At 69.0% G+C, this 55,209-nt stretch carries 60 protein-coding genes, 3 tRNA genes and 1 pseudogene (1 of these 64 only partly in view); 9 read left to right on the plus strand and 55 right to left on the minus strand.

All coding sequences use genetic code 11. From position 1 onward, the window contains the following. The 8 genes and pseudogenes from TR49_RS41825 to secY all read right to left on the minus strand — a co-directional run. A pseudogene (locus tag TR49_RS41825) lies at positions 1 to 147 on the minus strand (DNA-directed RNA polymerase subunit alpha); the annotation flags it as partial. Between the two features lie 115 nt (positions 148 to 262). Beyond that, positions 263 to 670, minus strand: coding sequence for a 30S ribosomal protein S11 (gene rpsK, locus TR49_RS29305; protein WP_042367634.1), 408 nt, complete (start codon positions 668 to 670; stop codon positions 263 to 265). Positions 671 to 745: 75 nt separating this feature from the next. Beyond that, positions 746 to 1,126 (minus strand): 30S ribosomal protein S13, encoded by a 381-nt coding sequence (rpsM, locus tag TR49_RS29310; protein WP_042386998.1) that lies wholly within the window; start codon positions 1,124 to 1,126, stop codon positions 746 to 748. A 191-nt stretch (positions 1,127 to 1,317) separates the two neighbouring features. Then, positions 1,318 to 1,431: a 50S ribosomal protein L36 gene (gene rpmJ / locus TR49_RS29315; protein ID WP_009740505.1), complete on the minus strand. Its 114-nt coding sequence runs from the start codon at positions 1,429 to 1,431 to the stop codon at positions 1,318 to 1,320. 33 nt (positions 1,432 to 1,464) lie between these two features. Then, on the minus strand, positions 1,465 to 1,686 hold the full coding sequence (gene infA / locus TR49_RS29320) for a translation initiation factor IF-1 (RefSeq protein ID WP_003956442.1): 222 nt from the start codon (positions 1,684 to 1,686) through the stop codon (positions 1,465 to 1,467). 180 nt (positions 1,687 to 1,866) lie between these two features. Next, entirely contained in the window at positions 1,867 to 2,700 is an 834-nt protein-coding gene (map, locus tag TR49_RS29325; protein ID WP_042386999.1) for a type I methionyl aminopeptidase, read from the minus strand. Between the two features lie 111 nt (positions 2,701 to 2,811). After that, positions 2,812 to 3,471, minus strand: a complete 660-nt coding sequence (locus TR49_RS29330; protein ID WP_042387000.1) for an adenylate kinase — start codon at positions 3,469 to 3,471, stop codon at positions 2,812 to 2,814. Further along, on the minus strand, positions 3,471 to 4,784 hold the full coding sequence (secY, locus tag TR49_RS29335; protein ID WP_042387001.1) for a preprotein translocase subunit SecY: 1,314 nt from the start codon (positions 4,782 to 4,784) through the stop codon (positions 3,471 to 3,473). The genes TR49_RS29330 and secY overlap by 1 nt, the downstream gene beginning before the upstream one ends. A 443-nt stretch (positions 4,785 to 5,227) precedes the next feature. Between secY and TR49_RS29340 the strand changes: the two genes are divergently transcribed. Next, entirely contained in the window at positions 5,228 to 6,613 is a 1,386-nt protein-coding gene (locus TR49_RS29340; protein ID WP_052434743.1) for a glycosyltransferase family 39 protein, read from the plus strand. Between the two features lie 67 nt (positions 6,614 to 6,680). Here the strand turns inward: TR49_RS29340 and rplO are convergent, their stop codons facing one another. The 27 genes from rplO to TR49_RS40920 all read right to left on the minus strand — a co-directional run bounded on the left by rplO (position 6,681) and on the right by TR49_RS40920 (position 23,515). Continuing rightward, complete coding sequence (gene rplO / locus TR49_RS29345; RefSeq protein WP_042367651.1) at positions 6,681 to 7,136, minus strand: 50S ribosomal protein L15; 456 nt, start codon at positions 7,134 to 7,136, stop codon at positions 6,681 to 6,683. A 1-nt stretch (position 7,137) separates the two neighbouring features. Then, positions 7,138 to 7,320 (minus strand): 50S ribosomal protein L30, encoded by a 183-nt coding sequence (rpmD, locus tag TR49_RS29350; protein WP_042367653.1) that lies wholly within the window; start codon positions 7,318 to 7,320, stop codon positions 7,138 to 7,140. Further along, positions 7,320 to 7,946, minus strand: coding sequence for a 30S ribosomal protein S5 (gene rpsE / locus TR49_RS29355; protein ID WP_042387002.1), 627 nt, complete (start codon positions 7,944 to 7,946; stop codon positions 7,320 to 7,322). The genes rpmD and rpsE overlap by 1 nt, the downstream gene beginning before the upstream one ends. Before the next feature lie 45 nt (positions 7,947 to 7,991). Then, positions 7,992 to 8,375, minus strand: a complete 384-nt coding sequence (rplR, locus tag TR49_RS29360; RefSeq protein WP_037605700.1) for a 50S ribosomal protein L18 — start codon at positions 8,373 to 8,375, stop codon at positions 7,992 to 7,994. A gap of 3 nt (positions 8,376 to 8,378) precedes the next feature. Then, positions 8,379 to 8,918, minus strand: a complete 540-nt coding sequence (gene rplF / locus TR49_RS29365) for a 50S ribosomal protein L6 (protein ID WP_042387003.1) — start codon at positions 8,916 to 8,918, stop codon at positions 8,379 to 8,381. Positions 8,919 to 8,941: 23 nt separating this feature from the next. After that, positions 8,942 to 9,349: a 30S ribosomal protein S8 gene (gene rpsH, locus TR49_RS29370; RefSeq protein ID WP_042387004.1), complete on the minus strand. Its 408-nt coding sequence runs from the start codon at positions 9,347 to 9,349 to the stop codon at positions 8,942 to 8,944. Between the two features lie 175 nt (positions 9,350 to 9,524). Then, positions 9,525 to 9,710: a type Z 30S ribosomal protein S14 gene (locus TR49_RS29375; protein WP_037575347.1), complete on the minus strand. Its 186-nt coding sequence runs from the start codon at positions 9,708 to 9,710 to the stop codon at positions 9,525 to 9,527. A gap of 3 nt (positions 9,711 to 9,713) precedes the next feature. Continuing rightward, positions 9,714 to 10,283, minus strand: coding sequence for a 50S ribosomal protein L5 (gene rplE / locus TR49_RS29380; protein WP_042367665.1), 570 nt, complete (start codon positions 10,281 to 10,283; stop codon positions 9,714 to 9,716). Further along, positions 10,283 to 10,606, minus strand: a complete 324-nt coding sequence (gene rplX, locus TR49_RS29385; protein WP_042387080.1) for a 50S ribosomal protein L24 — start codon at positions 10,604 to 10,606, stop codon at positions 10,283 to 10,285. The genes rplE and rplX overlap by 1 nt, the downstream gene beginning before the upstream one ends. A gap of 12 nt (positions 10,607 to 10,618) precedes the next feature. Further along, the gene (gene rplN / locus TR49_RS29390) at positions 10,619 to 10,990 is read right to left on the minus strand and encodes a 50S ribosomal protein L14 (RefSeq protein ID WP_042387006.1); all 372 of its coding nucleotides are present in this window, start codon (positions 10,988 to 10,990) and stop codon (positions 10,619 to 10,621) included. Positions 10,991 to 11,107: 117 nt separating this feature from the next. Continuing rightward, on the minus strand, positions 11,108 to 11,380 hold the full coding sequence (gene rpsQ / locus TR49_RS29395; RefSeq protein WP_042367669.1) for a 30S ribosomal protein S17: 273 nt from the start codon (positions 11,378 to 11,380) through the stop codon (positions 11,108 to 11,110). Continuing rightward, the gene (rpmC, locus tag TR49_RS29400) at positions 11,380 to 11,604 is read right to left on the minus strand and encodes a 50S ribosomal protein L29 (protein WP_042367671.1); all 225 of its coding nucleotides are present in this window, start codon (positions 11,602 to 11,604) and stop codon (positions 11,380 to 11,382) included. Before rpmC ends, rpsQ begins: the two co-directional genes overlap by 1 nt. After that, positions 11,601 to 12,020: a 50S ribosomal protein L16 gene (gene rplP, locus TR49_RS29405; protein ID WP_042367673.1), complete on the minus strand. Its 420-nt coding sequence runs from the start codon at positions 12,018 to 12,020 to the stop codon at positions 11,601 to 11,603. Before rplP ends, rpmC begins: the two co-directional genes overlap by 4 nt. A gap of 2 nt (positions 12,021 to 12,022) precedes the next feature. After that, positions 12,023 to 12,850 carry a 30S ribosomal protein S3 gene (gene rpsC, locus TR49_RS29410; RefSeq protein WP_042387007.1) on the minus strand — a complete coding sequence of 276 codons (828 nt, stop codon included), beginning with the start codon at positions 12,848 to 12,850 and terminating at the stop codon, positions 12,023 to 12,025. Further along, a complete protein-coding gene (gene rplV / locus TR49_RS29415; protein WP_042387082.1) occupies positions 12,850 to 13,197 on the minus strand; it encodes a 50S ribosomal protein L22 in 348 nt (115 codons plus the stop codon). Before rplV ends, rpsC begins: the two co-directional genes overlap by 1 nt. A gap of 46 nt (positions 13,198 to 13,243) precedes the next feature. Then, positions 13,244 to 13,525 carry a 30S ribosomal protein S19 gene (rpsS, locus tag TR49_RS29420; RefSeq protein ID WP_042367679.1) on the minus strand — a complete coding sequence of 94 codons (282 nt, stop codon included), beginning with the start codon at positions 13,523 to 13,525 and terminating at the stop codon, positions 13,244 to 13,246. A gap of 11 nt (positions 13,526 to 13,536) precedes the next feature. Next, positions 13,537 to 14,373: a 50S ribosomal protein L2 gene (gene rplB / locus TR49_RS29425; protein WP_042367681.1), complete on the minus strand. Its 837-nt coding sequence runs from the start codon at positions 14,371 to 14,373 to the stop codon at positions 13,537 to 13,539. Positions 14,374 to 14,414: 41 nt separating this feature from the next. Then, positions 14,415 to 14,732 (minus strand): 50S ribosomal protein L23, encoded by a 318-nt coding sequence (gene rplW / locus TR49_RS29430; RefSeq protein ID WP_042367683.1) that lies wholly within the window; start codon positions 14,730 to 14,732, stop codon positions 14,415 to 14,417. Continuing rightward, positions 14,732 to 15,409 carry a 50S ribosomal protein L4 gene (gene rplD / locus TR49_RS29435; protein WP_042387008.1) on the minus strand — a complete coding sequence of 226 codons (678 nt, stop codon included), beginning with the start codon at positions 15,407 to 15,409 and terminating at the stop codon, positions 14,732 to 14,734. Before rplD ends, rplW begins: the two co-directional genes overlap by 1 nt. Positions 15,410 to 15,413: 4 nt before the next feature. Further along, positions 15,414 to 16,058, minus strand: a complete 645-nt coding sequence (gene rplC / locus TR49_RS29440; protein ID WP_042387009.1) for a 50S ribosomal protein L3 — start codon at positions 16,056 to 16,058, stop codon at positions 15,414 to 15,416. Positions 16,059 to 16,074: 16 nt separating this feature from the next. Beyond that, positions 16,075 to 16,383 (minus strand): 30S ribosomal protein S10, encoded by a 309-nt coding sequence (gene rpsJ, locus TR49_RS29445; protein WP_020549238.1) that lies wholly within the window; start codon positions 16,381 to 16,383, stop codon positions 16,075 to 16,077. 478 nt (positions 16,384 to 16,861) lie between these two features. Then, positions 16,862 to 18,055: an elongation factor Tu gene (gene tuf / locus TR49_RS29450; RefSeq protein WP_042387010.1), complete on the minus strand. Its 1,194-nt coding sequence runs from the start codon at positions 18,053 to 18,055 to the stop codon at positions 16,862 to 16,864. 182 nt (positions 18,056 to 18,237) lie between these two features. Next, complete coding sequence (gene fusA, locus TR49_RS29455; RefSeq protein ID WP_042387011.1) at positions 18,238 to 20,343, minus strand: elongation factor G; 2,106 nt, start codon at positions 20,341 to 20,343, stop codon at positions 18,238 to 18,240. 42 nt (positions 20,344 to 20,385) lie between these two features. Next, entirely contained in the window at positions 20,386 to 20,856 is a 471-nt protein-coding gene (gene rpsG, locus TR49_RS29460) for a 30S ribosomal protein S7 (RefSeq protein ID WP_037605734.1), read from the minus strand. A 3-nt stretch (positions 20,857 to 20,859) separates the two neighbouring features. Then, positions 20,860 to 21,231, minus strand: coding sequence for a 30S ribosomal protein S12 (rpsL, locus tag TR49_RS29465; RefSeq protein ID WP_014144289.1), 372 nt, complete (start codon positions 21,229 to 21,231; stop codon positions 20,860 to 20,862). A 285-nt stretch (positions 21,232 to 21,516) separates the two neighbouring features. Beyond that, positions 21,517 to 22,065 carry a DUF1707 and DUF4190 domain-containing protein gene (locus TR49_RS29470; RefSeq protein ID WP_236653578.1) on the minus strand — a complete coding sequence of 183 codons (549 nt, stop codon included), beginning with the start codon at positions 22,063 to 22,065 and terminating at the stop codon, positions 21,517 to 21,519. 124 nt (positions 22,066 to 22,189) lie between these two features. After that, entirely contained in the window at positions 22,190 to 23,515 is a 1,326-nt protein-coding gene (locus TR49_RS40920) for a DUF2637 domain-containing protein (protein ID WP_042387013.1), read from the minus strand. Between the two features lie 131 nt (positions 23,516 to 23,646). Here TR49_RS40920 and TR49_RS29480 point away from each other — a divergent pair, with 131 nt between their 5' ends. Beyond that, complete coding sequence (locus tag TR49_RS29480) at positions 23,647 to 24,867, plus strand: DUF2786 domain-containing protein (protein ID WP_084725580.1); 1,221 nt, start codon at positions 23,647 to 23,649, stop codon at positions 24,865 to 24,867. 97 nt (positions 24,868 to 24,964) lie between these two features. Here the strand turns inward: TR49_RS29480 and TR49_RS29485 are convergent, their stop codons facing one another. The 10 genes from TR49_RS29485 to TR49_RS29530 form a co-directional block, all read right to left on the minus strand. Then, positions 24,965 to 28,864: a DNA-directed RNA polymerase subunit beta' gene (locus TR49_RS29485; RefSeq protein ID WP_042387015.1), complete on the minus strand. Its 3,900-nt coding sequence runs from the start codon at positions 28,862 to 28,864 to the stop codon at positions 24,965 to 24,967. Positions 28,865 to 28,989: 125 nt separating this feature from the next. Continuing rightward, complete coding sequence (rpoB, locus tag TR49_RS29490; protein ID WP_042387017.1) at positions 28,990 to 32,463, minus strand: DNA-directed RNA polymerase subunit beta; 3,474 nt, start codon at positions 32,461 to 32,463, stop codon at positions 28,990 to 28,992. Positions 32,464 to 33,118: 655 nt separating this feature from the next. Continuing rightward, a complete protein-coding gene (gene rplL, locus TR49_RS29495; protein ID WP_042387019.1) occupies positions 33,119 to 33,502 on the minus strand; it encodes a 50S ribosomal protein L7/L12 in 384 nt (127 codons plus the stop codon). 78 nt (positions 33,503 to 33,580) lie between these two features. Then, positions 33,581 to 34,153, minus strand: a complete 573-nt coding sequence (gene rplJ / locus TR49_RS29500) for a 50S ribosomal protein L10 (RefSeq protein ID WP_042387021.1) — start codon at positions 34,151 to 34,153, stop codon at positions 33,581 to 33,583. A 349-nt stretch (positions 34,154 to 34,502) separates the two neighbouring features. Beyond that, a complete protein-coding gene (locus TR49_RS29505; protein WP_042387023.1) occupies positions 34,503 to 35,351 on the minus strand; it encodes an SCO4651 family lipoprotein in 849 nt (282 codons plus the stop codon). A 198-nt stretch (positions 35,352 to 35,549) separates the two neighbouring features. Further along, entirely contained in the window at positions 35,550 to 36,272 is a 723-nt protein-coding gene (gene rplA / locus TR49_RS29510; protein WP_042367724.1) for a 50S ribosomal protein L1, read from the minus strand. A gap of 104 nt (positions 36,273 to 36,376) precedes the next feature. Further along, a complete protein-coding gene (rplK, locus tag TR49_RS29515; protein ID WP_042387025.1) occupies positions 36,377 to 36,811 on the minus strand; it encodes a 50S ribosomal protein L11 in 435 nt (144 codons plus the stop codon). 354 nt (positions 36,812 to 37,165) lie between these two features. Then, entirely contained in the window at positions 37,166 to 37,963 is a 798-nt protein-coding gene (nusG, locus tag TR49_RS29520) for a transcription termination/antitermination protein NusG (protein WP_236653579.1), read from the minus strand. Positions 37,964 to 38,065: 102 nt separating this feature from the next. Further along, positions 38,066 to 38,398: a preprotein translocase subunit SecE gene (gene secE / locus TR49_RS29525; RefSeq protein ID WP_042387028.1), complete on the minus strand. Its 333-nt coding sequence runs from the start codon at positions 38,396 to 38,398 to the stop codon at positions 38,066 to 38,068. A gap of 111 nt (positions 38,399 to 38,509) precedes the next feature. Continuing rightward, positions 38,510 to 38,582 (minus strand) — tRNA-Trp (locus TR49_RS29530). A gap of 225 nt (positions 38,583 to 38,807) precedes the next feature. Here TR49_RS29530 and TR49_RS29535 point away from each other — a divergent pair. Next, on the plus strand, positions 38,808 to 40,052 hold the full coding sequence (locus tag TR49_RS29535; protein ID WP_042387030.1) for a pyridoxal phosphate-dependent aminotransferase: 1,245 nt from the start codon (positions 38,808 to 38,810) through the stop codon (positions 40,050 to 40,052). A 60-nt stretch (positions 40,053 to 40,112) separates the two neighbouring features. Then, positions 40,113 to 41,189, plus strand: coding sequence for an adenosine deaminase (locus TR49_RS29540; RefSeq protein WP_042387032.1), 1,077 nt, complete (start codon positions 40,113 to 40,115; stop codon positions 41,187 to 41,189). Positions 41,190 to 41,209: 20 nt separating this feature from the next. On the opposite strand, the gene TR49_RS29545 is transcribed toward TR49_RS29540, so the two are convergent. The 8 genes from TR49_RS29545 to TR49_RS29580 all read right to left on the minus strand — a co-directional run bounded on the left by TR49_RS29545 (position 41,210) and on the right by TR49_RS29580 (position 46,644). Continuing rightward, the gene (locus tag TR49_RS29545) at positions 41,210 to 42,307 is read right to left on the minus strand and encodes a UDP-N-acetylmuramate dehydrogenase (protein WP_268874129.1); all 1,098 of its coding nucleotides are present in this window, start codon (positions 42,305 to 42,307) and stop codon (positions 41,210 to 41,212) included. Positions 42,308 to 43,014: 707 nt separating this feature from the next. Next, a complete protein-coding gene (locus TR49_RS29550) occupies positions 43,015 to 44,463 on the minus strand; it encodes a DHA2 family efflux MFS transporter permease subunit (protein ID WP_042387035.1) in 1,449 nt (482 codons plus the stop codon). Between the two features lie 75 nt (positions 44,464 to 44,538). Continuing rightward, complete coding sequence (locus tag TR49_RS29555) at positions 44,539 to 45,111, minus strand: TetR/AcrR family transcriptional regulator (protein ID WP_236653580.1); 573 nt, start codon at positions 45,109 to 45,111, stop codon at positions 44,539 to 44,541. Positions 45,112 to 45,167: 56 nt separating this feature from the next. Then, positions 45,168 to 45,596 carry a MaoC family dehydratase gene (locus TR49_RS29560; RefSeq protein ID WP_042387036.1) on the minus strand — a complete coding sequence of 143 codons (429 nt, stop codon included), beginning with the start codon at positions 45,594 to 45,596 and terminating at the stop codon, positions 45,168 to 45,170. Positions 45,597 to 45,604: 8 nt separating this feature from the next. Next, the gene (locus TR49_RS29565; protein WP_042387038.1) at positions 45,605 to 46,057 is read right to left on the minus strand and encodes a MaoC family dehydratase N-terminal domain-containing protein; all 453 of its coding nucleotides are present in this window, start codon (positions 46,055 to 46,057) and stop codon (positions 45,605 to 45,607) included. 144 nt (positions 46,058 to 46,201) lie between these two features. After that, positions 46,202 to 46,366: a 50S ribosomal protein L33 gene (rpmG, locus tag TR49_RS29570; protein WP_004571794.1), complete on the minus strand. Its 165-nt coding sequence runs from the start codon at positions 46,364 to 46,366 to the stop codon at positions 46,202 to 46,204. A gap of 83 nt (positions 46,367 to 46,449) precedes the next feature. Beyond that, a tRNA-Met gene (locus TR49_RS29575) sits at positions 46,450 to 46,525 on the minus strand. A gap of 46 nt (positions 46,526 to 46,571) precedes the next feature. Then, positions 46,572 to 46,644: transfer RNA gene (locus TR49_RS29580), tRNA-Thr, on the minus strand. Positions 46,645 to 46,829: 185 nt separating this feature from the next. Between TR49_RS29580 and TR49_RS29585 the strand changes: the two genes are divergently transcribed. Beyond that, positions 46,830 to 48,029 (plus strand): amidohydrolase family protein, encoded by a 1,200-nt coding sequence (locus tag TR49_RS29585; protein WP_042387040.1) that lies wholly within the window; start codon positions 46,830 to 46,832, stop codon positions 48,027 to 48,029. Positions 48,030 to 48,422: 393 nt separating this feature from the next. Here TR49_RS29585 and TR49_RS40420 read toward each other — a convergent pair whose 3' ends face one another. Next, on the minus strand, positions 48,423 to 48,947 hold the full coding sequence (locus TR49_RS40420; RefSeq protein ID WP_052434744.1) for a GNAT family N-acetyltransferase: 525 nt from the start codon (positions 48,945 to 48,947) through the stop codon (positions 48,423 to 48,425). A 176-nt stretch (positions 48,948 to 49,123) separates the two neighbouring features. Between TR49_RS40420 and TR49_RS29595 the strand changes: the two genes are divergently transcribed. Further along, positions 49,124 to 50,419 (plus strand): FAD-dependent oxidoreductase, encoded by a 1,296-nt coding sequence (locus TR49_RS29595; protein WP_042387041.1) that lies wholly within the window; start codon positions 49,124 to 49,126, stop codon positions 50,417 to 50,419. Continuing rightward, on the plus strand, positions 50,416 to 52,317 hold the full coding sequence (locus TR49_RS29600; RefSeq protein WP_042387043.1) for an HAD-IIIC family phosphatase: 1,902 nt from the start codon (positions 50,416 to 50,418) through the stop codon (positions 52,315 to 52,317). The genes TR49_RS29595 and TR49_RS29600 overlap by 4 nt, the downstream gene beginning before the upstream one ends. Before the next feature lie 77 nt (positions 52,318 to 52,394). Here the strand turns inward: TR49_RS29600 and TR49_RS29605 are convergent, their stop codons facing one another. Further along, the gene (locus tag TR49_RS29605; protein WP_042387045.1) at positions 52,395 to 53,360 is read right to left on the minus strand and encodes a PDR/VanB family oxidoreductase; all 966 of its coding nucleotides are present in this window, start codon (positions 53,358 to 53,360) and stop codon (positions 52,395 to 52,397) included. Between the two features lie 103 nt (positions 53,361 to 53,463). On the opposite strand from TR49_RS29605, the gene TR49_RS29610 reads away from it, so the two are divergent. Together TR49_RS29610 and TR49_RS29615 are read left to right on the plus strand one after the other, a co-directional pair. Further along, complete coding sequence (locus TR49_RS29610; RefSeq protein WP_042387047.1) at positions 53,464 to 54,120, plus strand: PadR family transcriptional regulator; 657 nt, start codon at positions 53,464 to 53,466, stop codon at positions 54,118 to 54,120. Positions 54,121 to 54,301: 181 nt separating this feature from the next. After that, a protein-coding gene (locus TR49_RS29615) for an FAD-dependent oxidoreductase (protein ID WP_042387049.1) crosses the window boundary here: on the plus strand, positions 54,302 to 55,209 show its 5' portion. The gene runs 298 nt beyond the window's last position; only the first 908 of its 1,206 coding nucleotides appear in the window; the start codon lies at positions 54,302 to 54,304; the stop codon falls past the right edge of the window.

Consider the following 55,209-nt stretch of genomic DNA (forward strand, 5'->3'; position numbering starts at 1 on the left):
GGCGCCGGGGATCGAGGACAGGAGGGTACGACGCAGGGAGTTGCCGAGGGTGTAGCCGAAGCCCGGCTCCAGCGGCTCGATGACGAACCGGGAGCGGAACTCGTCGACGACCTCTTCGGTCAGCGTGGGACGCTGAGCGATCAGCATGAGGTGAATCCTCCAGATAGATCTTCGGCACCCACTATTTGATGCCGACGAACAAAGGATACGGCCTCCGGATGAACCGGAGGCCGTATCGAGAGAGCTGTGCAGCTCCGAAGCGTCAGACGCGGCGACGCTTCGGCGGGCGGCAGCCGTTGTGCGGGACGGGGGTGACGTCCTGGATGGAGCCGACCTCCAGGCCGGTGGCCTGGATGGAGCGGATCGCGGTCTCACGACCGGAGCCCGGGCCCTTGACGAAGACGTCGACCTTGCGCATGCCGTGCTCCTGCGCACGACGCGCGGCGGCCTCGGCGGCCATCTGCGCGGCGAACGGGGTCGACTTGCGGGAGCCCTTGAAGCCGACGTGGCCCGAGGACGCCCAGGCGATCACGTTGCCGGACGGGTCGGTGATCGAAACGATCGTGTTGTTGAACGTGCTCTTGATGTGCGCGTGGCCGTGAGCGACGTTCTTCTTCTCCTTGCGGCGGATCTTCTTCGCGCCGGCAGCCTGACGGCCCTTGGGAGGCATGAGCTGATTTCTCCTGATGAGGTGGTCGGTCCGCTAGCCCAGCGGGCCGGATGGAAGTCCGGTTGAGGGGGCGGACTACTTCTTGCCCGGCTTCTTCTTGCCGGCAATCGCGCGACGCGGGCCCTTGCGGGTACGCGCGTTGGTGTGGGTGCGCTGACCGCGGACCGGCAGGCCGCGGCGGTGGCGCAGGCCCTCGTAGCAGCCGATCTCGACCTTGCGGCGGATGTCGGCGGCGACGGCACGGCGGAGGTCACCCTCGACCTCGAAGTTCGCGTCGACGAACTTCTGCAGCTTGACGAGGTCGTCCTCGGTGATGTCGCGGACGCGGACGTCCGGGTTCACACCGGTCTCGTCCAGCGCCTTCTTCGCGAGGGTGCGGCCGATGCCGTAGACGTAGGTGAGGGCGATCTCGATCCGCTTCTCGCGGGGGAGATCAACGCCACTGAGGCGTGCCATGGATCTGGCTCCTGTTGTTTCCTCGGAGGTCTGACGCGACGCCTACCCGTTCAGCTCCCGCTGATCGAGCCCCGGCCTCCGACCGGGGGTGGCAGTCCGTCCGTCGCAGTGTGCAACGAGCGGATCGGGCGTCCCGTTTCATGTTGTTTTTCGCGTCGCGCGAAGAGTTACGACCCGTACAGGGGGTGAAATCAGCCCTGGCGCTGCTTGTGGCGCAGGTTCTCGCAGATCACCATGACCCGGCCGTGACGGCGGATCACCTTGCACTTGTCGCAGATCTTCTTGACGCTCGGCTTGACCTTCATCTGACTGTCAATCTCCGGGTCTGGATCTGCTGGTTACTTGTACCGGTAGACGATGCGACCACGGGTCAGGTCGTACGGGCTGAGCTCGACGACGACCCGGTCGTCCGGGAGGATGCGGATGTAGTGCATGCGCATCTTGCCGCTGATGTGCGCGAGAACCTTGTGACCGTTCTGCAGCTCCACCTTGAACATCGCATTCGGCAGAGACTCGATCACGGTGCCCTCGATCTCGATGGCGCCTTGCTTCTTGGCCATAATCCTGCGGAATTCGCCTTCCGGAATCGACTACCGTAGTCGGCACTCACGCAGGGACCTCGGACAGGTCCACCCTCAGCCCCGTACGGGCGAGGACATGCGGAAGCAAGCTACGAGTGAGCCGACACAGCAGTCTACGTCAGTGGGCAAGTGAACGCGAAATCAACCCAGCGGCTGTGCTCAACCCAAAGGATCCGGCGCCACGGTCACGCCGAGCTCGGCGAGCTTCGCCTTGCCGCCGTCGAAGGCGGTGAGCACGAACGGGCCCTCCTCCGTCAGCGCGACGGAGTGCTCCCAGTGGGAGGACCAGGTGCCGTCGTTGCTGATGACCGTCCACTCGTCCTCGAGCACGTGGGTCTTCGGGGTGCCGAGGGTGATCATCGGCTCGATGGCGATGCAGAAGCCCGGCACCAGCTTCATGCCGCGGCCGCGACGGCGGTCGACGTAGTTCAGCAGGTGCGGGTCCATGTGCATGGCGGAGCCGATGCCGTGGCCGCCGTAGTCCTCGACGATGCCGTACTTGCCGCGGGGCGGCAGCGGCTGGCGGCGGATGAACGACTCGATGCCGCGGCTGATGTCGGAGAGCCGGTTGTTCTTCTTCACCTGGGCGATGCCGGCCCACATCGAGCCCTCGGTGGTGGCGCTGAGCGCCTGCAGCTCCGGCCCGTGGCCGCCGCCGACGAAGACGGTGACGGCCGCGTCACCGTGCCAGCCGTCGACGATCGCGCCGCAGTCGATGGAGATGATGTCGCCGTCGTTCAGCACCCGGTCGCCGGGGATGCCGTGGACGACCTCCTCGTTGACGGAGGCGCAGATCACACCGGTGAAGCCGTGGTAGCCGAGGAAGTTGGACTTGGCGCCGTGGCCCTCGATGACCTTCTTGGCGATGGCGTCGAGCTCACCCGTGGTGACGCCGGGGACGGCCGCCTCGCTCGCCGCCTTCAGCGCCTCGGCCACGATCAGCCCGGCCTCCCGCATCTTCGCGATCTGCTCGGGCGTCTTGATCTCAACCATGCACTCTTCCCGCTCTCCTCAACCAAGGGCCGCACAAGACAACTGCGGCCGTGACATCCCTCAAGGGTGTCACGGCCGCAGCCCAGGCATGAAACTGCCCAGAGTGGAAACTCAGTCGTTCGCGTTCTCCCGCAGCGCGGCGATCGCGCGCTCGGTGACCTCGTCGACCTTGCCGAGGGCCGAGATCGTGGTGACCAGGCCCTGCTTGGCGTAGTACTCGATGATCGGCTCGGTCTCCGTGTGGTAGACCTCCAGCCGGGTGCGGACGGTCTCCTCGCTGTCGTCCGAGCGCTGGTAGAGCTCGCCACCGCACTCGTCGCAGACGCCCTCGGCCGCCGGCGGGTTGTACAGCACGTGGAAGATGTGGCCGCTGTCGTTGCGGCACAGGCGGCGGCCGGCGATGCGCCGGACCACCTCGTCCTCGGGAACCTCCAGGTCCAGCACGCCGTCGAGGGCGATGCCGAACTCCGTGAGGATCTCGTCCAGCGCGATGGCCTGCGCGGTGTTGCGCGGGAAGCCGTCCAGCAGGAATCCGTTGTCGGAGTCGTCGTGCTGGAGGCGGTCCCTCACCATCGCGATGGTGACCTCGTCGGGTACCAGCTTGCCCGTGTCCATGATGCTCTTCGCCAGGCGACCGAGCTCGGTGCCCTGCGAGATGTTGGCGCGGAACAAGTCGCCGGTGGACACGTGCGGGATGGACAGGGTCTTGGCCAGCAGCGCGGCCTGAGTACCCTTCCCGGCCCCCGGGGGTCCGACGAGGACGATACGCATCAGCGGAGGAACCCTTCGTAGTTGCGCTGCTGGAGCTGGCTCTCGATCTGCTTCACAGTTTCAAGGCCGACACCCACAACGATGAGGATGCTCGTGCCGCCGAACGGGAAGTTCTGCGACGCCGAGAACAGCCCGAGTGCGATCAGGGGCACCAGGGCGATGATGCCCAGGTAGAGCGAGCCCGGCCAGGTGATCCTGGTCAGCACATAGTTCAGGTATTCCGCCGTCGGGCGGCCGGCCCGGATGCCCGGGATGAACCCACCATACTTCTTCATGTTGTCGGCCACTTCTTCGGGGTTGAAGGAGATGGCCACATAGAAGAAGGCAAAGAAGACAATCAGGACGAAGTACAGAATCATGTAGAGCGCGCTGTCACTGTTCTTCGCCAGGTTCTGCTCGATCCACTGGCCCCAGCCCTTCGAGGTGGAGCCGCTGAGCTGCACGACCAGCGCCGGGATGTAGAGCAGCGAGCTCGCGAAGATGACAGGGATCACACCCGCCTGGTTCACCTTGAGCGGGATGTACGTCGACGTACCGCCGTAGGCGCGGCGACCGATCATGCGCTTCGCGTACTGGACCGGAATGCGGCGCTGGGCCTGCTCGACGAAGACCACCAGGCCGACCATGCACAGACCCATCGCGATGACGATGAAGAAGGTCAGCCAGCCCTTGCTCGCCTTGATGCTCCACAGCTGCGACGGGAACTGCGCCGCGACCGAGGTGAAGATGAGGATCGACATGCCGTTGCCGATGCCGCGGTCGGTGACGAGCTCACCGAGCCACATGATGACGGTGGTGCCGGCGGTCATCGTGATGACCATGGTGGCCACGGTGAAGACCGACTGGTTCGGGACGACGGTGCTGCCCGAGCAGGCGCTGCCGAAGAGCGCGCCGTTCTGGGCGGTCGCGGAGATCGCGGTCGCCTGGAGGATCGCGAGGGCGATGGTCAGGTAACGCGTGTACTGCGTGATCTTCGCCTGACCGGCCTGGCCCTCCTTCTTGAGGGCGTCGAGGCGCGGAATCACGACGGTCAGCAGCTGCAGGATGATGCTCGACGTGATGTACGGCATGATCCCGAGCGCGAAGACGGTGATCTGCAGCAGCGCGCCGCCGGAGAACAGGTTCACCAGGCCGAGCAGCTGGTTGCCGCCGCCCTTGTTCATGTTCGTGAGGCACTGCTGCACGCCCGCGTAGTTCACGCCCGGCACAGGGATGTGCGCGCCCATCCGGAACACGACCATGATGCCCAGCGTGAACAGCAGCTTCTTGCGCAGGTCGGGCGTCTTGAACGCCCGGGCGAACGCGGTGAGCACGGGGCCTCCTGCTGCTCCCGGCCGACTGCGGCGGGGAGGGACGGTGGATCAGGGGGGCGCCGTCTGGGTGGTACTGCCGGGTTGCGGCTTGTACCGAGACGGGGGGCCAACCTACAAGTGGACTCCACGGACTCTAACAGCCAGTGGCCGCGTGAAAGAAGCACGGAACCCAGGCGGGGTAGGACCAGTTCCTCTGCTGACGACCTTTGCACAAGACCGAACGAGGCACTTGTCCGTTCTGTCCACCGTCTGTCCACCCGCCCGGTGCTCCTTAGGAGTAATTGAGTCGTGAATTGCCCATGAACAGCGCCTCGAGGCCCACGTCGGCGCATCCCGGACTGGTAGACAGGACTCCATCCGGGGGACGCCCAATCGAACGACCGAGGCTTTCTTTGCTGCTCCGCGCGCTCCGACGCACGCCCGTATGGCTTCCTCCCGCCGTATTGGCGCTCCTGCTCGGTTTCCGGCATCTCGGGCGCCCGCTGCTCTGGCGTGACGAACTCGCCACCTGGAGCGCGACCAGCCGCAGCCTCGGACAGTTGTGGGGTCTGCTGGGCAACGTCGACGCCGTCTCCGGCGCCTACTACGTCTTCCTGCACGGCTGGACGGCGGTGTTCGGCGACTCCGCCGTGGCCCTGCGCACGCCCAGCGTGCTGGCCGTCGGCCTCACCGCGGGCCTCACGGCGGCGCTCGGCAAGCGCCTGTTCGGTGCACGGGCCGGCCTGTGGGCGGGCCTGCTCTTCGCCCTGGTCCCGGCAGTCCTGCGGTACGCCCAGGAGGCGCGGTCCTACGGCATGGTCACGGCGGCCGCGGTGCTGGCCACCTGGCAGCTGGTGCGCATCCTCGACTGCAAGCCGGACTGGTCGCGGCGCAGGATGCGCCTGGAATGGCTCGGCTACGCGGGCGCGCTCGTCCTGACCGGCCTGCTGCACCTCGTCGCCCTGGCGGTGCTCACCTCCCACCTGTGGCTCGTGCGGACGCGCCGCCGCCGCGCCTGGCGCGGCCTGCTGGCCGCGACGGTGCTGGCGCTGGCCCTGCTGGCGCCCCTGCTGCTCGCGGGCCGCGCGGAGTCGGGGCGGCAGATCAGCTGGATCCAGAGGCCGAACCTGCTGGCCTTCCCCGGCATGATCCACGACCTCACCTTCGCGTGGCCGGTCAGCATCGCGCTGCTGGTGCTGGCGCTGGTCGCCTGCACGACCCGGGACGGCCTGCGCTACCTGCCGGTGCCGTTCCTGCCGATCGTGGCCGTCTGGATCGCCTCCCAGGGGTCCAACTCCTACTGGGTGGAGCGCTACCTGCTCTTCACGGTCCCCCTGTGGACCGTCCTGGCCGGCGCGGGCGCCGAGCGCCTCCTGCGAGCCCGCTGGACCGCCCCGGCCGCGGTCGTCGTGGTCGCCGCGCTCGCCTTCACCGGCCTGCGGCAGCAGAGCGGTCTGTGGGGCCACACCGGCACGGACTGGCGCGACGCCGCCCGCACCATCGCCGCCGGGTACCGGCCGGGCGACGCGATGGTCCCGGAACGGGGCGGCGCGTCGGTCTACATGCTCGACCTGGGCCTCGACTACTACCTCCCGGCGAAGGCGCACCCGAAGGACCTCTTCCTCGCGCGGACGGCCGTCGCCCGCGACGACCTGGTGCCCACCGAGTGCGCCGACCCGGCGGCCTGCCTCGACGGCGCTCCGCGGGTCTGGGTCGTCACCTTCGGCCACACCCACGACCCGCTCGCCGGTCTCCCCCGGTCCCAGCAGGACGCCCTGCGCGCGCACTACACGGTCCTCAAGACGGACCACGTGAAGGGCCTGACGGTCGGCCTGCTGGTACAGGACTGACACAGGGAAAAGCATCGGGCCCGGCTCCCCCCGAAGGGGAAGCCGGGCCCGAGTGTCAGCGACGAGCTCAGATGAGCTCGGTCACCGTGCCGCCGGCGGCGGTGATCTTCTCGGCGGCGGAGCCGGAGACGGCGTCCACCGACACCTGCAGCGCCACGGAGATCTCGCCGGTGCCGAGCACCTTGACGAGCGCGTTCTTACGAACCGCACCCTTCGCGACCAGGTCCTCGACCGTGACCTCGCCACCCTGCGGGTAGAGCGCGGCCAGCTTGTCGAGGTTCACGACCTGGAACTCGACGCGGAACGGGTTCTTGAAGCCCTTCAGCTTCGGCAGACGCATGTGGAGGGGCATCTGCCCACCCTCGAAGCGCTGCGGAACCTGGTAACGGGCCTTGGTGCCCTTGGTACCACGACCAGCGGTCTTACCCTTGGACGCCTCACCACGACCGACACGGGTCTTGGCGGTCTTGGCACCCGGGGCGGGACGCAGGTTGTGGATCTTCAGCGGGTTCTGCTCCGCCATCTCAGTCCACCTCCTCGACCGTGACGAGGTGGCGGACGGTCTGGGCCATCCCGCGGATCTCGGGACGGTCCTCCTTCACGACCACGTCGTGCATGCGCTTGAGACCAAGCGAACGCAGGGTGTCACGGTGGTTCTGCTTGCTACCGATGTAGGACTTGACCTGGGTGATCTTCAGGCGAGCCATTACGCAGCCCCCTGCCCAGCAGCCCGGGCGCGCAGCAGCGCGGCCGGAGCAACGTCCTCCAGCGGCAGACCACGACGGGCGGCGATCTCCTCGGGGCGCGAAAGGCCCTTCAGCGCGGCCACGGTCGCGTGGACGATGTTGATCGCGTTGTCGGAGCCCAGGGACTTCGACAGGATGTCGTGAACGCCGGCGCACTCGAGCACGGCACGCACCGGACCACCGGCGATAACGCCGGTACCCGGGGAAGCCGGCTTGAGCAGGACGACGCCCGCGGCCTTCTCACCCTGGATGGGGTGAGGGATGGTGCCCTGGATACGGGGGACCTTGAAGAAGTGCTTCTTGGCCTCCTCCACACCCTTGGCGATGGCGGCCGGCACCTCCTTGGCCTTGCCGTAACCGACACCCACGGTGCCCTCGCCATCGCCCACCACGACCAGCGCGGTGAAGGAGAAGCGACGACCACCCTTGACAACCTTGGCGACACGGTTGATCGCTACGACGCGCTCGACGTAGGCGGTCTTCTCGACGGCAGCGCCGCCGTCACGACCGTCACGCTTACGGTCACGCCGCTCGCCACCGCCGGTGCCGCCGCCGGCGCCGCTGCCGCGGCGCTGGGGTCCAGCCATTGGATTACCTCTCTCGTTTACGTCCGTCAGCCTGTGGCCAGCGGGTCAGAAGTCCAGACCGGCCTCACGGGCGGCGTCCGCCAGGGCCGCGATGCGGCCGGCGTACTGGTTGCCCGCGCGGTCGAAGACGACCTGCTCGATACCGGCAGCCTTGGCGCGCTCGGCGACCAGGGCTCCGACCTTCTTGGCCTGCTCGGTCTTGTCAGCCTCGTTGCCCTTGATGGACACGTCGAGGGTGGACGCCGAAGCCAGGGTGTGGCCCGCGAGGTCGTCGATCACCTGCGCCACGATGTGGCGGTTGGACCGGGAGACCACGAGGCGCGGACGAACCGGAGTACCGGAGACGCGCTTGCGGACGCGGATGGCGCGGCGCTTGCGGGCGGCGGCCTTGTAGCCGTTGCCCTTGCCGATCTTCACACCGACAGTCATGGGTTACTTACCACTCTTTCCGACCTTGCGGCGGATGACCTCGCCCGCGTACTTCACGCCCTTGGCCTTGTACGGGTCGGGCTTGCGCAGCTTGCGGATCTTCGCGGCGACCTCGCCGACCTTCTGCTTGTCGATGCCGTCCACGTGGAACTTGGTCGGCGACTCGACCACGAAGGAGATGCCCTCCGGGGCCGGGACCAGGATCGGGTGGCTGTAGCCGAGGGAGAACTCCATGTCGGAGCCCTTCGCCGCGACGCGGTAACCAACACCGCTGATCTCGAGCGACTTGCGGTAGCCCGCGGTCACGCCGGTGATCATGTTCGCCACCAGCGTGCGGGTCAGGCCGTGCAGGGCCTTCGACATGCGCTCGTCGTTCGGGCGGGAGACGACGAGAGTGCCGTCCTCAGCCTTCGCGATCTCGATCGGCGCGGCGACGGAGTGGGTGAGGGAGCCCTTGGGGCCCTTCACCGAGACCGTCCGGCCATCGATGGTGACGTCCACGCCGGCGGGAACCGGGATGGGCAGCCGTCCAATGCGAGACATTGCTGTACCTCCGTTTCCCTTAGTTACCAGACGTAGGCGAGGACTTCCCCACCCACGCCCTTCTTGGCAGCCTGCTGGCCGGTGAGCAGACCCTGCGACGTGGAGATGATCGCCACGCCCAGGCCGCCGAGCACCTTCGGCATAGCGGTGGACTTGGTGTAGACCCGCAGACCCGGCTTCGAGATCCGCTTGATGCCCGCGATCGAGCGCTCACGGTTCGGGCCGAACTTGAGGTCGATGGTCAGCTTCTTGCCGACCTCGCCCTCGCTCGGGTCCTCGACCTTCCAGGAGGTGATGTAACCCTCCTGCTTGAGGATCTCAGCGATGTGAGTCTTGATCTTCGAGTGGGGCATCACGACGGAGTCGTGGTAGGCCGAGTTCGCGTTTCGCAGACGCGTCAGCATGTCTGCGATCGGGTCGGTCATGGTCATGATGGCCTGTGGCCTCTCTCACCGTGGTTTCCGCGCGCCTCGTTTGCGTAAAGGGGCACGGGACCTGCGGTGTAGTAAGACGAATTCGGGGCAGCACGGGCCCCGACCTCCAAAGGTTACAGGAGGCCGGGAGCCCGGCTGTTCCGAGGTTGCTTACCTCAAAGCTTCTGGAGGATTACCAGGAGCTCTTGGTCACGCCCGGCAGCTCGCCGCGGTGCGCCATCTCACGAAGGCAGACACGGCAGAGGCCGAACTTGCGGTACACGGAGTGCGGACGGCCGCAGCGCTGGCACCGGGTGTAGCCCCGGACGCCGAACTTCGGCTTGCGCTCCGCCTTGGCGATCAGCGCCTTCTTCGCCATGGGTCAGCTCTCCTTGAACGGGAAGCCGAGAGCCCGCAGCAGTGCCCGGCCCTCGTCGTCGGTCTGGGCGGTGGTCACCACGGTGATGTCCATACCACGGGTGCGGTCGACCTTGTCGGGGTCGATCTCGTGGAACATGACCTGCTCGGTCAGACCGAAGGTGTAGTTGCCCTTGCCGTCGAACTGCTTCGGCGACAGACCACGGAAGTCGCGGATACGCGGGAGCGCCAGCGAGATCAGGCGGTCCAGGAACTCCCACATGCGGTCACCACGAAGGGTGACGTGGGCGCCGATCGGCTGACCCTCACGCAGCTTGAACTGCGCGATGCTCTTGCGAGCCTTGGTCACGGTCGGCTTCTGGCCGGTGATCGCGGTGAGGTCCTTGACCGCACCGTCGATCAGCTTCGAGTCGCGGGCGGCGTCGCCCACACCCATGTTGACCACGACCTTGACCAGGCCGGGGATCAGCATGACGTTCTCGTAAGCAAACTGCTCGTTCAGCTGACCCTTGATCTCGGAGCGGTAGCGCTCCTTGAGACGGGGGCTGACCTTCGGGGTCGAGGTGTCGGTCATCAGATGTCCTCACCGGTGCGCTTGGCAACGCGGATCTTGTTGCCCTGCTCGTCGAATCGGTAGCCGACGCGGGTGACGACCTTCTTGCCGTCCTTCTCCACAACGAGCTGAACGTTGCTCACGTGGATCGGGGCCTCGACGGTCACGATGCCGCCGGCCTTCGAGCCGTTCGCGGTGGGCGTGGCCTTGGTGTGCTTCTTGACCCGGTTGACACCCTCGACGAGGACCTTGGACTCCGTCGGGAAGGCCTGGATGACCTTGCCCTGCTTGCCCTTGTCCTTGCCGGTGATGACCTGGACCAGGTCACCCTTCTTGATCTTCATGCCTGCCATCGGTTACAGCACCTCCGGCGCAAGCGAGATGATCTTCATGAACTTCTTCTCGCGCAGCTCACGGCCGACGGGGCCGAAGATGCGGGTGCCACGGGGGTCACCCTCGGTGTTCTTGAGGATGACGGCGGCGTTCTCGTCGAACCGGATGTAGGAACCGTCCGGACGACGGCGCTCCTTCACGGTCCGGACGACGACGGCCTTGACCACGTCACCCTTCTTCACGTTGCCACCGGGGATCGCGTCCTTGACGGTCGCCACGATGACGTCGCCGATACCCGCGTAGCGCCGGCCGGAGCCACCGAGAACGCGGATGCAAAGGATCTCCTTCGCGCCCGTGTTGTCGGCGACACGCAGTCGCGACTCCTGCTGGATCACGTCTTTCTCCTGATCGTCAACGATCGGGACCGGGCCCGCCGCTGCTCACCCGAGCACCCCTGACCCCTTTTCAGGGGCGGGGCCTCGGGCACATACGACGGCACCCAATCGCGTTCGTTACTTGGCCTTCTCGAGGATCTCGACGACGCGCCAGCGCTTCGTCGCGGACAGCGGACGGGTCTCCATGAGGAGAACACGGTCGCCGACACCGCAGGCGTTGGCCTCGTCGTGCGCCTTCAGCTTGTTGGTACGGCGGATGACCTTGCCGTACAGCGCGTGCTTGACGCGGTCCTCGACGGCGACGACGACGGTCTTGTCCATCTTGTCGCTGACGACGAGACCCTCACGGGTCTTGCGGAAACCGCGCGTCTCGTTGGTGTTCTCAGTCATCAGGCGTCCTTCACCGTGTCGATGCCCAGCTCGCGCTCGCGCATCAGGGTGTAGATCCGCGCGATGTCCTTCTTGACGAGCTTGAGCCGCCCGTGGTTGTCGAGCTGCCCGGTCGCCGCCTGGAAGCGGAGGTTGAACAGCTCCTCCTTGCGCTCACGCAGCTGCGCAACGAGACCCTCGTTGTCCAGCTCACGGAGCTCAGCAGCCTTGGTGCCGGCCATCAGCTCTCACCTGCCTCGCGCCGGACGATCCGGCACTTCATCGGGAGCTTGTGAGCCGCGCGCGTCAGCGCCTCACGAGCCATCTTCTCGTTCGGGTAGGACAGCTCGAACATGACCCGACCCGGGTGCACGTTGGCGATCCACCACTCCGGCGAACCCTTACCGGAACCCATGCGGGTCTCGGCAGGCTTCTTCGTCAGCGGACGGTCCGGGTAGATGTTGATCCACACCTTGCCGCCACGCTTGATGTGACGCGTGATGGAGATACGAGCGGACTCGATCTGCCGGTTCGTCACATACGCCGGGGTGACGGCCTGCAGGCCCCACTCGCCGAACGTAACCTCGGTACCGCCCTTGGCCGCACCACGACGCTTGGGGTGGTGCTGCTTGCGGTGCTTGACCCTGCGAGGGATCAGCATGGTCAGGCCTCCGTAGTGGTCTCAGCCGCAGCGGGAGCCTCGGTCGCCGCGGGAGCGGCGGCCTCGGTGTTCTGCTGCTGCGGACGGCGGCCACGGCCGCCGGCGGGACGGTCGCCGCCCCGACGGGGGCGCTCGCCCGGGCCACCCGCACGCGGCGGACGGTTCCCGGCCTTGGCAGCGGCGTTGTCGGCGCGGACCTCGGCGATGTTCTTGACATCACCCTTGTAGATCCACACCTTCACGCCGATGCGACCGAAGGTGGTCTTGGCCTCGAAGAAGCCGTAGTCCACGTTGGCGCGGAGCGTGTGCAGCGGCACACGACCCTCGCGGTAGAACTCGCTGCGGGACATCTCAGCGCCGCCCAGACGGCCGGAGCACTGGATCTTGATGCCCTTGGCACCGGACTTCATCGTGCCCTGCATGCTCTTACGCATGGCGCGACGGAAGGAGACGCGGGAGGACAGCTGCTCCGCGACGCCCTGAGCCACGAGCTGGGCGTCCAGCTCGGGGTTCTTGACCTCGAGGATGTTCAGCTGGACCTGCTTGCCGGTCAGCTTCTCGAGGTCGCCGCGGATGCGGTCGGCCTCGGTGCCGCGGCGGCCGATGACGATGCCCGGGCGGGCGGTGTGGATGTCCACCCGCACGCGGTCACGGGTGCGCTCGATCTCAACCTTCGAGATACCGGCGCGCTCCATGCCGGACGTCATCATGCGACGGATCGCGACGTCTTCCTTGACGTAGTCCTTGTACAGCTTGTCGGCGTACCAGCGGGACTTGAAGTCCGTGGTGATGCCGAGGCGGAACCCGTGCGGGTTAACCTTCTGGCCCATTACCGGGTCCCTTCCTTCGACGCGACGACCACGGTGATGTGGCTCGTCCGCTTGCGGATCCGGTACGCGCGGCCCTGGGCCCGCGGACGGAAACGCTTGAGGGTCGGGCCCTCGTCGACGAACGCCTCAGCGATGTAGAGGCTGTCGACGTCGTTGTGGTTGTAGTTGTGCGCGGCGTTCGCAACGGCGCTGTTGAGCACCTTGAGAACGGGCACCGAAGCGGCCTGCGGAGCGAATCGCAGGACCGCCTGGGCCTCCGTGGCATTCATGCCACGGACAAGGTCCACCACGCGGCGGGCCTTCATGGGCGTCACGCGGATGTACCGCGCCTGAGCCCTGGCTTCCATGGTTGTCCCCTTGATGGTGTTGGTCATCGTGTCTTCGCTTCGCAGGTCAGCGACGCTTGGACTTGCGGTCGTCCTTGACGTGACCCTTGAACGTGCGGGTCGGCGCGAACTCGCCGAGCTTGTGGCCGACCATCGACTCGGTGACGAACACCGGGATGTGCTTGCGGCCGTCGTGCACCGCGAGGGTGTGCCCCAGCATCGCCGGAACGATCATGGAGCGACGGGACCAGGTCTTGATGACGTTCTGGGTACCGGCCTCGTTCTGACTGTCCACCTTCTTCATCAGGTGGTCGTCGACGAAGGGACCCTTCTTGAGACTGCGCGGCATCGAGACTGCTCCTAGCGCTTCTTGTTCGTCTTGCGGCGGCGGACGATCAGCTTGTCGCTCGCCTTCTTCGGCTTGCGAGTGCGACCCTCCTTCTGGCCCCACGGCGAAACCGGGTGGCGACCACCGGAGGTCTTACCCTCACCACCACCGTGCGGGTGGTCGATCGGGTTCATGGCGACACCACGCACGGTCGGGCGGACGCCCTTCCAGCGCATACGGCCGGCCTTACCCCAGTTGATGTTGGACTGCTCGGCGTTGCCGACCTCGCCAACGGTCGCCCGGCAGCGCGCGTCGACGAGGCGGACCTCGCCCGACGGCATGCGCAGGTGGGCGTAGACGCCCTCACGCGCGAGCAGCTGGATGCTGGAACCGGCGGAGCGGGCCAGCTTGGCGCCGCCGCCCGGACGCAGCTCCACCGCGTGGATGACGGTACCCACGGGGATGTTGCGCAGCGGGAGGTTGTTGCCCGGCTTGATGTCGGCGTTGGGGCCGGCCTCAACCCGGTCGCCCTGGCCGAGCTTGGCCGGAGCGATGATGTAGCGCTTCTCGCCGTCTGCGTAGTGCAGCAGCGCGATGCGCGCGGTGCGGTTCGGGTCGTACTCGATGTGCGCGACCTTGGCCGGGACGCCGTCCTTGTCGTGACGACGGAAGTCGATCACACGGTACGCGCGCTTGTGGCCGCCACCCTGGTGGCGAACGGTCACGCGACCGGTGTTGTTGCGACCGCCCTTGCTGTGCAGCGGGCGGACCAGCGACTTCTCCGGCTCGGACCGCGTGATCTCGACAAAGTCGGCAACGCTGGAGCCGCGACGGCCCGGCGTTGTCGGCTTGTACTTGCGGATGCCCATGGCTTCTTCTGTCCTTAACCGTTACGGGATTCCCTGGCGCCTCAGGCGGCCGGGGCGTTCCCGAAGATGTCGATGCTGCCCTCTGCCAGCGTCACGATGGCGCGCTTGGTGTCCTTGCGCTTGCCGAAACCGGTGCGGGAGCGCTTGCGCTTGCCCTTGCGGTTGATCGTGTTCACGTTGGCGACCTTGACCGAGAAGACCGCCTCGACGGCCTGCTTGATCTGCGTCTTGTTGGCGTCCGGCGACACGATGAACGTGTACTTCGACTCGTCGAGGAGCGCGTAGCTCTTCTCGGAGATGACCGGCTTGATCAGGACGTCACGGGGGTCCGTGTACGTCTTGCTCGTGATCTCGCTCATCAGGCGGCGCTCCCATCGAGCTCGCCCTCAGCAGCGACAGCCTTGGCGGACGCGACCGGACCGGCCACGAAACGCTCGAAGGCGGCCTGGGTGAAGACCACGTCGTCGGAGACGAGCACGTCGTAGGTGTTCAGCTGACCGGCGTCCAGGATGTGCACGGTCGGCAGGTTGCGGGCGCTGAGGAGCGACAGCTCGTCGTCACGCTCGACGACCAGCAGGACGTTCTTGCGCTCGCTGATCTTGCCGAGCAGCGTGCGGGCAGCCTTGGTGGACGGCGCCTCGGTCGCGGTCACGCCGGTGACGACGTGGATGCGAGCGTTGCGGGCCCGGTCGGTCAGGGCGCCACGCAGAGCGGCGGCCTTCATCTTCTTCGGGGTCCGCTGCGAGTAGTCACGCGGCACGGGACCGTGCACGACGCCACCACCGGCGAACTGCGGCGCACGGGTCGAACCCTGGCGGGCGCGGCCGGTGCCCTTCTGGCGGTACGGCTTCTTGCCGCCACCACGGACCTCGCCGCGGCTCTTCGCCTTGTGCGTGCCCTGACGAGCAGCGGCGAGCTGAGCGACGACCACCTGGTGCATCAGCGGAACGCTGACCTTGGCGTCGAAGATCTCAGCCGGCAGCTCGACGGTGCCGACGGTCTCACCCGCGGGGGAGAGAACGTTGATGGTGCTCATTACTTCAGGCCCCCTTCGCCGCAGTGCGGACCAGGACGAGGCCGCCGTTCGGACCGGGGACGGCGCCCTTGATGAGCAGCAGACCCTTCTCCGCGTCAACGGCGTGGACGGTCAGGTTCTGCGTGGTGACACGCTCGTGGCCCATACGGCCGGCCATCTTCAGACCCTTGAAGACGCGACCCGGGGTGGCGCAGCCACCGATGGAGCCGGGCGAGCGGTGCTTGCGCTGCACGCCGTGGCCGGCGCCGAGGCCCTTGAAGTTGTGACGCTTCATGACACCGGCGAAGCCCTTGCCCTTGCTGGTGCCGGTCACGTCGACGCGGGCACCGGCCTCGAACACCTCAGCGGTGATCTCCTGGCCGAGGGTGTACTCGGAGGCGTCGGTCGTGCGCAGCTCGACCAGGTGGCGGCGCGGGGTCACGCCGGCCTTGGCGAAGTGACCCGCGAGGGGCTTGTTCACCTTGCGCGGGTCGATGTCGCCGAAGCCGATCTGCACGGCGTCGTAGCCGGTGCCATCGGCGGTGTGGACCTGGGTCACGACGTTCGGGCCGGCCTTGACGACGGTCACCGGGACGATGCGGTTGTTCTCGTCCCAGACCTGCGTCATGCCGAGCTTCTCGCCCAGGATGCCCTTGATCTGCTTAGCCATTCTCAGCTCACGCCCCTCAGAGCTTGATCTCGATGTCGACACCGGCCGGCAGGTCGAGTCGCATCAGAGAGTCAACGGTCTTGGGCGTCGGGTCGAGGATGTCGATCAGGCGCTTGTGCGTGCGCATCTCGAAGTGCTCGCGCGAGTCCTTGTACTTGTGCGGCGAGCGGATGACGCAGTACACGTTCTTCTCAGTGGGCAGCGGCACCGGGCCCGCGACCTGCGCACCAGTACGCGTCACCGTCTCGACGATCTTCTTCGCCGAGGAGTCGATGACCTCGTGGTCGTAGGCCTTGAGCCGGATGCGGATCTTCTGTCCCGCCATGGCTACTTCGTAGTCCTTCTGTCTCTGCTGCCTCTACGCCTGCGGGCTCCGGGTGGAACCCTCAGGGGCGTTTCGCCGACCCACGCGGTCGGGCGTGTCGTACTCGCCTTCGCAATGAAGCCTTGGCGGAAACACCGGATCGGCGCCTTTGCCTACGCTTCCCGAAAGATTCCCGTACTTTCGCGCCGCAGCTGCCGCGTCTCGTCCAGACGTGCTGGATCACAGACAAACGGCCATCACGGGCACGACGAGTACTGTGGGACTCGCTTTCGGTCCTCCGACCCCAGCCACCGACCCAAGGGGCCGGAGCAAAGCGGAGGCGCGCAACATCGGCGCTCAACCGAGCAACTTGACTAGTGTGCCATACCGGACAGCGCGGACGCCAATCAAGCCGACGCACGTGACCGGCGCGACATGCGGAAACCCCCCACCGGTAAACCGGTGGGGGGTTTCTGACGCTAGATCAGCGAGATGTCAATTACTTGACGATCTTGGTGACCTGGCCGGCGCCGACGGTACGGCCACCCTCACGGATGGCGAACTTCAGGCCCTCCTCCATGGCGACCGGCTGGATCAGCGCGACCGTCATGGCGGTGTTGTCGCCCGGCATGACCATCTCGGTGCCCTCGGGGAGGGTCACGACGCCGGTCACGTCCGTGGTACGGAAGTAGAACTGCGGGCGGTAGTTGTTGAAGAACGGGGTGTGGCGGCCACCCTCGTCCTTCGACAGGATGTAGGCCTGGGCCTCGAAGTCGGTGTGCGGCGTGACCGAACCCGGCTTGATGATGACCTGGCCGCGCTCGACGTCCTCGCGCTTGATGCCACGGAGCAGCAGACCGACGTTCTCACCGGCCTGGCCCTCGTCGAGCAGCTTGCGGAACATCTCGATGCCCGTGACCGTGGTGGTGGTCTTGGTGGTCTTGATGCCGATGATGTCGACGGTCTCGTTGACCTTCAGGACACCACGCTCGATACGACCGGTGACGACGGTGCCACGACCGGTGATCGTGAAGACGTCCTCGATCGGCATCAGGAACGGCTTGTCGACGTCACGCTCGGGGGTCGGGATGGCCTCGTCGACCGCGTGCATCAGGCCGAGGAGCTTGTCGCCCCACTCCTTGTCGCCCTCCAGCGCCTTCAGCGCGGAGACGCGGACGACCGGGAGGTCGTCGCCCGGGAACTCGTACTCGGAGAGCAGCTCGCGGACCTCGAGCTCGACGAGCTCCAGGATCTCCTCGTCGTCCACCATGTCGGCCTTGTTCAGGGCGACGACGATGTAGGGGACGCCGACCTGGCGGGCCAGGAGGACGTGCTCCTTGGTCTGCGGCATCGGGCCGTCGGTGGCGGCCACGACCAGGATCGCGCCGTCCATCTGGGCGGCACCGGTGATCATGTTCTTGATGTAGTCCGCGTGACCCGGGCAGTCGACGTGGGCGTAGTGACGCGCCTCGGTCTGGTACTCGACGTGCGCGATGGAGATGGTGATACCGCGCTGACGCTCCTCCGGCGCCTTGTCGATCTGGTCGAACGGCGTGAAGGGGTTGATCTCCGGGTACGCGTCGTGCAGCACCTTGGTGATCGCGGCAGTCAGGGTCGTCTTGCCGTGGTCAATGTGACCGATGGTGCCGATGTTGACGTGCGGCTTGACTCGCTCGAACTTGGCCTTAGCCACTTTGGGGTCCTCCTGAGGACAGTTTCTGTACGCCGTTCGACGTCAGGTGGTCTGGGGTGGGGGGCCGAAGGAGCCCGGGGTCCACACATCACGTGCATCACGCGACGTCACGTGGACCCCAGGACCACCTCCGTACAGCCTATGCGAGGTTTCGCACCGGGAAATCCCGGTATGCGAGGTACTTACTCGCCCTTGGCCTTTGCCACGATCTCTTCCGCCACGTTCTTGGGAACCTCGGCGTACGAGTCGAACTGCATGGAGTAGCTGGCGCGACCCGAGGTCTTGCTGCGCAGGTCGCCGACGTAGCCGAACATCTCGGACAGCGGGACGAGCGCCTTGACGACGCGGGCGCCGGAACGCTCGTCCATGGCCTGGATCTGGCCACGGCGCGAGTTGATGTCGCCGATGACGTCGCCCATGTAGTCCTCGGGCGTGGTGACCTCAACGGCCATCATCGGCTCGAGCAGCACGGGGGACGCCTTGCGAGCACCCTCCTTGAACGCCATCGAACCGGCGATCTTGAACGCGAGCTCGGAGGAGTCGACGTCGTGCGACGCACCGTCCAGCAGCGTCACGCGGACGCCCTGGAGCGGGTAGCCGGCGAGGATGCCGAACTCCATGGCCTCCTGCGCACCGGCGTCGACCGAGGGGATGTACTCACGAGGCACGCGACCACCGGTGACGGCGTTCACGAACTCGTAGCCCTCGCCGGACTCCAGCGGCTCGATCGCGATCTGGACCTTGGCGAACTGACCGGAGCCACCCGTCTGCTTCTTGTGGGTGTAGTCAATGCGCTCGACGGCCTTGCGGATCGTCTCGCGGTACGCGACCTGCGGCTTGCCGACGTTGGCCTCGACCTTGAACTCACGCTTCATACGGTCGACCAGCACCTCGAGGTGCAGCTCGCCCATACCCGCGATGATGGTCTGGCCGGTCTCCTCGTCCGTGTTGACCTGGAAGGAGGGGTCCTCCTCCGCGAGACGCTGGATGGCGACACCCAGCTTCTCCTGGTCACCCTTGGACTTGGGCTCGATGGCGACGCGGATGACCGGGGCCGGGAAGTCCATGGACTCCAGGATCACCTGGTTCTTGTCGTCGCTCAGCGTCTCACCGGTGGTGGTCTGCTTCAGGCCCATGACGGCGACGATGTCGCCGGCGCCCACCGAGTCGATCTCCTCACGCTTGTTCGCGTGCATGCGGTAGATCTTGCCGATGCGCTCCTTCTTGCCCTTGACCGAGTTGAGCACCTGGGTGCCCGCCTCGAGGCGGCCGGAGTACACGCGGACGAAGGTGAGCTTGCCCAGGTGCGGGTCAGACATGATCTTGAACGCCAGCGCGGCCAGCGGCTCGTCGTCCGACGCCTTGCGGGTGATCTCGACCGACTCGTCGCCCGGCTTGTGACCGATGATGGACTCGACGTCCAGCGGCGACGGCAGGTACTTCACGACCGCGTCGAGCAGGGGCTGGACGCCCTTGTTCTTGAACGCGGTGCCGCAGAAGACCGGGGTGAAGTTGCTGGCGAGCGTGCCGCGGCGGATGCCGGCGATGAGCTGCTCCTCGGTGGGCTCCTGGCCCTCGAGGAAGAGCTCCATCAGCTCGTCGTCGCCCTCGGCGGAGGTCTCGAGCAGCTTGGCCCGGTACTCCTCGGCGAGCTCGGTGTGCGAGGCCGGGATGTCGACGGTGTCGTACATCTCGCCCTTGGTCGCCTCGGCGGACCAGACCAGGGCCTTCATCTTCACCAGGTCGACGACACCGGTGAAGTCGGACTCGGCACCGATCGGCAGCTGCATGACCAGCGGGGTGGCGCCCAGGCGGTCGACGATGGAGTCGACACAGCGGAAGAACTCCGCGCCGGTGCGGTCCAGCTTGTTCACGAAGCAGATGCGCGGGACGCCGTAACGGTCGGCCTGACGCCACACCGTCTCGGACTGCGGCTCGACACCGGCCACACCGTCGAACACCGTCACGGCGCCGTCGAGCACGCGGAGCGAACGCTCCACCTCGACGGTGAAGTCGACGTGACCCGGGGTGTCGATGATGTTGATGGTGTTGTCGACGCCGTCGACGGTCCAGTGACAGGTCGTCGCGGCCGACGTGATCGTGATGCCGCGCTCCTGCTCCTGCTCCATCCAGTCCATCGTGGCAGCGCCGTCGTGGACCTCACCGATCTTGTAAGACACACCGGTGTAGAACAGGATGCGCTCGGTCGTGGTGGTCTTGCCCGCGTCGATGTGGGCCATGATCCCGATGTTGCGGGTCCTGGCCAGGTCAAGGGAGGTTGCAGCCATGGTGGCTCGTTCTCTCTCTGTCTTTGAGTGACGGGGTTCGGACTACCAGCGGTAGTGCGCGAAGGCCTTGTTGGACTCGGCCATCTTGTGGGTGTCCTCACGACGCTTCACGGAGGCACCCAGACCGTTGCTGGCGTCCAGGATCTCGTTGAGGAGACGCTCGGTCATGGTCTTCTCGCGACGGGCGCGGGAGTAACCGACCAGCCAGCGCAGGGCCAGCGTGTTGGCGCGGCCCGGCTTGACCTCGACCGGCACCTGGTAGGTGGCGCCACCGACACGGCGGGACTTGACCTCGAGAGTCGGCTTGACGTTCTCCAGGGCGCGCTTGAGCGCGACCACCGGGTCGTTGCCGGTCTTCTCGCGGACGCCCTCGAGGGCGCCGTACACGATGCGCTCGGCGGTGGAGCGCTTGCCGTGCAGGAGGATCTTGTTGACGAGCTGGGTCACCACAGGGGAGCCGTAAACCGGGTCGATGATGACCGGGCGCTTCGGGGCAGGGCCCTTACGAGGCATTTTTTACTTCTCCTTCTTGGCGCCGTAGCGGCTGCGGGCCTGCTTGCGGTTCTTGACACCCTGGGTGTCAAGGGAGCCGCGGATGATCTTGTAACGCACACCCGGCAGGTCCTTCACACGACCGCCACGCACGAGCACGATGGAGTGCTCCTGCAGGTTGTGACCCTCACCCGGAATGTAAGCGGTGACCTCGATCCCGCTGGTGAGGCGCACACGCGCGACCTTACGAAGAGCCGAGTTCGGCTTCTTCGGGGTGGTCGTGTACACACGCGTGCAGACGCCGCGGCGCTGGGGCGAACCCTTCAGTGCGGGCGTCTTGTTCTTCTCGACCTTGTCCTGCCGGCCCTTTCGGACCAGCTGCTGGATCGTAGGCACCGTATCTCCGATTCTCTGTGCCAAGGCTGGTGAAACTAACCTGGTGCGTCTCACCGACTCCCGACCCACGCGGTCGGGTGTGTCGGACTCCCTGCACATGCCCCAGCTGGCTTAGAGCTCGGATGTGTGGTAGCGCGGTATCCCATGCGCGGCGGCCGATGTGCACGCACGCGCGAGAGACCCGGGGACACCCCAGGCACAAGGTCAGAGCGTACCTAGCGCAAGGGCCCCGGTCAAAACAAATGGATGTGGGCGCAATGTACGGCTGTCAAGTCGGCAGGCAGCCTAGCCGTGACGAATCGCGAGAAGGAAGAAGAAAGTCCACAGGACCGTGCCCAGGCTGCCGAGGATGATGCCGGCCGTGGCCATGCCGTCCCCCTCCTCGTCCCGCGTGCGCAGCTGGTTCTTGGCGACGATGCCGCAGATCAGCGCGGGCAGGCCGGTCGCCCCGACACTGACCAGCTGAGCCAGGCCGAGCAGCAGCGACGCTATCGCGGCGCCGTTGGTGCGCCGACGGACCGGAGGCCAGTTCGGCGGGATGTAGCCGTACGGCGGCAGCGACTGCGGCGGCGGCATCGCCGCGAAGGCCGGCGGGGGCGACATCATCGGCGTGGGCATCGGCCCGACCGGCAGGTCCTGCACCAGCAGCCCGAGCTGCCCGTAGGTCTGCGCGAACTGGGCGCGCTCGGAGCGGTCGTGGTACTCGTCGGTGCTGAGCCGACCCTCGGCGAAGGCGGCCTTCAACACGTCCACGGTCCGCTCGCGGTCCGCCTGGGACGCGCGCATCGCGGACTGCGGGACGACAGGGCGCTGCCACGGATTCCCCGGTGGCATCGGCTGCATCATCGACACTGCGACCTCCCCGCTCGCCTGCTCTCCCCATATTGCAAGACGAGCGGGGATCCCGCATGGTGCCGCGCTTCTGTGGCCATTGCTGTCACGAGCTTGTGACAGAAGCTCAGGAGCTGGTCTCGACCCTCTCCGCATACCGCTTGCCGAGCTCCGCCCAGTGACGGTCCAGCAGGGCGGGCGACACCTGGACGCCGTACTCGGCGGCCAGGTACTCGCTCAGCTGCCCCGGGTCCGGTTCCTGGTTGTAGGTCCCCATGAACGAGGTGAGCGCCTCGAAGTACAGGTCGAGCGGCTCCTCGCCCTCGCGCTGCGGCGCGAACCAGGCCTCCGGGCCCGGCGGCGGGTACGGCGGCTGCTGGTTCGGCAGCCAGCCGATACCGCGGGTCGACGGGTCGGCCGCGGCGGCCTCCTGGTCCTCCCCCACGGCCTGTCCGGTCTGGTCCGGGACGTTGAGCAGGCGCCGGTGACGGTTGCGGACCACGGTCTGCAGCGTGTTGACCACCAGCGGGTCCACGGAGGGCTGCGACTCGGCCTGGGGCTGCACGGGCGGCTGGGGCTGCTGAGGCTGCACGGGCTGCTGGGCCTGCTGGGGCTGGGGTTGCTGAGACTGCGGCTGCGCGTACGGCCGAACGGGTGAGCCGTACGCCTCCGGCTGCTCCGCCTGCTGGGGCTGGTCCACCGGCTGCGGATGCGGTGCGGTGTGCGGCGCCGGGGCCTCCAGCGCGGGGGCCGCGATCGGCTCGACCTCCTGGAAGTCCCGGTGGCCGCGGACCACGTCCAGGTCGAGCGGGACCCCGTAACGAGCCAGCTTGAGCGGCAGCAGCAGCTCCAGCGGGGCCCGGTAGCGCCAGCCACGGCCGTACTGGGCGCGCAGGTGCGTCCGGTAGACGAGGCGGTTCTGCTCCAGACGGATGACCTCGTCGTACGAGCGCAGCTCCCACAGCTTCATCCGCCGCCAGAGCACGAAGGTCGGCAGCGGGGCGAGGATCCAGCGGAACAGCCGGACCGACTCCATGTAGCGGTCGGCGGTGATGTCGGCGATCCGGCCGACGGCGTGCCGCGCCGCCTCGACGACGACGATGAAGAGCAGCGGGATGATCGCGTGCATCCCCATCGCAAGCGGGTCGCCGACGGAGGAGGCCGCGTTGAAGACGATGGTGCCGACGGTCAGCGTCCAGGCCGCCTGCCGCAGCAGTGGGAACGGGATGCGCAGCCAGGTGAGCACCAGGTCGAGCGCCAGCAGCACGGCGATGCCGACGTCGACGCCGATCGGGAACACGTAGGCGAAGAGTCCGAAGCCCTTGCGTGTGGCAAGCACGCGGACAGCGGAGTAGGAGCCTGCGAAACCGATGCCGGCGATGACGAACGCGCCGGCGGCCACCACACCGATGAGGGTGCGGTGGGTCTTGGTTATCACGGGGCGGTCGGCCATGGGGCGTGCTCGCTTCGTGTTGTCGCTGGGGGCCTTTGAGGGGAGACAGCTTGCCATACCGGTGTGCCGGACTGGTGATCGCGTGGGGTCCGATCTTCGAGCAGCGTCTTTCGACTTGAGACACTGGGGGTATGAGCAGGGATTCAGGGACCCGCGAGCTGGTCGCGCAGGCACTGCGGGACACCCGGTACGCACCGCCGCGGCAGGCCGAGCGAGCGGTCGAGGACTGGGCCTCGCGGCTGTCCGCGCAGGGCGCCGAACGCGTCGCCGTCGACCGCGAACTCCTTTGCCAGGCCGAGGAGTTGCTCGGCTCCATGTGGTCGCGCGGCTTCTGGCAGCCGGCCGACGTGGTCCGGCTCACCCGTCGGCAGCTGAAGCCGGCCCACGTCTCCCTGGCCGTCGACCTGATCGCGGCGGAGGCCCGCCGCTACTCCCCCGCGGCGTTCGACCGCCGCTGGGCGGAGCAGCTGCGCGAGCTCGACGCGGAGCGGCCGGGTTGGGCGGAGGACGCCGACTGGCTCGGGACGGCGTCCGCGCGGCTGCGCCTGGACCGCTTCTCCTCGGTGATCCACCTGCTGGAGCTGCTGCGCCTGTGGGGCACGGCCCCGGTGCTCACCCAGGTCGGCCCGGTGCCCGGGTCCGGCGCCGTGCTCACCGCGCCGGTGCCCGGCGAGCCGAAGCAACTGGCGCGGATCCGCGCGCTGCTGGCCAAGGCGGAGGCGACGACCTACGCCGAGGAGGCGGAGGCCTTCACTGCGAAGGCGCAGGAGCTGATGGCCCGCCACAGCATCGACGAGGCGCTGCTCGCGGCGCGCAACGGGGACCGCACGCTGCCTGCGGCGATCCGGGTGGGCATCGACAACCCGTACGAGTCGGCGAAGGCTCTGCTGCTGGACGCGGTCGCCTCCGCGAACCGCGCCCAGGCGGTCTGGGACAAGCAGAACGGCTTCTGCACCGTCGTCGGCTTCGAGGCCGACCTGGACGCGGTGGAGCTGCTCTTCACCTCGCTGCTGGTGCAGGGAGTCACCGCGATGAACAGCGGCAGGGTCCAGCAGGGCGGACGCAGCAAGGCCTTCCGCCAGTCCTTCCTGGTCGCCTACGCCAGCCGCATCCGCGAGCGACTGACCGCCGCGACGGCCCAGGCGGAGGCGGAGACCTCGGCAGGCAACCTCCTGCCCGTCCTGGCGGCCCGCCAGGAAGCCGTCGAAGAGCAGACGCTGGCGCTCTTCCCCAGCATCAAGAAGGGCCGCGCGATCCGGGTCTCGGACCTGGACGGCTGGGAGCAGGGACGAGCAGCTGCGGACAAGGCCCACCTGCACTCGACCCAGGGCCGCGGGGAACTGCGCGAGTAACCACGCGAGGCGGACGGCCCCGCGCCCCTGAAGGTGCAACTGAACGCCGGAGGCCCGGCTCCCCTTTCGGGGAGCCGGGCCTCTTCGTCTGCGGCTGTCAGCCCGTGTACGGGCCGTAGTCGTAGTCGTCCAGCGGGACGGCCTGGCCGGAGCCTGCGCCGAAGGGCGAGTAGTCCATGTCGTCGTAGCCGACGGCGGAGTACATCGCGGCCTTCGCCTCCTCCGTGGGCTCCACCCGGATGTTGCGGTAGCGGGGCAGGCCCGTACCGGCCGGGATGAGCTTACCGAGGATGACGTTCTCCTTGAGGCCCAGCAGCGGGTCGGACTTGGCGTGGATCGCCGCGTCCGTCAGGACCCTGGTCGTCTCCTGGAAGGAGGCGGCCGACAGCCAGGACTCGGTGGCCAGCGAGGCCTTGGTGATACCCATCAGCTGCGGACGGCCGGAGGCGGGGTGACCGCCCTCGGAGACCACACGACGGTTCTCGACCTCGAAGCGGCCGCGCTCGACGAGCTCGCCCGGGAGCAGCTCGGCGTCGCCCGACTCGATGATCGTCACGCGGCGGAGCATCTGCCGGATGATGATCTCGATGTGCTTGTCGTGGATCGACACACCCTGGGAGTTGTAGACCTTCTGGACTTCCTCCACCAGGTGCACCTGCACCGCGCGCTGGCCCATGATGCGCAGCACGTCGTGCGGGTTCACGGTACCGGCGGTCAGCTTCTCGCCGACGCCGATCCAGGAGCCCTCCTCGACCAGCAGCTTGACGCGCTTGGAGACCGGGTAGGCGATCTCGTCGCTGCCGTCGTCCGGCGTGATGACCAGCTTGCGGGTCTTCTCGGTGTCCTCGATGCGGATGCGGCCGGCCGCCTCCGCGATCGGGGCCACACCACGCGGGTTACGGGCCTCGAAGAGCTCGACGACACGCGGCAGACCCTGGGTGATGTCGTCACCGGCCACACCGCCGGTGTGGAAGGTACGCATCGTCAGCTGGGTACCGGGCTCACCGATGGACTGGGCGGCGATGATGCCGACCGCCTCACCGATGTCGACCAGCTTGCCGGTGGCCAGCGAGCGGCCGTAGCACATGGCGCAGGTGCCGACGGCGGACTCACAGGTCAGGATCGAGCGGATCTTGACCTCGGAGATGCCGTGGCGGACCAGCTCGTCGATCATGACGTCGCCCAGGTCCACGCCCGCGGGGGCGATGACCTGGCCGTCGACCACGACGTCCTCGGACAGCGTGCGGGCGTAGACCGAGGTCTCGACGTTGTCGACCTTGCGCAGCGAGCCGTCGGCGGCCACGTTGGCGATCGGCAGCTTGAGACCGCGCTCCGTCTGGCAGTCCTCCTCGCGGATGATGACGTCCTGGGAGACGTCGACCAGACGACGAGTCAGGTAGCCGGAGTCGGCGGTACGCAGGGCGGTGTCGGCGAGACCCTTACGGGCACCGTGGGTGGAGATGAAGTACTCCAGCACGGACAGACCCTCACGGAACGACGCCTTGATGGGACGGGCGATCGTCTCGTTCTTGGCGTTCGACACCAGACCACGCATACCGGCGATCTGACGCATCTGCATCATGTTTCCACGAGCACCCGAGTCGACCATCATGAAGATGGGGTTCGTCTTCGGGAAGTTCGCGTTCATCGCCTCGGCGACCTCGTTGGTCGCCTTGGTCCAGATCGCGACGAGCTCCTGCTGGCGCTCGTCACGGGTGATCAGACCGCGCTCGTACTGCTTCTGGACCTTCTCGGCCTGGGCCTCGTAGCCCTCCAGGATCTGCGGCTTGGTCGGCGGAACGACGACGTCCGAGATCGAGACGGTGACACCGGAGCGGGTGGCCCAGTGGAAACCGGCGGCCTTGAGGTTGTCCAGGGTCGCCGCGACGGTGACCTTGGGGTAGCGCTCGGCCAGGTCGTTGACGATCGCCGAGAGCTGCTTCTTGCCGACCTCGTAGTCGACGAACGGGTAGTCCTCGGGCAGCAGCTCGTTGAAGAGCGCGCGGCCCAGGGTCGTCCGCAGACGCAGCGGCTCACCCTCCGACCAGGTCGGCTTGCCGTCCTCGTCGACCGGAGCCGTCCAGCCGCGCGGCGGAACCGTGCCGGCCGGCAGACGCAGGTCGATCGGGGCCTGCAGGTCCAGCTCCTTGGCGTCGAAGGCCATGACGGCCTCCGAGGTCGCGCCGAAGGCGCGGCCCACGCCACGGAGCGTGTCCAGGTCGCGCTCGGAGGTCAGGAAGAACAGACCGAGCACCATGTCCTGGGTCGGCATGGTCACCGGACGACCGTCGGCGGGCTTGAGGATGTTGTTCGAGGACAGCATCAGGATGCGGGCCTCGGCCTGCGCCTCCGCGGAGAGCGGCAGGTGGACGGCCATCTGGTCACCGTCGAAGTCCGCGTTGAACGCGGTGCAGACGAGCGGGTGGATCTGGATGGCCTTGCCCTCGACCAGCTGCGGCTCGAAGGCCTGGATGCCGAGGCGGTGCAGCGTGGGCGCACGGTTCAGCAGAACCGGGTGCTCGGCGATGACCTCTTCGAGCACGTCCCACACGACCGGGCGGGCACGCTCGACCATGCGCTTGGCCGACTTGATGTTCTGCGCGTGGTTCAGGTCGACCAGGCGCTTCATCACGAACGGCTTGAAGAGCTCCAGCGCCATGGCCTTCGGCAGACCGCACTGGTGCAGCTTGAGCTGCGGGCCGACGACGATGACCGAACGGGCCGAGTAGTCGACGCGCTTGCCGAGCAGGTTCTGACGGAAACGACCCTGCTTGCCCTTGAGCATGTCGCTCAGGGACTTCAGCGGGCGGTTGCCCGGGCCGGTGACCGGACGGCCACGACGGCCGTTGTCGAACAGCGAGTCCACGGCCTCCTGGAGCATGCGCTTCTCGTTGTTCACGATGATCTCGGGCGCGCCGAGGTCGAGAAGCCGCTTCAGGCGGTTGTTGCGGTTGATCACGCGGCGGTACAGGTCGTTCAGGTCGGAGGTCGCGAAGCGGCCACCGTCCAGCTGCACCATCGGACGCAGGTCCGGCGGGATGACCGGGACGCAGTCCAGCACCATGCCGGCCGGCTTGTTGTTGGTCTGCAGGAAGGCGGAGACGACCTTGAGACGCTTCAGGGCGCGGGTCTTCTTCTGACCCTTGCCCGTCTTGATGATCTCGCGGAGCTTCTCGGCCTCCTCCTCCAGGTCGAAGGACTCAAGGCGCTTCTGCAGCGCGGCGGCGCCCATGGAACCCATGAAGTAGGTGCCGAAGCGGTCGCGCAGCTCGCGGTAGAGCAGCTCGTCACCCTCGAGGTCCTGGACCTTGAGGGACTTGAAGCGGGCCCACACCTCGTCGAGGCGGTCCAGCTCACGCTGGGCGCGGTCGCGCAGCTGCTTCATCTCGCGCTCGGCGCCCTCGCGCACCTTGCGGCGAACGTCGGCCTTGGCGCCCTCGTTCTCCAGCTCGGCGAGGTCGGCCTCGAGCTTCTTGGCGCGGTTCTCCAGGTCGGAGTCGCGGCGCTGCTCGACCTGCTGGCGCTCCACGGAGACCTGGGCCTCCAGGGAGGGCAGGTCACGGGTGCGGCGCTCCTCGTCCACCCACGTGATCATGTAGGCGGCGAAGTAGATGACCTTCTCCAGGTCCTTGGGGGCAAGGTCCAGGAGGTAGCCGAGGCGCGAGGGAACGCCCTTGAAGTACCAGATGTGCGTGACGGGGGCGGCCAGCTCGATGTGGCCCATCCGCTCACGGCGCACCTTGGCGCGGGTCACCTCGACGCCGCAGCGCTCACAGATGATGCCCTTGAAGCGGACGCGCTTGTACTTACCGCAGTAGCACTCCCAGTCCCGGGTGGGGCCGAAGATCTTCTCGCAGAAGAGCCCGTCCTTTTCCGGCTTGAGGGTGCGGTAGTTGATGGTCTCGGGCTTCTTGACCTCGCCGTGCGACCACTGACGGATGTCGTCAGCGGTGGCCAGGCCGATTCGCAGCTCATCGAAGAAGTTGACGTCGAGCACTCTCGTCAATCCCTTTCGTCACCCCAGAAATCGGGGCGGGGGTCGAAAACGTCTGTCTGGTCTGAAAGGGGGCCTGGGGGTCGGAGGGCCGGCCTTGCTTGGAATGGAGGCCGGCCCTACCCCTGTCAGACCTCTTCGACGCTGCTCGGCTCGCGCCGGGACAGGTCGATACCGAGCTCCTCCGCGGCGCGGAACACGTCCTCGTCGGAGTCACGCATCTCGATGGACATACCGTCGGACGACAGCACCTCCACGTTCAGGCAGAGCGACTGCATCTCCTTGATGAGGACCTTGAAGGACTCGGGGATGCCGGGCTCGGGGATGTTCTCGCCCTTGACGATGGCCTCGTAGACCTTCACGCGGCCGAGCACGTCGTCGGACTTGATGGTGAGGAGCTCCTGCAGGGCGTAGGCGGCGCCGTACGCCTCCAGGGCCCACACCTCCATCTCACCGAAGCGCTGACCACCGAACTGCGCCTTACCACCCAGCGGCTGCTGGGTGATCATGGAGTACGGACCGGTCGAACGGGCGTGCAGCTTGTCGTCGACCAGGTGGTGCAGCTTGAGGATGTACATGTAGCCGACCGAGATCGGCATCGGGAACGGCTCACCGGAGCGGCCGTCGAACAGCTGGGCCTTGCCGGACTGGCCGACCAGGCGGTCGCCGTCGCGGGTCGGGATGGTGTTCTCCAGCAGACCGGTGATCTCGTCCTCGCGCGCACCGTCGAAGACCGGGGTGGCCAGGTTGGTGCCCGGCTCCGCCTTGTCGGCGCCGATCTTCTGTAGGCGGCGGGCCCACTCGTCGGCGATGCCGGAGACGTCCCAGCCCTGCTTGGCGAGCCAGCCGAGGTGGGTCTCCAGGACCTGTCCCGGGTTCATTCGGGACGGGACACCGAGCGGGTTGAGGACGATGTCGACCGGGGTGCCGTCGGCGAGGAACGGCATGTCCTCGACCGGCAGGATCTTGGAGATGACACCCTTGTTGCCGTGACGGCCGGCGAGCTTGTCACCGTTGGTGATCTTGCGCTTCTGCGCCACGTAGACGCGGACGAGCTGGTTCACGCCCGGGGGCAGCTCGTCGCCCTCCTCGCGGTCGAAGACGCGCACGCCGATGACCTTGCCGGACTCACCGTGCGGGACCTTCAGCGAGGTGTCACGGACCTCACGGGCCTTCTCACCGAAGATGGCGCGCAGCAGGCGCTCCTCCGGGGTCAGCTCGGTCTCACCCTTCGGGGTGACCTTGCCGACCAGGATGTCACCGGTGGTGACATCGGCGCCGATGCGGATGATGCCGCGCTCGTCCAGGTCCGCCAGGACCTCCTCGGAGACGTTCGGGATGTCCCGGGTGATCTCCTCGGGGCCGAGCTTGGTGTCACGGGCGTCGACCTCGTGCTCCTCGATGTGGATCGAGGAGAGGACGTCGTCCTGCACGAGGCGCTGCGACAGGATGATCGCGTCCTCGTAGTTGTGACCCTCCCACGGCATGAACGCCACGAGCAGGTTCTTGCCGAGGGCCATCTCGCCCTCGTCGGTGCACGGGCCGTCGGCCAGGACCTGGCCGGCGATCACGCGGGCGCCCTCGTCCACGATGACCTTCTGGTTGAAGGCCGTGCCCTGGTTGGAGCGCGTGAACTTGGCCACCCGGTAGGTGGTGTAGGTGCCGTCGTCGTTGGCGACGGTGACGTAGTCCGCGGAGACCTCCTGGACCACACCGTCCTTCTCGGCGGTGATGACGTCCGCGGCGTCGACGGCGGCGCGGTACTCCATGCCGGTGCCGACGAGCGGGGACTCGCTCTTCAGCAGCGGGACGGCCTGGCGCATCATGTTCGAGCCCATGAGCGCGCGGTTGGCGTCGTCGTGCTCGAGGAACGGGATCATGGCGGTCGCGACCGACACCATCTGGCGCGGCGAGACGTCCATGTAGTCGATCTCGACACCGGGGATGTAGTCGATCTCGCCGCCACGGCGGCGGACCAGCACACGGGCCTCGGCGAAGGTGTTCTCGTCCGTCAGCGGGGCGTTGGCCTGCGCGATGACGTAGCGGTCCTCCTCGTCGGCCGTCAGGTAGTCGAGGTCGTCGGTGACGACACCCTCGACGACGCGGCGGTACGGCGTCTCCACGAAGCCGAAGGCGTTGACCCGGCCGTAGGAGGCGAGCGAACCGATCAGACCGATGTTCGGGCCTTCCGGGGTCTCGATCGGGCACATGCGTCCGTAGTGGGACGGGTGCACGTCACGGACCTCGAAGCCGGCGCGCTCACGGGACAGACCACCGGGGCCCAGCGCGGACAGACGACGCTTGTGGGTCAGCCCCGACAGCGGGTTCGTCTGGTCCATGAACTGGGACAGCTGGCTGGTGCCGAAGAACTCCTTGATGGAGGCGACGACCGGCCGGATGTTGATCAGGGTCTGCGGCGTGATCGCCTCGACGTCCTGGGTGGTCATGCGCTCGCGCACGACGCGCTCCATACGGGCGAGACCCGTACGGACCTGGTTCTGGATCAGCTCGCCGACGTTGCGCAGACGACGGTTGCCGAAGTGGTCGATGTCGTCATCCTCGATGACGAGCGTCGAGCCGTTCGGCGCGACCGTCTCGGTCTCGCCCGCGTGCAGCTGCACCAGGTACTTGATCGTCGCGATGATGTCGTCGACGGTCAGCACACCGGAGTCGATGCCCTGGGCGACGCCCAGCTTCTTGTTGATCTTGTACCGGCCGACCTTGGCGAGGTCGTAGCGCTTCGGGTTGAAGTAGAGGTTCTCCAGAAGCGTCTGCGCGGCCTCGCGCGTCGGCGGCTCGCCCGGACGCAGCTTGCGGTAGATGTCGAGCAGTGCGTCGTCCTGGCCCTGGGTGTGGTCCTTCTCCAGGGTGGCGCGCATCGACTCGTACTGGCCGAACTCCTCCAGGATCTGCTCGGAGGTCCAGCCGAGGGCCTTGAGCAGCACCGTGACCGACTGCTTGCGCTTGCGGTCGATGCGGACACCGACCATGTCGCGCTTGTCGATCTCCAGCTCCAGCCAGGCACCGCGGGACGGGATGACCTTGGCGGAGTAGATGTCCTTGTCAGAGGTCTTGTCCAGGGTGGTGTCGAAGTAGACGCCCGGGGAACGGACCAGCTGGGACACGACGACACGCTCGGTGCCGTTGATGACGAAGGTGCCCTTGTTGGTCATCAGGGGGAAGTCGCCCATGAAGACCGTCTGGGACTTGATCTCACCAGTCTCGTTGTTGGTGAACTCGGCGGTGACGAAGAGCGGGGCCGCGTAGGTGAAGTCGCGGTCCTTGCACTCGTCGATCGAGTTCTTCGGAGGCTCGAAACGGTGGTCGCGGAAGGTCAGCGACATCGACCCGGAGAAGTCCTCGATCGGAGAGATCTCCTCGAAGATCTCCTCCAGACCGGACTTGGTGGGGACGTCGAAGCCCTCATCGAGGGCGGCGTCGACCCGCGCCTTCCATGCGGCGTTGCCGAGGAGCCAGTCAAAGCTCTCGGTCTGGAGCGCCAAGAGGTTCGGGACCTCAAGAGGCTCCTTGATCTTCGCGAAGGAAATGCGGAGCGGGGCGGTGGATGCGGAGGTGTTCGAGGCGTTGCGCGAGGCGGCCAAGAGGGGGTCCTTCCGAGGGCTCGGACTCACTACGCGCGTACCGGGCCCGCCCGTCTCACGGGTAGCATCCGCGCTCTCGCACCGGACCCTCAGACAGGGGATCTTCCCTGTTCAGAGGCGGTGCGCGGGCGGGGTGCCACCCCTGGTCGGGGCAGCGCAGACTCCGGGCGACGAGTCACGGAGCAGCTAAAAGGCAGCGCAAAGGGACAGTGTAGCCATAGGCTGCACTGCTGTCCAGTCCGGATTCGGAGACCGAATCTCAGAACTCCCTACCTCGCGGGACGCCCCCTCCCGGGGACGTCCTCAGGCGGTCACTTCGTCGCCGGGGGAATGCTTCCCATCGGACGGCGAATCCATGCCTTCTCTGGTGCCTTCGCTCAAGACCTCGCGTCCTGAGAATTGCGCGCTGCTGGCCGTTCGTCAAGGGCACCGGGGCTCTCACCTCGGTTACGGACCGACATCACCCCTGCTGAGCGACGACGACGATCACCATACTCCCGCCCGCTGACAGCGGAGCACCCACGCTAGACCAGATGGCCTGAAACGGACCGTTCCGGACATAAACAAACCGGGGCGATCACTCAAAAGAGTGATCGCCCCGGTTCGGCAGAGCGCTCGCGCTCCGATCCCCCAAGGGACCGGGCCGCGAAAGGTCTTACTTGACCTCGACCGACGCGCCGGCGGCCTTGAGCGCCTCGGCGGCCTTGTCAGCGGCCTCCTTGTTGACCTTCTCGAGCAGCGGCTTCGGCGCACCGTCGACGAGGTCCTTGGCCTCCTTCAGGCCCAGGGAGGTCAGCTCACGCACGACCTTGATGACCTGGATCTTCTTGTCGCCGGCACCGGTGAGGATGACGTCGAACTCGTCCTTCTCCTCAGCGGCCTCGGCAACCGGGGCACCCGGAACGCCGGCGGCAACCGCGACCGGGGCGGCGGCGGTGACGTCGAACTTCTCCTCGAAGGCCTTCACGAACTCGGAGAGCTCGATGAGGGTCATCTCCTCGAACTGCGCGAGCAGGTCGTCCTGGCTGAGCTTCGCCATGATTGGCGTCCTTCCACTAAGTCGGCTGGTGCCGGATGTAATGAACGGCGGGCGTGCACGGCCCGCTGCGAGAACGGATTACTCCGCGGCGGGAGCCTCGTCCTCGACGGCGGGGGCCGGCGTACCGGCACCGCCCTGCTCCTCCACCTTGGCGCGCAGCGCCTCGATGGTGCGAACCATCTTCGACGGCAGAGCCTGGAAGAGCGCGGCAGCCTGGGACTGCTTCGCCTTCATGGCGCCGGCGAGCTTGGAGAGCAGCACCTCGCGGGACTCGAGGTCCGCGAGCTTCTTGATCTCGTCACCGGTCAGCGGCTTGCCGTCAAGCACACCGCCCTTGATGACGAGAGCCGGGTTCTCCTTGGCGAAGTCACGCAGAGCCTTGGCCGACTCCACCGGGTCACCGGTGACGAAGGCGACCGCCGTCGGACCAGTGAACTGGTCGTCCAGCGTCGTGATCCCGGCCTCGTTGGCAGCGATCTTGGTCAGCGTGTTCTTCACCACGGCGTACTCGGCGTTCCCGCCGAGCGAGCGACGCAGCGTCTTCAGCTGCGCCACGGTCAGACCGCGGTACTCGGTCAGCACGGCCGCGTTCGAGACGCGGAACTTGTCCGTGATCTCGGCAACGGCGGCAGCCTTGTCGGGCCTTGCCATAGGCTTACGCCTCCTTCCGTGATGTCGATGCGGGGCCGACCAATGAGTCGACCTGCTGGGCCCGACCGTGGGAAGGAAGCTTCGGTAGAACTACGAAGAGCCCCGGCGCAGGCGCACGGGGCTCTCAACCTTCGCTCGACGCCGTCCGGACTTGCACGGCGGAGCGATGGGACAGAAGTCCTCGAATCAACCTGCGCGGGTCACCCGCAGCTTTCGCTGTGCGGATCCTTCGGCTCCCGCCCGCCCAGGGGCATACGGGAACAACCAGCGGTCTGTGGCTTGTCTCGAGAGTACGGGAACGACCGTCCCAGGGGCAAATCGCCCTCGCGGGCGGGCGGTCGTCGGGCCGTCAGCCCGTCGGCAGCAGCGAGGACATGTCCAGGGTGTCGCTCGCCGCCGGCGGCGTGACAGTGACCGGCGTGGTGCCGTAGTCGGTGTAGTCGATCGTCACGTCCATCGGCACGGACGAGGAGGCGGGCGTGGCCTCGTGCATACGGACCGGCAGGTTCTGGCCGTTGACCCACAGGTCCACGTTCATGGTGCTGACGCCCAGCTTGCTGTCCTGCTGGATCAGGGACTTCAGCTGCGGGTCCTGCTGGGCCGCGAGCTTGGCGAAGTCCACCGTGCCCGAGTAGTGGGTGGTGGAGACGCCGTTGATCGTCTCGGTGCCGACGCGCTTGATGTCGCCGGACGAGGTGAACAGCTTGACCTGGGTGGACGGGTCCTGCCCGTTGCTCTGGTTCAGCGAGGAGGCCAGGGCCGCGTTCTTGGACAGGTCCATCTTCATCCAGTGCTTGCCCTTCATGTCGGCGGGCGCGTTGCCGGTGAAGCCGATGTACATGGTCGTGCCGGACATCATCATGTGCATCGCGGTGCTGCCGCCCAGGCTGGCGGCCATGTCCGGGCTGTTCATGGTCATGTCGAGACCCAACGGCTTCCAGGAGACCTTGCCGTTCCCGGAGATGTCGACCTGCTTGCCCTGGGCGGTGACCTGCTCCTTCATCGTCATGGAGACCGACGTGTACTGCTGCGTGGCCTTGGAGGCCGCCGACATCGCGTCGGCCACGCTGGCCATCGGGACGGATGCCGTGCTCGCCGGGCCGGACGCGGAGGCCTGCTTGCCGCCTCCACAGGCCGACAGGCCGACGACGGCGAGGGCCACGGTGGCTGCGGCGGCGAGAGTACGGGTGTGACGCATGGGAATCCCCCTGTTCGCGAAGCGTGCGAACAACGACGCTACACCCGTCGTACGACGGCGAACGGGCCGGTACCAGGCCTCGAAGAGGCTTGGTACCGGCCCGTTACAGACCTACGGTCCTACGGCGATCCGGTGGGATCAGACCGCAGCTGAGCTGTTGGCGGCGCATGCCGCCCTCGCTCGTCCCTCGCTCGGTCGTCAGACCGCCGCGGGGTCCTCCTCGACGAGGAGGTTGCGGGTGCGGTTCGGGTCCACCTGGATGCCCGGGCCCATCGTGGTGCTCACGGCGACCTTCTTGATGTAGCGGCCCTTGGCGGCGGACGGCTTGGCCCGGAGGACCTCCTCGAGCGCCGCGGCGTAGTTCTCGACCAGCTTCTCGGTGTCGAACGAGGTCTTGCCGATGATCAGGTGCAGGTTCGAGTGCTTGTCGACGCGGAACTCGATCTTGCCGCCCTTGATCTCGGTGACGGCCTTCGCCACGTCGACGGTGACGGTGCCGGTCTTCGGGTTCGGCATCAGACCACGGGGACCGAGCACGCGGCCGAGGCGGCCGACCTTGCCCATGAGGTCCGGGGTGGCGACGACGGCGTCGAAGTCCAGGCGACCCTTGGCGACCTCGTCGATCAGCTCGTCGGCGCCGACGATGTCGGCGCCCGCAGCCTCCGCGGCCGCGGCACGGTCACCGGTCGCGAAGACCAGGACCCGGGCGGTCTTGCCGGTGCCGTGCGGGAGGTTCACGGTGCTGCGGACCATCTGGTCGGCCTTGCGCGGGTCGACACCCAGGCGCATGGCAACCTCGACGGTCGCGTCGAACTTGGTGGTGGAGGTCTCCTTGGCGAGGCGGATGGCCTCGAGGGGGGCGTACAGACGCTCGCGGTCGACCTTGGCGGCCGCGGCAGTCAGAGCCTTGCTGCGCTTCACTGCTGCTCCTACTGGATTTCTTTGGCGTGGAGTCGTGGTTGCGACGGGCCGCGCCCGGCCCTACCACGGGAAAAGCTCTGCTCCTGACGGAGCGGTCGGAGGCCTCAGCCCTCGACGGTGATGCCCATCGAACGAGCGGTACCGGCGATGATGCGCTCGGCCATCTCGATGTCGTTCGCGTTCAGGTCGGGCATCTTGGTGGTGGCGATCTCGCGGACCTGGGCAGCCGTGATCTTGGCGACCTTGGTCTTGTGCGGCTCGCCGGAGCCCTTCTCCACGCCCGCGGCCTTGAGGATCAGCTTGGCGGCCGGCGGAGTCTTGGTGATGAAGGTGAAGGAGCGGTCCTCGTAGACCGTGATCTCCACCGGGATCACCATGCCACGCTGCGACTCGGTGGCCGCGTTGTAGGCCTTGCAGAACTCCATGATGTTGACGCCGTGCTGACCCAGGGCCGGGCCGACGGGCGGCGCGGGGTTGGCCGCACCAGCGTTGATCTGGAGCTTGATAAGCCCCGTGACCTTCTTCTTCTTGGGAGGCATGCTCTCTCCGGGTCCTTACGAGAGGTGTTCCCGACCGGCGCGCGCGAGCGCGACGGCGGGGCCTTGGATGATCGTGCGGCGCCGGGCACACGGCCGACAGCGCACACACATCGAACCAGAATAGCCCGAGACCCCCACGCCCCCGAAATCGCTTACCTGCCGAGCGGCCGGACCACCTCCTGGGCCGGGCCCGGACGCGGAAGTCCTCCGGCGTCAGATCCGGGCCGTGGCCGCCGCCAAGGAGCTGCCGCAGGCTCGGACCGACCCCTCGCCCTGCTCCCCCTCAACGACGGGACCCCGCACCCATGATGGGCGCGGGGTCCGCGGCTGCCGGCCGAAGCGGCCGAGAGGCGATCAGTCGTTCTTGGCGATCTGGTCGAAGGAGAGCTCGACCGGGGTCTCCCGGCCGAAGATCTCGACCAGGCCCTTGACCTTCTTCGAGTCCGGGTTGATCTCGTTGATGGTGGCCTGCAGCGTGGCGAAGGGGCCGTCGGTGACGGTGACCGAGTCGCCGACCTCGAAGTCCAGGACCTGGACCTCGGCGGGACGGACCGGGCTCGGCTTGCCGGCCTCCTTGGCGGCGGCGCGCTCGACGTCCGGGGCCAGCATCTTGACGACCTCGTCCAGCGTCAGCGGGTACGGGTCGTAGGCGTTGCCGACGAAGCCGGTGACACCGGGGGTGTTGCGGACCACGCCCCAGGACTCGTTGGTGAGGTCCATGCGCACCAGGACGTAGCCGGGGAGCTTGTTCTGGCGGATGGTCTTCCGGTCGCCGTTCTTGATCTGGACGACCTCTTCCTGCGGCACCTCGGCCTGGTAGATGTAGTCCTCGACGTTCAGCGAGACGGCGCGCTGCTCCAGGTTCGCCTTCACACGGTTCTCATAGCCCGCGTAGGTGTGGATGACGTACCACTCGCCCGGGGCGGTGCGAAGCTCCTCGCGGAAGGCGGCCACGGGGTCGATCTCCACACCGTCGTCCTCGGTGACGGCGGAGTCGGACTCCTCGAAGGCCTCCGTCGCCTCGGACTCGTCGGCGCTGACCACGGTCACGGCCTCTTCCTCCGCGGAGCGGCCGGCCGTTTCCTCGGCAGCCTCGACCTCGTCGACGTCCGCGCCGCTGTCGACGATCTCCTCGAAGTGGGACTCAGACACGTTGGCTGCTTCTTCCTGCTTGTTGCGATCGGTGGATTCAACGATACCGAAGCAACCGTAGCGGAGCGCCCGGACAACGGGACGAACCGCTCAAGAGAAGGATCAGCCGAAGACGAGCTGCGCGAGTTTCACGAAGCCGGTGTCGAGACCGTAGACGATCGCCATGATCACCAGCACGAAGACGATGACGACCGTCGTGTAGGAGGTCAGGTCCGAGCGGGACGGCCAGACGACCTTGCGCAGCTCGGTGATGATCTGACGGTAGAAGAGCGCGGTGCGCTGGAAGATGTTCGGGCCCTTGTCGCGCTTGCGACCGCCCTTGCTCTCCGGGTCGGCAGCCCGACGGGCACGCTTCCTGTCGCGGCGGGAGAGGTCCTCGCCACTGGCGGAGTTGCCGCTCTCAGGTGTGGCGGTGGAGCCCACGGTCTCCGTCACTTGTCCCTCACCTGATATCCGGGTACCTGTAGGGGCTCCCGCGTGTCACGAGGCCCCTGATTGCACTGCTGACGGTACCGCCTGTCCGAGGTTTCCGACAGAGCGGAACAGCAGGGCCAGAGGGACTTGAACCCCCAACCGCCGGTTTTGGAGACCGGTGCTCTACCAATTGAGCTATAGCCCTTTGAGCCCGTGGTGCGGACTCGCAGTCCCAACCTACAGCATCGCGGCCCCCGCAGATGTCTGCGGCCTGGCGTGCCGTCGGAAGGGCTTCCAACGAGGGTTGAGTGTAGGGGGTGGAAGGCCGGCACGTCGAATGGGTTCACCGCGAGGACCGCGGCTCGGACCCGTTCGGGTCGCATTCCGGAATGCCGCGACCGGGCCGTGAGGCTTCTGCGAGCATGCCGACATGAGCGCTGCCTCCCCCACTCCAGACGCATCCATCCGTCCTGCCGACCGCCGGGTCTCGGCCCGCGTCGGCGCCATCGCGGAGTCCGCGACGCTGGCCGTCGACGCCAAGGCCAAGGCCCTGAAGGCCGCCGGGCGTCCGGTGATCGGCTTCGGCGCGGGCGAGCCGGACTTCCCGACGCCGGACTACATCGTCGAGGAGGCCGTGGCCGCCTGCCGCGACCCGAAGAACCACCGCTACACCCCCGCCGGCGGCCTGCCCGAGCTCAAGGCCGCCATCGCCGCCAAGACGCTGCGCGACTCCGGATGGGCCGTGGACGCCTCCCAGGTGCTCGTCACCAACGGCGGCAAGCAGGCCATCTACGAGGCCTTCGCCGCGATCCTGGACCCGGGCGACGAGGTGATCGTCCCCGCGCCGTACTGGACCACCTACCCCGAGTCGATCCAACTCGCGGGCGGCGTGGCGGTCGAGGTCGTGGCCGACGAGACCACCGGCTACAAGGTCTCCGTCGAGCAGCTGGAGGCCGCGCGCACCGAGAACACCAAGGTGCTGCTCTTCGTCTCCCCCTCCAACCCGACGGGCGCGGTCTACACTCGCGCGGAGGTCGAGGCGGTCGGCCGCTGGGCCGCCGAGCACGGCCTGTGGGTGCTGACCGACGAGATCTACGAGCACCTGGTGTACGGGGACGCCGAGTTCGTCTCCCTGCCGGTCGCGGTGCCGGAGCTGGCCGACAAGTGCATCGTGGTCAACGGCGTCGCCAAGACCTACGCGATGACGGGCTGGCGCGTGGGGTGGGTCATCGGCCCGCAGGACGTCGTCAAGGCCGCGACCAACCTGCAGTCGCACGCCACCTCCAACGTCAGCAACGTCGCCCAGCGTGCGGCGCTGGCGGCCGTCGCCGGGGACCTGGCGGCGGTCGACGAGATGAAGGTCGCCTTCGACCGGCGCCGGCGCACCATCGTCTCGATGCTGAACGAGATCCCCGGCGTGCTCTGCCCCGAGCCCGAGGGCGCGTTCTACGCCTACCCGTCGGTCAAGGCGCTGCTGGGCAAGGAGATCCGGGGCCGGCGCCCCGCCACCTCGGCGGAGCTGGCCTCGCTGATCCTGGACGAGGCCGAGGTCGCCGTGGTCCCGGGCGAGGCCTTCGGCACCCCCGGCTACCTGCGGCTCAGCTACGCGCTGGGCGACGAGGACCTGGTCGAGGGCGTCAGCCGGATCCAGAAGCTCTTGAGCGAGGCGCAGTAGCCCTGTCGAGGGGCGCGAGGAGCCTCCTCGCGCCCCTCGGCGCCCCGGTAGGATCTGTGGATGGAACAGGTACTAGCCCCGTCCCGTCCGTCGACGCTGCCTTCCGCGCCCCGTGATGTCCGGCTGCTGCCGAAGGCCCACCTGCACCTGCACTTCACCGGCTCCATGCGTCCCACGACGCTGCTGGAGCTCGCCGACAAGCACGGCATCCGGCTCCCGGAGGCGCTGGTCAGCTCCGAGCCGCCCAAGCTGCGGGCCACCGACGAACGCGGCTGGTTCCGGTTCCAGCGCCTGTACGACGCCGCGCGGAACTGCCTGCAGGACGAGGACGACATCCGGCGGCTGGTCCTCGAGGCCGCCGAGGACGAACGGGCCGACGGCTCCGGGTGGCTGGAGATCCAGGTCGACCCCACCTCCTACGCGCCGCGTCTCGGCGGCCTGATCCCCGCGCTGGAGCTGGTCCTGGACGCCGTGAACGACGCCTCGCGCCGCACCGGCGTGGGCATCCGGGTTCTGGTGGCCGCGAACCGGATGAAGCACCCCCTCGACGCCCGCACGCTGGCCCGCCTCGCGGTGCGCTACGCGGACCAGGGGGTCGTCGGGTTCGGCCTGTCGAACGACGAACGCCGGGGCCTGGCACGGGACTTCGACCGCGCGTTCCGGATCGCCACCGAGGCCGGGCTGCTGGCCGCGCCGCACGGGGGCGAGCTCGCGGGTCCGTCGAGTGTCCGGTCCTGCCTCGACGACCTGGGCGCCCGCCGCATCGGGCACGGCGTACGGGCCGCCGAGAACCCGGAGTTGATGCGAAGGCTGGCACAGGAGCAGGTCACCTGCGAGGTGTGCCCGGCGTCCAACGTCGCCCTCGGCGTCTACGAGCGCCCCGAGGACGTGCCGCTGCGGAAGCTCTTCGAGGCGGGCGTGCCGCTCGCACTGGGCGCGGACGACCCGTTGCTGTTCGGCTCGCGCCTCGCCGCGCAGTACGAGTCGGCGCGGCAGCACCACGGTTTCACGGACGAGGAGTTGGCCGAGCTGGCCCGCCAGGGCGTGCGCGGCTCGCTGGCCCCCGAGCCGGTCCGGGCCCGGCTGCTGTCGGGCATCGACGCCTGGCTGGCGCAGCCCGACGGGCAGCCGGAGTAGGCCCTACCGCCGCACCGGCGTCAGAGTTCGACGCCCACCATGACGGGCTCGTTCACCAGCGTCACCCCGAACGCGTCGGCGACGCCGCCCTGGACCTCGCGGGCCAGGGCCAGCAGGTCGGCGGCGGTGGCGTTGCCGCGGTTGGTGAGGGCGAGGGTGTGCTTGCCGGAGAGGCGGGCCGGGCCGGTGCCGTAGCCCTTGGTGAAGCCGGCCTTGTCGATCAGCCAGGCCGCGGAGGTCTTCACGCGGCCCTCCCCCGCCGGATACGCCGGCGGCTGGGCGTCGGGGCCGAGGCGCTCGGCGACGCGGGCCAGGAAGGCGGCGTGCTCGGCCTCGGTGAGGATCGGGTTGGTGAAGAAGGAGCCTGCCGACCAGGTGTCGTGGTCTTCCGGGTCGAGGACCATGCCCTTGCCGGAACGGAGCTTCAGCACCGTCTCCCGGGCCGCGCGCAGGTCCGCGCGCTCGCCTTGGCCGACGCCGAGGGCGCGGGCCGCCTCGGCGTACCGGACGGGGCTGGACGCGCCGCCCTCGTCCGAGAGCCGGAAGGTGACCCGCAGCACGACGTACCGGTCGGGCTCGGCCTTGAAGCGGCTGTGCCGGTAGGCGAAGCCGCATTCGGCGGCGGGGACGGTCACCGTCTCCCCCGCGCGGCGGTCGTAGGCGACGACCTCGGTGATCGTGTCCGCGACCTCCTGGCCGTACGCGCCGACGTTCTGCACCGGGGTGGCCCCCGCCGAGCCCGGGATACCGGCCAGGAACTCGATGCCTGCGAGCCCGTGGTCGAGGACGGCGCGGTCGACGACCTGCGACCAGACCTCGCCCGCGGCGACGGTGAGGCGGTCGCCGTCGAGCACGCAGCCCTCGGTGGCGACGCGCAGCACGGTCCCTGGGAAGCCGGCGTCCCCGATCACCAGGTTGCTGCCGCCTCCCAGCACCAGCAGCGGCTCGCCCGCGGCATCGGCGGCACGAACGACGGCGACGACCTCGTCGTCGGTCGTCGCCGCCACCAGCCGGGCGGCGGGCCCGCCGATCCGGAGCGTGGTCAGGGGGGCCAGGGGCGCGTCATGGAGTTCCTGCACGGGGTCTAGCGTACGGGCCGCGGGCCGCCGTCCCGGCAGGCCACCGGCCCCCGGGGGCGGCGTCCGCGCGGGCCGGCGGCCTGCCGGGACGGCGAGCGGCAGGGCGGCGGCCTTCGGCCAGGCCCGGCGGCCGCACCGGCAAGTCGGCCTGCGGCCGCGGCTCCCCTGGGCCACCCTCCGGCTCGCCACCACGAGGGCTCCCTGCCGCAGGCCGGTGGGAGGGGGTGGCCGTCAGGCCACGGGTACCGGGGGCGCCCACGGCATCCGCCGTACCCGCAGGGGCGCCGGGAGGCGACCGGGTGGGCGCCCACAGCACCGGGGTATCCGCAGGGACCGGCATCCGCCGTACCCGCAGCGGCGCCGGAGCCGACCAGGTGGACCGCTGCCGCGAGGGAGCCCGGTGGGGCGGCGATGCGCCGACAGGTCGGCAGGTCACCGAAGCACCGCCGGCCTCCGGCCGGGCTCCCCGCAAGCGCACTCGCTCGACGGGGCTCCCGGCCGAAGGCCGGTGGGAGGGGGTGGCCGTCAGGCCACGGGTGCCGCGCTGGTGTCCACGGCATCCGCCGTACCCGCAGCGGCGCCGGAGGCGACCGGGTGGGCCGTCGCCGCGAGGGAGCCCGGTGGGGCGGCGATGCGCCGACAGGTCGGCAGGTCACCGAAGCACCGCCGGCCTCCGGCCGGGCTCCCCGCAAGCGCGCTCGCTCGACGGGGCTCCCGGCCGAAGGCCGGTGGGAGGCCGGTGGCCGTCAGGCCACGGGTGCCGCGCTGGTGTCCACGGCATCCGCCGTACCCGCAGCGGCGCCGGAGGCGACCGGGTGGGCCGTCGCGGTGCGGGAGCGGCGCGGGGCGCAGAGGATGGCGACGGTCGCCGCGGCGATCGCCGCCGCGCCCACCCACAAGGCCGGGGTGAGGCCGTCCACGTAGCTCTGGCCGCTGGCGTAGCTGCCGTGCGCGGTGAAGACCGACGTCAGCACCGCGACGCCGAGCGCGCCGCCGACCTCGCGCAACGCGTTGTTCGCACCGGAGGCCACGCCCTGTTCCTGCGGCCGGACGGAGCCCATCAGCACGGCCGCGACCGGGCTGAAGAAGAGCGCCATGCCGATCCCGGAGATGACCAGCGGCGGGACCTGCGCGGCGTAGCTGACGTGCGGCGAGACGATCACCGCGAACCAGGCCAGCCCGAGGGTCTGCAGGGCCAGGCCCATGGCGATGACCACCCGGCCGCCGATCCGGTCGACCAGCAGGCCGGCCAGCGGGGCGACGAGCATCGGCATGCCGGTCCAGGGCAGCATCCGCACGCCCGCGGTCATCGGGCTGTAGCCCTGGACGTTCTGCAGGAACTGGCTGAGCAGGAAGATCGCGCCGAACATGCCGAGCGACATCAGCATCGAGGCCGCGTTGACGGCGGAGAAGGTGCGGATGCGGAACAGGCGCAGCGGCAGCAGCGGCGTGGCGGTGCGGGACTCCCAGACGAGGAAGGAGAGAAGCAGCGCGGCCCCGACCACCAGCCCGGAGAGCACGGGCGCGCTGGTCCAGCCGTCGGAGTTGCCGCGGATCAGGCCGTAGACGATGCCGAAGAGTCCGAGGCTGGCCAGGGCGGTGCCGACGACGTCGAGGCGGCTGTTAGGGCCGTGGGACTCGGTCAGCCGCAGGCGGGCCAGCGGCAGCAGCGCCACGCCGATGGGCACGTTCAGCGCGAAGATCCACTGCCAGGAGAGGTGCTCGACGACCGTCCCGCCGATCAGCGGGCCGAGCGCCACGGCCATGCCGTTGACGGCCCCCCAGGCGCCGAAGGCGAGCCCGCGCCGTGCGGCGGGGACCGCCGCGGTGAGCAGGGTGAGGCTGACCGGGGTGAGCAGCGCCGCCCCGACGCCCTGCGCGGCGCGGGCCGCGACCAGCGCGCCGATGTTCGGCGCGAGCGCGGCGGCGAGCGAGGAGAGCGTGAACAGCGCGAGGCCGACGGTGAAGACCCGCCGTCTCCCGAAGCGGTCGCCGAGGGCCGCGCCGAGCATGAGCAGCACGGCGAAGGTCAGGGTGTAGGCGTTGACGGTCCACTCGAGGTCGGTGATGCCGCCGCCGAGGTGGGCCCGGATGGAGGGCAGGGCGGTGGTCACCACGAGGTTGTCGAGGGCGGCCATGAAGCCTGCGGTACTGGTGATGAGGAAGGCCCAGACGGCCGGGCTGATCTTGCGCATGCTGTCCCCCAGGCGCAGCTTGAAAGTAATCAATCAATAACTTTGACGGGCAAAAAACACGCTTCAGGGGACGACTCAGACCGCGGGGCAGCCGAGGTACTCCTTGCCGAAGCCCTGCCACAAGCGGTGATCCACCGGAAAGCCCATGGCGACCAGGTTGTTGATCAGCATCCCGTAGGCGAAGAACTCGGTGACCTCCTCCGGCGTCGCACCGGAGGCCGAGGCCACCGTGTCCCACAGATCCGTCCAGAGGGCGCGGACGGCCTCGCCCACCTCGTGGTCGCCGGCAGCCTCGGCGGCCGCCGCGGAGACGTACATCTGGAGCTGCATGAGCAGCCGAGACCTGTCCTCGATCAGCTTGAAGTAGACCTCGCCCATCGCCCGACGGGCCTCCTCGCCGTGCTTGCCCTCGGCCGCCTCGAGGAAGCTCTGCTTGATCTCCTCCGTACAGCGGCGGACGGCGGCCTCGAAGAGCGCGCGCTTGTTCTCGAACAGGCGGAACAGGTACGGCTGCGACACCCCGACCCGGCGAGCGATCGCCGCGGTCGAGGTGCCGTTGTAGCCGTGGTCGGCGAACTCGATCACGGCGGCACGGATGACGCTCTCGCGTCGCTCCTCCGCGCTCATCCGCATGCTCGTCTTCGCCATGGTTCAAAGTTAGTGGTTGATTACTAACTTCGTCAAGAGGTGTCGCGCGGCCGGTCTCAGGCCAGCTGGACGACGGCCCGGGACATGCCCAGCACCTTCTGGCCCGCGCTGGTCGCGACCAGGTCCACGCGGACCCGGCGGTCGTCCAGCTTGGCCGCCACCTTGCCGCTGACCTCGATCCGGGCGCCCGACTCGTCGTTCGGCACGACGACCGGCTTGGTGAAGCGGACGCCGTACTCGACCACCGCACCCGGGTCGACCACCCAGTCGGTGACCACGCGGACGGCCTCGGCCATGGTGAACATGCCGTGGGCGATCACGTCCGGCAGGCCCACGGACGTGGCGAAGGCCTCGTTCCAGTGGATCGGGTTGAAGTCCCCGGAGGCTCCCGCGTACTGGACCAGAGTGGCCCGGGTCACCGGGAAGGACTGCGCCGGCAGCTCGGTGCCGACCTCGACCTCGTCGTAGTTGACGATCGCGCTCATCGCTGACCTCACTCCCCCTCGGCGGCGCGCGCCACCAGCGTCATGTAGGACGTCACCACGTGCTCGCCGCTCTCGTCGGCCACCTCGCCGCGGACGGTGAGGACCTCGTTCCCGGCGAGCGACTTGATGGAGTCGATCACGCAGGTCACGCTCAGCCGGTCGCCGGCCCGGACCGGGCGGGTGTAGACGAAGCGCTGGTCGCCGTGGACGACACGGGAGTAGTCCAGGCCGAGCTCCGGGTCCTGGACCACCTGCGCGGCGGCGCGATAGGTGATCACGAACGGGAAGGTCGGCGGGGCGACCACGTCCGGGTGGCCGAGCGCCTTGGCGGCGTCGCGGTCCGTGTACGCCGGGTTGGCGTCGCGGACGGCCTCGGCGAACTCGCGGATCTTCTCCCGGCCCACCTCGTAGGCCGGGGTGGGCGGGTAGGTCCGCCCGACGAAGGCGGGGTCCAGCGGCATGCGTGACTCCTGACGTGACGAGGATGGTGCCTGGTGCTTGGTGTGCGGATGCGGACACGACGAAAGGCCGCCCCCATGAACTGGGAGCGGCCTTCGTCTGAAAACCATTCGGTCGAGACCGACCCTGTGCCTTGCGGCCTGGGGTCAGCGGGTCTCGCGGTGCGCGGTGTGAGCGTTGCAGCGGGGGCAGTGCTTCTTCATCTCAAGACGGTCCGGGTCGTTACGCCGGTTCTTCTTGGTGATGTAGTTCCGCTCCTTGCACTCCACGCACGCCAGCGTGATCTTCGGACGGACATCAGTGGCGGCCACGGGAGTGCCTTCCTCGGACAGACAACGTTACAGACAGACAAGAGTAGCCGATCGAGTGGTTACCCGAAAATCGGCTACAGGCGTGGTAGCGGTGACCGGACTTGAACCGGTGACACAGCGATTATGAGCCGCTTGCTCTACCAACTGAGCTACACCGCCACGACGATCGCGCTCCCCGCCTTGCGACGGGGAACCCTCTCATCCGAGCCCCCATGCGGAATCGAACCGCAGACCTTCTCCTTACCATGGAGACGCTCTACCGACTGAGCTATAGGGGCGAACGGGGAAGACATTACACGGTCCGCAGCCCAACCGTGAAATCCGTTCAGCGCCACCCCGGTACGACTAATCCCGCCCCGGCCCGTGCGCCCCACGCGCCTCCCGGACGACCCGTCCACCGGGCCCTAGGCTCACTGGTCTGCGATCTTGCGAGCGAGGGAGCGAACCGGCATGGATGCGGGCCATGGGGGCTGAGGCCGGGGCCGAGGCGCAGCCAGGGACCGACGGTCCGGGCGGCCTGCTGCTGACCGGCGCGCGTTTGGCCGACGGGCGGACGGTGGACGTCCGCCTGAGCGGCGAGCGGATCGAGGCCGTCGGCGCCGCCGGCTCCCTGCACGCGGCCGAGCGGCTCGACCTCGGCGGCTTCCTGCTGCTGCCCGCGCCCGCCGAGCCGCACGCCCACCTGGACGAGGCGCTGACGGCCGACGCCCCGGCCCCCGACCACGAGGACGTACGCCGCCGGATCACCGAGGCCGCGCTCATGTGCCTCGGCTACGGCTCGACCGTCGTGCGCACGCACATCCTGGTCACGCCGGCCACCGGCCCGGCCCGGATCGACGCCGCACTCCAGGCTGCCCGCGACCTGAGCGGGCTGATGGACCTGCAGATCACCGCCATGCCCGGCCCGTTGACGGGCGCTGCGGCGCGCGAGGCCCGCGCGCTGCTGCGCGAGGCGGCGCGTGCGGGCGTTCACGCGCTGGGCGGCCGTGGCGAGAACGGGCCGGAGCCCGGAACGGACCTCGCGACCCTGCTGGAGCTGGCGGACACCTGCGACCTGCCGCTGGACCTGCATCTTCGCTCACCGCAGGAGCTGGACAGGCTGCCGTTGGACCGGCTGCCCGCCGGATCGCTGCTCACCCTGGCTGGACCGCCGCCGCGCCCGTCGGCGATCGGCGCGCTGGCCGGCGCGGCGGCGCGGGTGGGCGTGGTGCTGCTGCCGCAGGGCGGCTGCTGCGCCGGGCTCCCCGGGCCGCAGGGGTTCGACGCGGCGACGGCTCGGCGGCTTGCCGAGGCGGGCGTCCAACTGGCCGCGGGCGGCGGGGCGTTGCGCGACGCGGTCCGCCCGGTGGGCCGCGCGGACCCGATGGAGGCGGCGTTCCTGCTGAGCGCGCAGGCGGGCCTTTCCGTGCCCGCGGCCTACGACGCGATCGGGCCGGGCGCGCGGGCGCTCCTCGGGCTGCCCCGCCCGGCCGTCGAGCCCGGCCACCCCGCGGACCTGCTGGCGCTGCGCGGCGACTCCCTCCTCACCGCGCTGAGCGGCGGCCACAGCCGTGTCGTCCTGCACGCCGGCCGCGTCGTCTCCCGCACCAGCGCGGTCCGCGAGTACGCGGAGACGACCACCGCAGCCGTGCCCCGCCAGGTCCGCCCACCACGGCCCGCCTAGCCCTCCGGGCGAAAGGGCTGGGCCCTCGTCAGCGGTGGGAGCGGCGATGAGGTGATGAGGCGGGCGCCCGCCGGCTGGGCGGGGACGATCCGGGACGGCCCGGCGCCGAGTGCGCGCAGCCGGAATCGCGATGTTGCTCGGGGCCTGGGCCGAAGTCGGCCCCGCCGCGGCGTCGGCCGCCGGTTCCGTGCCTGGTCGCGCCTCCTGGCCCAGGGCGGGCTTCGCCCGAGGCCGAGCGCGGAACCGGGCGCAGTACCGGGGCGCGGAGCCGGGCGCGGAGCCGGGCGCGGAGCCGGGGCGCGGAGCCGGGGCGCGGAGCCGGGGCGCAGTGCCGGGGCGCAGTGCCGGGCGCAGGGGGCTGGAGGCGCCCATCGTGGGCGGCTCTACGGGCCGTCAGGAGTCGGTCAGCGGTCTTCGGTAGTGGACGAGGAGTTCGCCCCAGTCGTCGATCTTGACGCGGCCGGTGCGGCGGAAGCCGAGGGCGCGGTAGAGGCGGTTGGCGCGCAGGTTGTCGGCGTGGGTCCAGAGCTGGGCCTCGGTGTAGCCGCGTGCGCGGCCGTCGGCGGTGATCCCGTCGAGCAGGCTGCGGCCGACGTGCTGGCCCCAACGGTCGGGGGCGACGCTGAGCAGGCTGAGGTGCAGCAGCCCCGGGCGGGGCGGGCCCGCGCCGTCGTCCTCGAGGCCCTGCAGGCCCAGGATCGTGCCGATGATGCCGGGCCCGCCCTCCTCCCCGCGGCCGTCCTCGCGCGCCAGCAACAGCTTCGCTCCGGGCGCGGCCATCCGCGCGTACGCCGAGCGCACGTGCGCCCGCGCGAGCGGGCGGCCGTTGCGCCGGATCATGTGCGAGTGCTGCCAGACCGCGATCGCCGCCTCGATCTCCTCTGCGGTGGCCGGGCTCACCGTCACGCTGCCGCTCATCGAGTCCCTCCCCCGGGAACGTTCCCCCACGTGGCGGGGCACAAGCTTTCCACCCACCCGCGCCGCCCGCGCAAGAGGCGTGACACAGCCGAAACCGCAGCGTGACTGCCGCGCTCAAGCCGTACTGGACCGCGCACGGAGAGAGTGGGGCGCGGTGCAGGGAGGGAGAAAGTGCGATGGCGGACGCAACCACCGACGTCTGCATCGTCGGAGCCGGGCCCGCGGGGCTGACCCTGGCCCTGGAACTGGTCCGGCGCGGAGTCCGGGTCACCGTGCTGGAGCAGCGCGCGGACTTCGCCCGGACCTTCCGCGGGGAGTCGCTCTCCCCCGACTCGGTGTGGCTGCTGCGCGGGATGGGCTTGTTCGAGCGGCTGCGCGGCTCCTGCCTGGAGATGCGCGCCCTGGAGATCACCGACGCCGGCCGGACCGTGCTGCGGGCCGACTTCGCCGACTTCCCCTATCCGCAGCGCTCGCCCGTGGAACTGCCGCAGTCGGTGCTGCTCGCCGAGCTTGCGAGGGAGTGCCGCCGGCACCGGGGCTTCCGGCTGCTGCACCGGGTGACGGCCGTCGGGCTGCTGGGCGCGGACCGGGTGACGGGCGTGCACTGCCAGGGGCCTGACGGCCGGTTCGAGGTGCGGGCCGCGCTGACCGTGGCCGCGGACGGCCGCTACAGCCGGGTGCGCGACCTGTCGGGCCTGACCGCGGAGAAGACCCAGCTGGGCCGTGACGTGGTGTGGCTGCGGCTCCCGCGCCCCGACGTCTGGGACGCGGCCACCTACCGGATCCGTATCGACGCCGGTCGGCACGCGCTCTTCCTGCCCACCCATCCCGACGACGTCCGGGTCGGGCTGAACATCCCCAAGGGCGGCGTGCGCAAGCTGCGCGCCGAGGGCATCGAGGGTCTGCACCGGCGCCTGGACGCGCTGGCGCCGGAGCTCTCCGAGCTGGTCCGCGCAGGGGTGCAGGAGTGGGGCGACACCAGCGTGCTGGACCTGTTCACCACCGTCGTGCCGCGCTGGTCCCGTCCGGGCCTGGCCCTGGTCGGCGACGCGGCCCACACGCTCTCGCCGATCCTCGGGCAGGGCGTCAACCACGCGCTGGCGGACGCGGTCACGCTCGCGCCGCTGATCGCGCCGCTCATCGACGCCGACCCGGCCGGCGCGGCCGTCGGCGAGGCGCTGCGCGCCTTCCAGCGCGAACGCGAACCGCTGGTCGCCCGTTCCCGGGCGCTCCAGCTGCGGCAGGAGCGGCTCTTCGCGCTGGAGCGCCCGCTCGCGGCGGCGGCGCGACGGGCGCTGTACCGGGCCGTGGACCGCAGCGCGACGTTGAAGCTGCGTGTGCTCGCCCCCGCCTACTTCCAACTCCAGAGTCGCCAGGAACAGCGCCGCCGGCAGGAGAGCCCTCGGGAGCAGAGCCGTGACGGGCAGAACCGTGACGGTCAGGGCCGTGACGAGAGAGGAGTGGCGGCATGACCGGGTCGAACACGGGCGCCGAGGCGCTGGAGCGGGTCCGCTCCCTGCAGGCGGGCGGAAGGCTCGCGGCCGAGTACGCCGGGCTGTCCCGGCTGCTGTCCCCCCTGGACGCCGGGGACCCGGCGCTGGTCAAGGCCGGGCGGCTGCTGGCGCGCCTCGACCCCGACGAGGTGCTGGCGCACCGGCCGGACACCCCGGCGGTCAGGGTCGCGGCCACCGGGAGCAGCACCTTGGGCGCGCTGACGCCCTCGCTGTGCGCGGAGTTCGCCCGCCACGGGCTGCTGCCGCGGCTGACGGTCGGCGACTACGACGGGTGGCAGGTCGACCTGCGCGACCCTGAGAGCACGCTGCACGCGCCGGACACCGACCTCGCGCTGGTGCTGCTGGACGCCTCCGTGGTCTTCGACCGCCTGCCGCCCGTCTGGAGCGCTGCGGACGCGGTCGAGGCCGTGTCAGCAGCGGGCGAGGAGATCGCGGCCCTGGTGCGGGGGTTCCTGTCCAGATCCCGGGCCACGCTGGTGCTGACCACCCTGCCGCTGAGCCGCCTGCACACGCACCGGCTGGTCGACCTGCGCTCGCGCGCCGCGCTCGGCGCGGCCTGGCACGGCCTCAACTCCCGGCTGCTGGGCCTGGGCGCGGAGCTGGAGCGGGTGGTCGTGCTCGACCTGGACGTGCTGCTGACGCAGGGCGGTCCGCTCTGCGACCCGCGCCTGGCCGCGTACGCGGGCGAGGAGCTGGGCGAGGAACTGCTCGCCCGCTGCGCCCGCGAGGTCGGGCACCTGGCCCGCGCGCTGACCGGCCGGACGCGGAAGGTGCTGGTGCTGGACCTCGACAACACGCTGTGGGACGGCGTGCTCGGCGAGGACGGCGCGGAGGGGATCGCGGCGCGCTCGACGCTGCGCGGCGAGGCCTTCGGGCGGGTGCAGCGGCTGGCCCGGCAGCTGGGCTCGCAGGGGGTGCTGCTCGCGGTGTGCAGCAAGAACGACCGCGGTCCGGTGCTCGACGTACTGCGCGATCACCCGGACATGCAGCTGCGCGAGGCGGACTTCGTCGCCGTGCAGGCGGACTGGGGTCCGAAGAACAAGGGCCTGGAGGAGATCGCTGAGCGGCTGGGCCTGGGCCTGGACAGCTTCGTCTTCGCCGACGACTCGGCGTTCGAGACCGGTCTGGTGGCCGCGGCGCTGCCGCAGGTCGCGGTGGTGCCGCTGGGCGCCGAACCGGCGCTCGCGCCCGAACGGCTGCTTGCCGACGGCTGGTTCGACACCCTGGAGCTGACCGAGGCGGACCGGGAGCGCACCGCGCGCTACCGCGTCGAGGCGGCCCGCTCGGACCTGCGCGAGGCGGCGACCTCGGTCGAGGCGTACCTGCGGGAGCTGGGCGTCCGCGTCTCGGTGGAGCGGGCACATCTGGGCGACGTCGGCCGGCTGGCCCAACTGACGCAGCGGACCAACCAGTTCAACCTCACCACGCGCAGACTCACGGCCGCCGAGGTGCGGTCGATGACGGAGGACCCGAGCCGTCTGGTGCTCACGGTGCGGTCCGCGGACCGCTTCGGGGACGACGGGGTGGTCGGCGCGCTCTTCGCGTGTCGCGAGCGGGACGGGCTGCGGGTGGAGAACCTGCTGCTGAGCTGCCGGGTGCTCGGGCGCGGCATCGAGCGGGCGGTGGTGGCGTCGGTGCTGGACCACGCCAAGGCGGAGGGCCTGGCGGAGGTGACCGCCGCGTACCGGGCGACGCCGCGCAACCACCGGGTGGCGGACTTCTGGCCCTCGGTCGGCTTCGCGGCGCTCCAGGAGCGGGCCACCGAGGCCGGGTCGCCGGATGCCCTGGTGTTCCGTCACCCGCTGGACCGGCCCTTGGAACTGCCCGAGCACGTGCGTCTGGACGTGGGGTTCTGACGACGCACCCGGACCCGTCCGCCGCCGCGGCCCGTGGGGGGCCGTCGGCGGCCGGACGAGTCCGGGAGGCGGCGCCGTCAGAGGTCGAGGACCAGACGGGGCGTGCGGGCCCTGGAGACACAGATCAGCATGGTCCGGCCGGACTCGCGGTCGGCCGGGGAGAGGACGCTGTCCCGATGGTCGGGTTCGCCGCCCAGGACGTCCGTCTCGCAGGTGCCGCAGGTGCCCTCGCGGCAGGAGGAGAAGCAGTCGTCGACGCCCTCGTCCTCCAGCACATCGAGGATGCTCTGGTCCGCCGGGACGATCACGGTCCTTCCGGTGCGGGCGAGTTCGATCTCGATCGCGGTGTCGGGCCCGGCCTCCACGCCCTCGGCGGCCTTGGGGTGGAACCGCTCCAGTCGCAGGCTCGCCCCGGCGTCCGGCCAGCCGGCCGTCCGGGCGGCGACCGCGTCGAGCAGGCCCTCGGGACCGCAGCAGTAGACCAGGGTGCCGGCGAGCGGCTCGCCGAGCGCCGCGTCGAGGTCGAGCAGGCCGGACTCCTCCTCCGTCACGACGGTCACCCGCTCGCCGTGGCGCGCCAGCTCGTCGCGGAAGGCCATCGAGGAGCCGGCTCGGCCGCCGTAGAGCAGACGCCAGTCGGTTCCCGCGGCCTCGGCTGCGGCGATCATCGGCAGCAGCGGCGTGATGCCGATGCCGCCGGCGATCAGCAGCAGGGCGGGCGAGGACTCCAGGGCGAAGTTGTTACGGGGCGCGCTGACCTGGAGGGTCTCACCGACGGTCAGGTGGTCGTGGATCCATGCGGAGCCGCCGCGGCCGTTCGGCTCGCGCAGCACGGCGACGCGGTAGCGGTCCTGCTCGGCCGGGTCCCCGCACAGGGAGTACTGGCGGATCAGCCCGTTGCCGAGGTGGAGGTCCACATGCGCGCCCGGGGTCCACGCGGGCAGGGGCAGTCCGGCCGGGTCCGCGAGGCTCAGGCCGAGCACCCCGTCGGCGAGCCGGTCGAGCGCCAGAACGGTCAGTTTCCGGGTGTCGGTCACGGTCATGGGGTTCCCTTCGGCCAAGCTGATAGTCACAACGAAACTAGGTTGCTTGTTACTACTCGTCTGCGTATGCTCGTAGACGAGCACCGGAAAGCGGGGTGGATCGATGGCTAAGCAACGCAAGGTCGGGAATCTGTTGGCGCTCGCACTGCTCTCCGCTGCCTTCCAGCGGCCCATGCACCCGTACGAGATGGCGTCGGTACTGCGCGCCAGGGGCAAGGACCAGGACATGACGATCAAGTGGGGCTCGCTCTACACGGTCGTACGCAACCTGGTAAAACACGGTCTGCTCGAAGCAGCCCTGAGCACCCGTCAAGGGGGCCGCCCGGAGCGGACGGTGTACGAGATCACCGCCGCGGGGCGCGCGGAGCTGGAGGACTGGATCCGCGAGCTGGTCGCGGTCCCGGAGGCGGAGCATCCGCACTTCGCAGCGGGCCTCTCCGAGCTCCAGGTCCTCTCGCCGCAGGAGGCGACACAGCTGCTGGAGCTGCGGCTGCTGCGGCTGAACGCGGAGATCGCGGCGGACCGGGCCCGGCTCGACGTCGACGCGACAGAGGTGCCGCGGCTCTTCCTGATCGAATCGGAGTACCAGCTCGCGCTGCGCGAGGCGGAGGCCGCCTGGGTCGCCTCGCTGCTGCGCGAACTCGCGGACGGCTCGCTGCCCGGCGTGGCCGAATGGCAGTCGTTCCACAGAACCGGACGGATACCGCCCGAACTGCTCGAGCTCGCCGAGCTCGGCGGGGCGGAGATACCGGCCGAGTAGGCCAGCGGACCCCTGGTCAGGTGCGGGAACACCGGACCAGGGTCCACGTCCTCGACGCGCAACCGCTCGCACGGCCCCGCCCACGAGGTGGCGACCCAAGGATAGCCGGGGCAGTGCCGATCGGGCCGAAAACGTACGCGATTACCAAGAGCAATCCCGGATCCTTGAACAGGAGTTCGTCATGACTGACAGCACCGCACGCAGCGCCCTCGTCATCGGCGGCGGCATCGCCGGTCCCGTCACCGCGCTCGCGCTGCGCCGCGCGGGCATCCAGGCCACCGTGTACGAGGCCTACAACACGAGCGACGACGGCGTCGGCGGCATGCTCGGCATCGCCTCCAACGGCATCAGCGCGCTCGACGTCGTCGGCGCGGGCGACGCGGTCCGCGGCATCGGCATCGCCGTCAAGTCGATGATTCTGCAGAGCTGGACGGGCAAGCGGCTGGCCGAGTTCGGCACCATGCCCGGCCTCGACCCGACGCAGACCGTCTGGCGCCACGAGCTCTCCCGGGTGCTGCGCGAGGCCGCGCAGGCCCAGGGCATCCGCTACGAGACCGGAAAGCGCCTGGTCACCGCCGAGGAGTACGGCGACGGCGTCAACGCCGTCTTCGAGGACGGCAGCACCGCCCGCGGCGACATCCTGGTCGGCGCGGACGGCATCAAGTCCGTGGTCCGCGGCCTGATCGACCCCAGCGCACCCGGCCCCCGCTACACCGGCCTGGTCGGCATCGGCGGCCGCCCGCGCGGCCGGATCTCCGGGGTGCCGCTGGGCGACACCGGCATCATGTTCATGATCTTCGGCAAGCAGGCCTTCTTCGCCTACCAGGTCTACCAGGACGGCAGCGTCGGCTGGTTCGCGAACCTTCCTCGCCCGGAGCCGATCTGGCACGCCGAGGCGCAGGCCATCGGCGCGGAGGAGTGGCTGCGCCGACTGCGCAAGATCTTCGCGGAGGACCGCACGCCCGCCCCCGCGATCCTGGCGCATGCGCGCCCCGAGGACCTGATCATCGTGGGCGGTCTGCAGGACATGCCCACCGTCCCGCACTGGAGCCGTGGGCGCATGGTTCTGGTCGGCGACTCCGCGCACGC

This window comes from Streptacidiphilus melanogenes (assembly GCF_000787835.1).
GTDB classification, from domain to species: Bacteria; Actinomycetota; Actinomycetes; order Streptomycetales; family Streptomycetaceae; genus Streptacidiphilus; species Streptacidiphilus melanogenes.

Coding starts and splice junctions, on each gene's coding strand:
- rpsK (WP_042367634.1), bottom strand. CDS start 670: ATGCCTCCCAAGGGCCGTCAGGCTGCCGGCGCGAAGAAGATCCGCCGC.
- rpsM (WP_042386998.1), bottom strand. CDS start 1,126: ATGGCACGCCTCAGTGGCGTTGATCTCCCCCGCGAGAAGCGGATCGAG.
- rpmJ (WP_009740505.1), bottom strand. CDS start 1,431: ATGAAGGTCAAGCCGAGCGTCAAGAAGATCTGCGACAAGTGCAAGGTG.
- infA (WP_003956442.1), bottom strand. CDS start 1,686: ATGGCCAAGAAGCAAGGCGCCATCGAGATCGAGGGCACCGTGATCGAG.
- map (WP_042386999.1), bottom strand. CDS start 2,700: ATGGTTGAGATCAAGACGCCCGAGCAGATCGCGAAGATGCGGGAGGCC.
- TR49_RS29330 (WP_042387000.1), bottom strand. CDS start 3,471: ATGCGTATCGTCCTCGTCGGACCCCCGGGGGCCGGGAAGGGTACTCAG.
- rplO (WP_042367651.1), bottom strand. CDS start 7,136: ATGGCGGAGCAGAACCCGCTGAAGATCCACAACCTGCGTCCCGCCCCG.
- rpmD (WP_042367653.1), bottom strand. CDS start 7,320: ATGGCTCGCCTGAAGATCACCCAGGTCAAGTCCTACATCGGTAGCAAG.
- rpsE (WP_042387002.1), bottom strand. CDS start 7,946: ATGGCTGGACCCCAGCGCCGCGGCAGCGGCGCCGGCGGCGGCACCGGC.
- rplR (WP_037605700.1), bottom strand. CDS start 8,375: ATGACTGTCGGTGTGAAGATCGGCAAGGGCAACGGCTACAAGGCCGCC.
- rplF (WP_042387003.1), bottom strand. CDS start 8,918: ATGTCTCGCATTGGACGGCTGCCCATCCCGGTTCCCGCCGGCGTGGAC.
- rpsH (WP_042387004.1), bottom strand. CDS start 9,349: ATGACCATGACCGACCCGATCGCAGACATGCTGACGCGTCTGCGAAAC.
- TR49_RS29375 (WP_037575347.1), bottom strand. CDS start 9,710: ATGGCGAAGAAGGCGCTGATCGCCAAGGCGGAGCGCAAGCCGAAGTTC.
- rplE (WP_042367665.1), bottom strand. CDS start 10,283: ATGACCGACACCTCGACCCCGAAGGTCAGCCCCCGTCTCAAGGAGCGC.
- rplX (WP_042387080.1), bottom strand. CDS start 10,606: ATGAAGATCAAGAAGGGTGACCTGGTCCAGGTCATCACCGGCAAGGAC.
- rpsQ (WP_042367669.1), bottom strand. CDS start 11,380: ATGACTGAGAACACCAACGAGACGCGCGGTTTCCGCAAGACCCGTGAG.
- rplP (WP_042367673.1), bottom strand. CDS start 12,020: ATGCTGATCCCTCGCAGGGTCAAGCACCGCAAGCAGCACCACCCCAAG.
- rpsC (WP_042387007.1), bottom strand. CDS start 12,850: ATGGGCCAGAAGGTTAACCCGCACGGGTTCCGCCTCGGCATCACCACG.
- rplV (WP_042387082.1), bottom strand. CDS start 13,197: ATGGAAGCCAGGGCTCAGGCGCGGTACATCCGCGTGACGCCCATGAAG.
- rpsS (WP_042367679.1), bottom strand. CDS start 13,525: ATGCCGCGCAGTCTCAAGAAGGGTCCCTTCGTCGACGACCACCTGATG.
- rplB (WP_042367681.1), bottom strand. CDS start 14,373: ATGGGCATCCGCAAGTACAAGCCGACAACGCCGGGCCGTCGCGGCTCC.
- rplW (WP_042367683.1), bottom strand. CDS start 14,732: ATGAGCGAGATCACGAGCAAGACGTACACGGACCCCCGTGACGTCCTG.
- rplD (WP_042387008.1), bottom strand. CDS start 15,409: ATGAGCACCATCAACGTTCTCTCCCCCGCGGGTGAGACCGTCGGCACC.
- rplC (WP_042387009.1), bottom strand. CDS start 16,058: ATGGCTAAGCAGATCAAGGGCATCCTGGGCGAGAAGCTCGGCATGACG.
- rpsJ (WP_020549238.1), bottom strand. CDS start 16,383: ATGGCGGGACAGAAGATCCGCATCCGGCTCAAGGCCTACGACCACGAG.
- fusA (WP_042387011.1), bottom strand. CDS start 20,343: ATGGCTGCAACCTCCCTTGACCTGGCCAGGACCCGCAACATCGGGATC.
- rpsG (WP_037605734.1), bottom strand. CDS start 20,856: ATGCCTCGTAAGGGCCCTGCCCCGAAGCGCCCGGTCATCATCGACCCG.
- TR49_RS29470 (WP_236653578.1), bottom strand. CDS start 22,065: ATGCCACCGGGGAATCCGTGGCAGCGCCCTGTCGTCCCGCAGTCCGCG.
- TR49_RS40920 (WP_042387013.1), bottom strand. CDS start 23,515: ATGGCCGACCGCCCCGTGATAACCAAGACCCACCGCACCCTCATCGGT.
- TR49_RS29480 (WP_084725580.1), top strand. CDS start 23,647: ATGAGCAGGGATTCAGGGACCCGCGAGCTGGTCGCGCAGGCACTGCGG.
- rplL (WP_042387019.1), bottom strand. CDS start 33,502: ATGGCGAAGCTCAGCCAGGACGACCTGCTCGCGCAGTTCGAGGAGATG.
- rplJ (WP_042387021.1), bottom strand. CDS start 34,153: ATGGCAAGGCCCGACAAGGCTGCCGCCGTTGCCGAGATCACGGACAAG.
- TR49_RS29505 (WP_042387023.1), bottom strand. CDS start 35,351: ATGCGTCACACCCGTACTCTCGCCGCCGCAGCCACCGTGGCCCTCGCC.
- rplK (WP_042387025.1), bottom strand. CDS start 36,811: ATGCCTCCCAAGAAGAAGAAGGTCACGGGGCTTATCAAGCTCCAGATC.
- TR49_RS29535 (WP_042387030.1), top strand. CDS start 38,808: ATGAGCGCTGCCTCCCCCACTCCAGACGCATCCATCCGTCCTGCCGAC.
- TR49_RS29540 (WP_042387032.1), top strand. CDS start 40,113: ATGGAACAGGTACTAGCCCCGTCCCGTCCGTCGACGCTGCCTTCCGCG.
- TR49_RS29550 (WP_042387035.1), bottom strand. CDS start 44,463: ATGCGCAAGATCAGCCCGGCCGTCTGGGCCTTCCTCATCACCAGTACC.
- TR49_RS29555 (WP_236653580.1), bottom strand. CDS start 45,111: ATGGCGAAGACGAGCATGCGGATGAGCGCGGAGGAGCGACGCGAGAGC.
- TR49_RS29560 (WP_042387036.1), bottom strand. CDS start 45,596: ATGAGCGCGATCGTCAACTACGACGAGGTCGAGGTCGGCACCGAGCTG.
- TR49_RS29565 (WP_042387038.1), bottom strand. CDS start 46,057: ATGCCGCTGGACCCCGCCTTCGTCGGGCGGACCTACCCGCCCACCCCG.
- TR49_RS29585 (WP_042387040.1), top strand. CDS start 46,830: ATGGGGGCTGAGGCCGGGGCCGAGGCGCAGCCAGGGACCGACGGTCCG.
- TR49_RS40420 (WP_052434744.1), bottom strand. CDS start 48,947: ATGAGCGGCAGCGTGACGGTGAGCCCGGCCACCGCAGAGGAGATCGAG.
- TR49_RS29595 (WP_042387041.1), top strand. CDS start 49,124: ATGGCGGACGCAACCACCGACGTCTGCATCGTCGGAGCCGGGCCCGCG.
- TR49_RS29600 (WP_042387043.1), top strand. CDS start 50,416: ATGACCGGGTCGAACACGGGCGCCGAGGCGCTGGAGCGGGTCCGCTCC.
- TR49_RS29605 (WP_042387045.1), bottom strand. CDS start 53,360: ATGACCGTGACCGACACCCGGAAACTGACCGTTCTGGCGCTCGACCGG.
- TR49_RS29610 (WP_042387047.1), top strand. CDS start 53,464: ATGGCTAAGCAACGCAAGGTCGGGAATCTGTTGGCGCTCGCACTGCTC.